We start from the raw sequence: 55,901 nt of genomic DNA on the forward strand, positions 1-55,901 counted from the left end.
GGCTGGCACGGCAAGCGCTACCGTTCCGCCGAGGACGCTCACCCGCTGGTCATGGCGGGGCGCCGCGGGCTGTTCGCCGTGAATCCGGCACTGGTGCCGATGCGTACGGCGATGCGGGCGGCGCCGCTGCTGCGCCGGGTCCGGGCCGGTGGGCCGGTCCGGGCGCTCATGCCGTTGCTGCGGACCGGGAAACCCGCGGCCCGGCTCCGGATGGTGGAGTACCGGGGCGTGGTCTCCGGCACGATGATCTACGACGCGCTGCCGGTCAATGACCACTTCCGCAGGGTCGACGACGACACCCTCATGGGTGCGATGGACTACCGGGCGCTGGACCGGCCGTTCATCTTCGTCCTGCACCGGGAGTGACTGTCGGGAGTGAACCCGGGCCGGGTCACAGGTCCACGGCGAGCAGGCACGGATGGTCCTTGCTCGCCAGGTACAGCACCCCGTCGAGCTCGACGGCGCCGGTGGCGTTGTCGAATCCGGGGACGGTGCCGCGGACAGTGCGCACCGGGGTGCCGTCACCGTCCACCGCGGTGACCTGGACCAGGCCTCGGGGCTGGGGGACGAGGGCGTCCGGCAACGCCCACACCACCCGGGCGATCACGCCGGGGAGCCGGCCGAGCAGGTCGAGCGGGGCGCTGCGCTGCTGCGCGTCGGCGAACCAGGCGCGGACGGGTGCGGTGCTTCCGGCACTGTCGGCACTGTCGGCACGGAACTCCGAGAGATTGTCCGGGAACCCGGGGTGGTTGGTGACCGTGCGCTCCAGCTCGCCGGCCCGCGGGCCGTGGATCCACAGCCGGGCCAGGGCGTAGCCGGTGGTCTCGGCGAAGAACAGTGACTGCCCGTCCGGTGCCAGGGCAATGCCGTTGGGGAAGTCGACGTGGGTGAGCACGACGTGCACGGTGCCGTCCGGGTCGCGGCGCAGCAGGCGGCCGGAGCCGCGGTGTTCGAGCACCGCACCCATGTAGTGCTCGAAGCCGAACCGGGTGGAGGACTGGGTGATCCACAGGGTGCCGTCGGCCTCCTCGGTGACGTTCGAGCAGAACCGCAGCGGGATCGCCTCCGCCTGGCCGACGAGGACGGCGAGGTCACCGGTGGTGCGGTCGAGGCGGAGGAGGCCCCGGTCGGCGTCGCAGATGAGCAGGGCGCCGTCGCGGGCGGTGAGCAGCCCGAGAGGGCGTCCGCCGGTGTCGGTGATCCGTCGCGCTGCACCGGTCGTCGGGTCGATCTGCAGGACGCCGCCGTCGTCGACCCCGGCCAGCAGGTGCACACCGTCACTGTCGACGATGACGTCCTCGGCCGGGCCGCCGATCAGCGGGATCGTGCGGGTTCCGGTCAACGGTGCGGCGGTGGGGACCGGCGGGGCGGTGGGCATGGTGCGGTGGGCGGGGTGCAGTGGCGGCTTCGTCTGCTTCATCTGTGACAGTCAACAAGATTTCCACCGGGAAATCAGCGGATCGGGGGAATCGCTACCCTGGTGGACATGGATAACCCTGCTCCGGTTGCGGCCCGCGCCGCGTTCACGGTCGCGGCCGTCGCCGGGGTGGTCCACAGCGGCGTCAGCATCTACTGGGGGTTCGGCGGGGCCTGGCTGGTGGACACGCTGGGGGAGGATCTCGTCGAGCAGTGGCAGGAGCATCCGGCGGTGCTGCTGCCGGTCGGGGTGGTGAAGATCCTCGCGGCCCTGCTGCCGTTGCTGCTGCTCAGGACGCCGGGGAAGTCGGGCACGACGAGGCTCTGGCACCGCCTGCTCCGAGCGGTGAGTTGGGCGGGGGCGGTACTGCTGATCCTGTGGGGCGGGGTGAACACCGTTACCGGCAACCTGGTGCTGTCCGGGGTCGTGGAGCCCGACGGCGGCTACGACCATGACGGGATGGTCGGCCACGCCTGGCTGTGGGATCCGCTGTTCCTCGTCTGGGGTGTGGCGCTGGCCGTCGGGCTGTGGCGGACGCGGCGCAGGGCCCAGCTCCGGGACTGACACGGTCATCCCGGGCACACACTGATGCCCGGGATGTCCGCCGTGTCAGAGACCGGCGGAGGGGGTGGTGGCGAGACTGCGCATGGCCCCTTCGATGACGAACGGGTCGCCGTACCAGGTGAGACCGTCCTTGAACTTCTCCCGCTCCCACTTGATGGGCTGCCAGTCCGGATCGAAGATCAGGTAACCGCCGGCATAGAGTTCCACCCGGTGCCCGGATCCGGGATCGAGGACATAGAGGTACATGGCCTGGCCGATACCGTGCTTTCCGGGGCCGAGGTCGAAGGTGACGTCAAAGTCGGCGAGGACATCGGCAGCGGTGAGGATGTCGGACATGTTCTCCAGGTTGAATGCCATGTGATGCAGCCGACCGGACTTCCCCTCCGAGTTCGCCACGATCGCCAGATCGTGGACCTGAGGGGTGACGGACATCCAGGACGCGAGGACTGTTTCGTCATCCCGGTGCAGCTGGTATTCACGACGCTTGAAACCGAGCGTGTCGCGGACGAACTGTTCCGCCTCATTGATGTTCTCGCGGGCGGTCTGCACATTGAAGTGATCGATTCGACGCACACCCAGACCACGGCGACGGGAACTGTTGGACGGCAGTTTGGAGCGGATCTCCTCCGGCGCCTCCGGCCGGTCGATGTCGTAGTAGAGCTCGACGGGATGCCCGCTGCCGGGGAGCAGGAAGCGGACCGCGGTTCCACGACCTGCCTCGGTACCGGCCGCAATTTCGACAGCCTCGATCTCCTGCCGGTGCAGCTCCTCGTAGAACAGTTCGACGTCCTGTGGACGCTTCACCCGGAAACTGTAGGTGTTGACGGTGTTCTCGTCCTGCTGGGTGAGTACCAGGGAGTGATGGGTGAGCTCCATGTAACCACGGAGGTAGGCGGTGTCGCCGATCCGTTCCACGACCTCCATGCCGAGCAGATCACGGAAGAAGTGGAGGGATTTCTCAAGGTCTTTCGTGCCGACGTTGATGGCGCCGCACTGGGCGACCTGGGGGCCGGGATCGTAGCTGTCGAGAAGTCGTGCCATGGTGATGGTCCTTTGCTGATTGGGTGGGGAGTTGGGGGGATGAACGGGGGTGCCGTCAGGACGCGCCGGCGAGCACGTCGCGGCGGATGCGCTGCTTGTCGAGTTTTCCGCTGCCGTTGCGGGCGACCTCGTCGGTGACGACGAGAGCCCGGGGCAGTTTGTAGGAGGCGATGCGGGTGGACAGGAATTCACGGACCTCGTCGAGGGTGGCGGGCTCACTCCGGAACTGGACGACGGCGCACACGGTCTCACCCCATTTCTCGTCGGGGACGCCGATGACGGCGACATCCACGACCTCGGGGTGGGTGAACAGGGCATTCTCGATCTGTGCCGGGTAGATGTTCTCGCCACCGGAGAGCACCATGTCCTTGAGTCGGTCCACAATGAAGAAGTAGCCGTCCTCGTCACGGCGGCCCAGGTCGCCGGTGCGGAACCAACCGTCATCGGTGAACGCCTGTCGGGTGGCCTTCGGGTTGTTCCAGTATCCGGTGGAGACGTTCGGTCCCTGCACCCACAGTTCACCGACTGCACCGGACTCGGTGACGTCGATGAGTGTCTCCGGGTCCATGACCTTGACCCGGGTGTAGGGCATCGGGGTACCGCACGAACCGAGTTTCTCCCGGACCTTGGATTCGTCGAGGTGGGTGGAGAACGGGGCGGTCTCGGTGAGGCCCCACGCCTGCTGGAGGAGGACATCGCGGTCTGCGTAGAGGGCGACAAGTTCGGGCGGGACCGGCGCGGCCGCCACACAGGTGGCGCGCAGTGAGCTGAGGTCGGTGTCCTCGAACTCAGGTTGGCGGGCCATGGCGGACAGCATTGCGGGGACGAGGAAGACCGTGGTCACGCGTCGCTCTTCGATGTCGCGGAGTGCCTGTGCCGGGTCGAACTTCCGTCGCACCAGGATGGTTCCGCCGTGGGTGAGAGTGCGCAGTGTGAAAGCGTTGAGACCACCGATGTGGAACAGCGGGGCGACGGCCAACGAGACGTCGTCGGCCCGGGTGTCCACCGCGGAATCGACGTTGTTCCAGCCCCACCAGAGGTTACCGTGGGTGAGCATCACGCCCTTGGGGCGTCCGGTGCTGCCCGACGTGTAGAGCAGTGCAGCGAGATCGTCGTCGTGTTGCGGTTCGTGCGGCGGTACCTCGCGGGTCGCGTCGGGGTCAGCGAGGAACACTGAATAGGGTGTCCAGGCCTCGGACGGCGCTGCGGCATCGGTGATGTAGGGGTCATTGTCGACCCACAGGGTCCGGCGGATGGCGAGCGTGCTGAGAAACTCGTCGATGGCGCCGGCCTGTGCCGGTTCCGCGAGGACGACATCCGGGCGGGCATCGCGGAGGACACCACGCATTTCGTCACCCACCAACCGAAAGTTCAGCGGGACGAACGTGGCTCCGACCCAGATAGCCGAGAAATAGGTGACCAGGAAGGTCAGACTGTTGAATCCGGTGTAGGCGACCCGGTCGCCGCGTCCCACCCCGTCGTCGCGCAGTGCTGCCGCGAACTCCCCGACAATCTCCATCAGCCGGGTGTACGGGACTTCGGTGTCCTCGTACACAATGGCCGTGTCATCGCCGTGGAGGTCGGCGTGGCGCTGCAGCTGCCGGATGGCGCTGATGTCTACATGCATCCCACTCTCTCCTTCAGTATGTTCTGTGCTGAACTCTGTTATCCAGTATCCGGTGCCCTGTCAGCTGATGGCAGCGGGTGTTCCGGAGGGCGGAACAGAGAAAAATGCCTGGACACCGGCGGTATCTGGATCAGTGCTACCGGACCGCGACGAGGTCGAGAGCGACGTCGACGATCATGTCCTCCTGACCGCCGATGAGCCCGCGGCGGCCGACCTCGGTGAGGATGTCGCGGGCGTCGAGCCCGTATGTCTGTGCCGCCCGTTCAGCGTGGCGCAGGAAACTCGAATAGGCGCCGGCGTAGCCGACGGACAGTGTCTCCCGGTCGACCTGGACTGGCCGGTCATGCAGCGGCCGGACGAGATCGTCGGCGGCATCCTGCAGGGCGAAAAGATCCTGAGGAGCGTCCCAGCCCTGCAGGCGGGCGACGGCGACGAAAGGTTCCACCGGGGTGTTCCCGGCCCCGGCCCCGTGACCTGCGAGGGAGGCGTCCACTCGGTAGGCGCCTTCCTCCACGGCGACGACCGAATTGGCGACCGCCAGTGACAGGTTCTGATGGGCGTGGATCCCGATCTGTGTCCCGTCATCGAGTACGTCACGGTAGGCCCGGATCCGGTCGCGGACCCCGTCCATGGTCAGTCGGCCGGCGGAGTCCGTGACATAGACGCAGTGTGCCCCGTAGCTCTCCATGAGTTTCGCCTGACCGGCGAGTCCCTCCGGAGAATTCATGTGGGACATCATGAGGAACCCCGAGACATCCATGCCCAGGTCACGGGCGGCGGCGATGTGTTGTGCGGAGACGTCAGCCTCCGTGCAGTGGGTCGCTACCCGGACCGAGCGCACCCCGAGATCGTAGGCGTGCCGCAGATCGTCGATGGTTCCGATACCCGGCAGCAGGAGGGTGGTGAGGGTGGCGTCGTGCACCGCGCCGGCGGCCGCCTCGATCCATTCCCAGGTGCTGTGCGAACCGGGGCCGTAAGTCAGTGAGGAACCGGCCAGGCCGTCCCCGTGAGCGACCTCGATCGCGTCGACACCGGCGGCGTCGAGCGCTCCGGCGATCTGTGCGACGAGTTCCGGGGTGATGCGGTGGCGCAGGGCGTGCATGCCGTCGCGCAGCGTGACGTCCTGCAGATAGTAGGTGTGGCTCATGCCGTGACCTCCTCGGTTGTGCCGGCGGTCTGCCGCGCGGCGATGTGTTCGGCGGTGCGCAGGGCTGCGCTGGTCATGATGTCGAGGTTTCCCGCGTATTCCGGCAGGTACATGGCCGCTCCCTCCACTTCGAGAAACACGGTGACCTGGGTGTAACCGTCGGCCTGTCGCCGGTCGGCGGGGACGAGGAGATCCATCTCCCCGTCGACGTCGGAAAACTGGACCTCCTGCTTCAACCGGTAACCGGGGACGTAGTCCGATACCTGTGCCACCCGTGCGGCGACCGCGTCGCGGACCGCGTCCTGCGCGGCGGTATCCAGCCGGGAAGTGAGAATGAGGACAGTGTCCCGCATGATGACGGGCGGGTCGGCCGGGTTGAGCACGATGATGGCCTTGCCACGGGCGGCCCCGCCGACCTGTTCGATGGCGGCAGAGGTGGTCTCGGTGAATTCGTCGATGTTGGCGCGCGTCCCGGGGCCGGCCGACTTCGAGGAGATCGAGGCGACGATCTCCGCGTAGTGGACGTCAGTGACATCGTTGACGGCGGCGATGACCGGGATGGTCGCCTGGCCACCGCAGGTGACCATGTTCACGTCAGGGGCGTCGAGATGGGTGGTGAGGTTGACTGCCGGTACGACGTACGGGCCGATCGCCGCCGGGGTGAGGTCCACCAGCCGCTTACCGTACGGTGCGAGCACCTCGGCGTTGTGGTGGTGGGCACCTGCGCTGGTCGCGTCGAAGATGATGTCGATCCGGTCGAACAGCGGGCTGGCGACGAGGCCTTCCACGCCGTCGGCGGTGGCTTCGTAGCCGAGCTCGCGGGCGCGGGCGAGACCGTCCGAGGCGGGGTCGATGCCGACCATCACACCCATTCTGAGACTGTCCGAGAGCTCCCGGATCTTGAGCATGAGGTCGGTGCCGATGTTGCCTGAGCCGATGATGGCGACAGTTGTCGGTGTCTGCGGGGAAATGTCGGTCATGATTACTCCTTGAGCGGGATGTCGTCGAGGACGGCCGGTTGATCGAGAACCCACCTGGGTTCGGTCACCAGCAGGGAGAAGCACCCGCCGTGTGTCTCCACGTCGAGGACGTAGCGGAATCCGGCGGACTCCGCCCAGGCGATGGCATCGAGGTCGAGCTCCGGAACGGGAAGTACGACCCGGCGGCAGCGGGGGTTGAGGTGCAGCAGGTGTGCGGTGTACGAGGCCAGCCGGTCGGGCTCGGGACGCCCGGTGTAGATGAGCTCCTCGTCGTGGGTTCCGGACGGGTAGGCGTCGCGGAGCGGGCCGGACCGTGCCCGGCGGTGGGTCAGAACGGCGGGGGCGCCGCCGGTGCCGGTCACAGGTCATCACCACCGGCCGCCGTCGCGAAACCGCGGACACCCATCCCACCGTCGGCGTTGAGGACGGCCCCTGTCACGGTCGCCGCGTCCCGGCGGGAGGCGAACATGACGTACGGGCCGGTGGACGCGGCCGGGTCAACCGGGGAATCGTGCAGTGGCAGCCAGCGGTTGTCGGTCACGTCGTCGCCGCGGGCCTCCCGCTTGGCGAAACCCTTCTCGATGGAGCGGTTCTCCAACCCCGCGGATTCCGGACCACGCAGGTCGGTGCGCAACCCGCCGACGGCGACGCCGTTGACCCGGACCTTCGGGGCCAGTTCGTAGGCGAGTTGGGTGACCAGTCCCCGGTCGGCGTGCTTGGCTGCGGTGTACACGGGTCCACCCCCGGCGGAGTAGAAGGAGGCGTTCGACAACGTCATGACGATGTTGCCGCGTGTCCTGACCAGTTCGGGCCATGCGACCGAGCAGGTGAGAAGGTACCCCTTGACATTGATGTCGAACAGTTCGTCGTAGAGTGCCCCGATCTCTTCGGGGGAGGTGGCGGTCAGCGACCGGTTGAAGTCCCACACCCCGGCGTTGGGCACGAGGATGTCCAGTTTCCCGAACCGGTCGACAGTGGCTGCCACGGCGGCCTGCAGGTCGGGGACACTGCGGACGTCACCGGTGACGGCAAGGACACGGTCGGCGTATCCGGGACCGAGGTCGGCGGCGGCGGCGATCGTGGCCTCCAGCTTCTCTCTCGTCCGGGCGAAGACCGCGACACCCCCGGCACCTTCCTTGAGAAACCGGAGGGCCACCGCCTGCCCGATGCCGGAACCTCCACCGGTGATGAAGGCGATGTCTCCGTCGAGACGGCCGGCCATCAGAGTTCACCGGCCAGGAAGTTGTTCACGAGCAGTTCGAACTGGTCCTTGCGCTCGACCTGCACCCAGTGGCCGCACCTGGAGAAGACATGCAACTGGACCTTCCGGATCTGCTTGAGCATGGCGAACGCGCCGTCGAGAGTGATGGTGCGGTCATCGCGGCCCCACAGCAGGAGCGTGTCCGCCGTGATCTTGTCGAGGTCCTTCCAGAGCGGGTCCATCCCGCCGCGGGCGGCGAAGGATGCATTGTAGGCGTGGTAGAACTCGATGTGACTTTCGTCCAGGGACGCCTCGTACCGCTGCTGCAGGTCCTCCTCGGAAAAATTCTTCGCGTTGGCGACCATGACCCGGACGAACTGCTTCATCTTGGCCAGGGTGGGGCCCTCACCGTTGTAGTACTTGAACATCTGCTTCTGTCCCTCGGTGGCGGTGGGCGCCAGCATCGGCAGCCAACCACCGCCCGGTGCCATGAGCACCAGCTTCTTCACCCGGTCGGGTTGGTCAATCGCCATAGCCAGGGAAGCGGCCCCGCCCAGGGAGTTTCCGAGAAGGTGGAAGTCGTCCACCCCCAGCTCCGTCAGGACCTGGAACATGGCGTCCACGGTGATCTCGGTGATCGAACGTTCCGCCAGGTCCTCGGCGGTCGGCCGGTAGCTGCCGCCGAAACCGGGCTGGTCCGGCAGGATGACCCGGTACCGGTCGGCGAAGGCCGGGACATTGTCGAGGTAGTTGGCCAGCGCACTGACACCGGGACCGCCGCCGTGCATGAGGACGAGCGGGATACCGGTCCCGGCCTCGGAGACCCGGATGTCACCGAGGGTGGTGCGGATGGTGCGGGTGGAGATGTCAGGGGTGGTTGCCGTGGTCACGGGAAAGTCCTTTCGTCAGGTGTCGGTATCAGAAGAACGTGCTGATGTTCTTCATGAGCAGTACGTTCTGCTCGAAGAGGATGGTCCGTTTGACCACCTCGAAGTCGTGCTCGCCACCACGTCGGATAACGTCGTTGCGGCCGCCGGCGTAGATGTCGTGTTCGGTCTGCAGTCGGTTGCGGTACACAATGAAGGCGCTGCGGACCTGCAGGAGTCCGTCCCCGCGTTCGCGGGCGCTGATGTTGGAGATGAGATGCCGGGTCCGGCTCGGCGGGTCTTCGGCCCAGGCCATCCCGGAATCGAACCGTCGGATGCGCCAGGCGAGTGAATCCTTCGTCTCGTCGTAGTAGGCGGCTTCCCCCGGTGCGGAGACTGACAGCGCCTGCTGTCTGCGGAGTCGGTTGGTGCGGGTGGGTGCCCAGTAGTGGAGCTCCTCGCCCAGCATGTCGAGCCAGTCGGCGAATCGGCCGTCATCGAGGAATTCGGCCTCGCGGAAGTAGAACTGGTTAAGTTCGAAGTGCGTCGCGGCGTCCGCCAGGGGGAGTGTGTCGGCATCCTCGTCGAGGACGGAGCTTCCGGTACTGGTCGCACCGTTGAGAGTGGCAGGGTTCAGGTAGGTGTCGGTCATGGGGATCACGCCTTCGTCTTGAGGAGTTTCCGGAGCTGTACCGACGGGTCGGACAGTTCTCCGGCGGTGACCGGGATGCCTCTGTCGATGAGGCCCCGGGCGGCCCGGATTGTCTTCGGTTCGTCGACGGCGGCGGCGCCGACGAGCCGACCGTCAGCGAGCAGGAAGACGGTGGGGTGGTCGCCACCGGGGCGGACCACGATCTCGCCGGGACCGGCCATCCGGCCGACGGATTCGAGATGGTGGCCGTGCCGGTCAGACCAGAACCATCCGGCACCTCGTGCCGGGACAGGCAGGCCGAGCAGCGCGTGGGCGGCTTCCTGTCCGGCGAGTTGGGCGGCTTCCCAGTGCTCTTCGCGCCGGGTCAGAGTGCCGTCGGTGTCCTGGACACGGGCCACGTCGCCGGCAGCGTACACACCGGGGGCGGAAGTCCGGAATGCCGCGTCGACGACAATTCCGTTGTCACACCGGATGCCCGCCTGTTCTGCAAGACGGGTGTCCGGGACCATCCCGATGCCGACGACGACCCGGTCGACGATGACCGGGTCGGCACCCCGGACCGCCACCCGGACGCCGTCAGTGACAACCGTGATGCTCTCGGTGGTTCCGGTGACGACACGGATGCCACGTGCCGCGTGCATGGCCTGCAGGTGGGTGGCCAGCAGTTCGCCGACCGCGGGGACCAGCGGCACGGCGACCGGGTCAATGAGCGTGACCTCAGCGCCCTGTCCCAGTAGGGCGGAGGCGAGCTCTGCGCCGATCAGTCCGGCGCCGACCACGGCGACTCGGGTTCCGGAGGTGACCGCAGCGCGGAGTTTTTCCGCATCCGTGAACGTCCGCAGGACACCCACCTGGGGCAGATCCGTACCAGGAACGGGCAGGACCCGGGCGCGCCCTCCGGTGGCCAGCAGCACGGTGTCCGCGTCGAGTACGGTGCCGTCGGCGAGGGTGACAGTGCCGGCAGTGCCCGCAGCGGCGGCGTCCGACGTGAGAGTCAGGCCGGTGACGGGGAGGCCGAACCGGGCGTCGATGTCCAGGTCGGCGAGTTCGGCGGCGCTCGCGAAAGCGAGGGAATCCAGGGTGAAGTCGTCCTCGAAGAGTCGCTTGCTCAGCGGTGGGCGGTCGTAGGTCGCCGGTTCGCCGTCGACGACGGTGATCGGGCCGACATGGCCCAACCGGCGCAGTTCGGTCGCGGCGCTGAAGCCGGCGAGGCCGGCGCCGACGATGACGACGCGTCCGGCGTCCCGCGCTGTGGCCTGTGCTGTGTCCGGCGTCGTGTCCGGGGATGTGCTCTGGGCTGAACCGGTCATGTCACTTCACCAGCCTGTCCGGATTCGGGATGATCCTGATGTCGTCGCCGTCGACGACCACGGTGTGCGCGGCGACGCTCTCGGTGGCGGGCATCGACTGAACGGACCCGTCTCCGAGGCAGAACTTCGCTGCGTGCAGCGGACATTCCACGCAACCGTCCTCCACCCAGCCGTCCGCGAGAGATGCGGTCTCGTGGGTGCAGGTGTCGTCGAGGGCGTAGTAGGTGGCACCGTCGAAGAACAGGGCGATGTCTCCGACGGTCCCGGTGACGGCGGCGTCGATGACGATGCCCTCGTCCTCGTCCACGTCTCCGACATGGGCGACGACAATCGACTGACTGGTCATGGTGTTCATGCGTTCTTCCTTTCGTGCCAGGCGGGAGTGCTCATGAGCTCGGCCCATCGGCTGTAGAACTTGCGGCCGGCGGCATCGCTGTACAGCTCGCTGGTCTCACCCCGGTGGATGCCGTCATGGCGTTCCGAACCGAGACCCATCTGGTAGTTGAGTGGGACCGTGTTGGTCCGCCAGCCGTGGGAGATGGCCTGGATTTCGCTCCAGTTCTCGCCGTCGTCCTGCTCGAAAATCCCGGAGGGGCCGAAGGTGCGCAGGTTGTACAGACGCTGTGCGTTGCGGACCTCCTCGGGCATGGACTTGTCCAGGACAGTCCAGGACCAGACCTCCATCTCGTCCGGACCCTTCGGGTGCCAGACCCGGATGCTGCCGTTGACCGGCAGGTAGGAGAAGTTCGGGAAGATCGTGGCGTGGCCGGTGGTGAGCGGGCCGTGGACCCGCGCTTCGCCGAGCCGTTCGGTGAGCGCGGCGTAGTCGTAGTACTCATGGACCGGTTGTGCGTCGAAGCGGCTCTTCGGATGGACCGGGAAACCGGTGCCGTTGCCGTGTTCGTCGGAGTACTGGCGGCCCGGGGTCGCGGCGATGGACTGCTTCGGCCCTTTCCCGGTGGGGGAGAGCACCATCAGCGCCGAGGCGTGCGACATGTTGACGTGGTACCAGTCGGTGCCGAACTGTTCGGCGGCCAGTTTCCAGTTCCCCTTCAGCACCCACTTCGTGATGCCGCCGACGACGGTCGTGCCTTCGGAGTCGCGGTCGAGGAAAGCCTCCATGTACCACTTCATGTCCCCGAGCTGGTCGAGCAGTGCGGGTGCCTCCGGGTTCCAGGTGGCGAAGATGAGGCCGAGGACGGTATCGAGCTGGGCGACCTCGACCAGGCCCCATTCTTCCGGATCGAGTTCTCCTCCGGGGTAGGCGTCCGCGTTCGGGGCGTTGATCAGACGTCCCTCCAGGTCATAAGCCCAGCCGTGGTAGGTGCAGGTGAAGTTCTTCGTCTTCCCGTAGTCCGCACGCAGCACCCGGGCACCACGGTGACGACAGGAGTTGAGGAAACAGCGGATCTGCTTCTTCTTGTCCATGGTCACGATGACCGGGTCCTCACCCATGTAGGTGGTGAAGAAGTCCCCGGGTTTCTGCACCTGGTCGACATGCCCGAGGAAAAGCCAGCTGGTGGCGAAGACCCTGGCAAGTTCCTGTTCGTACAGCGACCGGTCAGTGAAGATGGCCCGGTCGACCATGCCGTTGGGACGGTCGATCATGCCGTGGACGTCCACGTAGCGGGTGAGTTCGGCGGGCCGACGGACGTCGCCGCAGCTGATCCGGGGGTCGGTGACGTGTCCGGACGTATTCTCGACGGTTGCGGGGCCCGCCGGGATACCCGCGTTCGGATTCCTGGTGGTGGTCATGGAGTGCCTTCTTCTGTGGTGGTCGGTGTCAGAGTTCGGAGTCAGTGGTCGGTGTCGGGGACTGTGGATGTGAGCCGGACGGTGGCGAACCCGGGACTGGCCGCGTGCCAGTCGGATCCCGGGGTGAAATCCACCGCGGCGTCCACCGCTCCGGACAGGACACGGTCGCCGGCCCTGAGCGTGTCGCCCCGGGACCCGAGGGCACAGGCCAGCCAGTGGACGGAGGCCACCGGATCTCCCAGCACTGCCGCCCCAGGCCCCTGTGCCACCTGCGAGTCATCGCGGTACATGGTGATCACCGCGTCCGGCAGGGACGCCAGCAGCTCGCCCGTGGCCGGCCGGAAACTGCCCCACACGACCCGTGCCAGCGAGGCGTTGTCCGCCACTGTGTCCGGCAGGGTGATCTTCCAGTCCGCGATCCGTGAGTCGATGACCTCGAAGGCCAGGCCCACTGCACTGACCGCATCCCGGACCTCGGCCTCGGTCGGCGCCGGCCCGAGATCGTGACCGATCTCAACGGCGAACTCCGGCTCCAGCCGCGGTCGGATGAACTGTGCCGGGTCGAGCAGTGAGCCGTCCGCGACTTCCAGAGCATCAGTGACAGCACCGAAGTCCGGCTGATCGACGCCGAGCTGCTGTTGCATGGCCGATGACGTCAATCCGATCTTGCGCCCGGTGATCCGTTCACCGGACGTCACGCGGGCGTTGATGTTCACCCGCTGGATGCGGTAGGCCTCGTCGACGGTGAGCCCGGGGCAGGTGAAGGTGAGCGGTGCGATGCCGACGACGTCCGCCTCTGCGCGGGCCAGGGCAGCTGCCGCGGCCTCAATGTCCGTGCTGGTTGCGGTGGGTGTTGTGTCCATGTCGTCATCCTCCGATACCGCGCAGGTACCGGGCCATCGCCTGTTCCGGCCACCGGAACACGGACCTGTGGTGGTCCTACTGTCCGGGTCAGAATGACCGGGCCGCACGACCGCTACCTACAGGAGGACTTCCCATGCGCGCAGCAGTAGCCACCGCCCAGAACTATGAGGACCCGTTCGCCGGGCTGGAGCTCACGGAGGTACCGACACCCACCGCACCGACCGGGTGGACCCGGATCAGGTTGCGCGCCGCAGCCCTGAATCCGCACGACCTCTGGACCTTGCGGGGCGTCGGCCACCCCGCCGACCGCATCCCGATCATCCTCGGATGCGAGGGGGCGGGTGTCACCGATGACGGGCGGGAGGTCGTGGTGTATCCGGTACTGGGGGACGCCAACCGTGGTGGCGGGGATTCGACGCTGGACCCGGAAAGAGCATTGATGTCCGAGACCGTCAACGGGACGTTGGCGGACTATGTCGTCGTCCCCGATGAGATGGTTGTGGAGAAACCTGTGTCGATCAGTTTCACCGAGGCTGCCTGTCTCGGGGTGGCCTGGGGGACCGCCTACCGGATGCTGTTCACCCGCGGTGAGGTGAAGCCGGGGTCACGGGTTCTGGTCCAGGGGGGCAACGGGGGAGTAGCGAGTGCTGCGATCGTGCTGGCAAAGCAGGCGGGGGCCGTCGTGTACGCCACCGCCCGGACTGCGGAGAAGCGTGAGTTCGCCGCCTCCTGCGGTGCGGACGTGGTCCTGGCTTCCGGGGAACGGGTCCCTGAGCGGGTGGACGTCGTCATCGAGACCATCGGAGAAGCGACGTGGAGACACTCGTTGCGTGCGTTGCGTCCCGGTGGACGCATTGTCATAGCCGGTGCCACCAGCGGTGGTATGCCGCCGGCGGAGTTGGAGCGGGTCTTCTATCAGCAGCTCAGCGTGATCGGGTCGACCGGTTGCACCCGGGGCGAGTTCGAGGCGATGCTGCGTGCGATTGATGTGGGTGGGGCCAGACCGCATACGGCGAGCATCGGTTTCGAGGAGATCCCCGACGGCTACCGGCGGATGCTGGCGGGTACGTCGGGAAAGATCGTCGTGGAATTCCCGGGCTGAGGACGTCGGGGAAACAGGTCAGAACGCGTCTTCGAGGCCGGACATGGACTGCTGAGGCATGGTGGAACAGACGAAGACGACGGACTCAGGGGCTACGGGGGCGAAGATGTGCGCGCCTTCTCCGGGGAACCGGACGAAGTCGCCGACTCCGGCCACCACGGTCCGGCCCTCCGGACCCAGCTCGACCCGTCCTTCGAGAACGTAGCAGTGACGGAGCATGCCCCGGGGCCCGGTGAACGGGCGCCGACCGTGCCGTTCCGCCACCAACCGGATGAGTGAGTTCACGACGTAACCGGAGCCGTAGATCGAGTCGAGCCGCCGGACATCCAGCTGCTTCTGTACGAGCCACCGGGCATCGTTACCCGACTTGTGCATGACGTCCGCCCCGACATCGGAGACGAGGGCACGCACCGTGATCCCGAGCGCTACCGCGATCCGTTCGAGCGTGTCAATGGTCGGGTTTCCCCGCCTGCTCTCGATGTCGATAACGGTCTGTTTTGATACACCTGCTTGGGTTGCCAGCTGTTGCATGGAAAGACCCTGATGCTGCCGGTGAAGTCTGGCATTACGGGCGATGATGTGACGTGCAGCACTCATATTTCGGGATTCTTTTGGTTGGTTAAGTGGTCAGCTAAAGCCTACCGGCAATGTCGACAGAGTGGACCGTCTCGGATGAACTTGATCCCGACCACACAGCCAAACTTTTTCTGACGACAAAGGACCGTGACGATGACCACCGGCATCACGACCACCACCCCTACATCCACTCCACACGCGGCCGCGACCACCTCCATCGCCGCCGGAGGCCGGCGCGATGCACGGTCAGTGGACACCAGAGACATGTCCTCGATCGACAAGGCCGTGGCCGTCCTCCGGGCGTTCGGGGACGATGCGACCCCGGGCATCGGGGTGAGTGAAATCTCCCGGCGTACCGGCCTCAGTAAATCCACGGCGTTCCGGATTCTCGCGATCCTCGAACGCAACGCCATGGTTGAGCGGGTCGGTACCGCCTACCGCTTCGGCACCACGCTCCGGGAACTCGGGGCTCAGGGCTCCGGAGGGGACCACGACCGGCTGCGAAATCTCCTCACCCCGTTCCTGACGGAACTGTTCACCGCAACCGGCATGACCGTTCAGCTGGCAGCGTTGGAGGGGACCCACATCGTGTACCTCAACAAGCTCGAGGGACGTGACCGCCTGCGGACCCCCAGCCGCATCGGCGGCCGGATGCCCAGTTACTGCACCGGCGCCGGCAAGGCACTCGTCGCCACCAATTCCAGTGAGCTCGAACTCACCGTCGCCGCGCCCCGGCGCCGGTGGACGGAGACGACGATCACTGACGAGGGACAGCTACGGGACGAGTTCGCGCAGATCCGACGTACGGGCATCGCCTATGACCGGGGTGAGAGCCTGTCAGAGCTGAGCTGTGTCGCGGTTCCGGTCACCGACGGCCGTGGGCGCCCGGTCGCGGCCTTCTCAATCTCGGGAAATACCGGGAACTTCCAGCCGCACCGTGTGGAGCACATTCTCCGGACTGTGGGAATGGCGGCGTCGAAGGCGATGGCGATGGCGACCGCCGGCTGAGAGACGTTCTCCGTGGTGCCGTGGTCCATCGGGCGATGCCCATGGTGTCACCGGCGGGGGCACTGCCGATCGCGAGGTGGTGACCCCGCAGTGCTCCCAGCGCCCGCACCGCCGCATTCATCCCGCACATGAAGTGCACGCCGCCGCCCGGTGCCGTCGAGGACGAGCACAGGTACACCCCCGGGATCCCGGTCGAGTACGGGTCCGGGCTGAACCGCGGCCGGGCGAGCAGCTGTACCAGGTCATTGGCTCCGCCGGAGATCTCCCCGCCGGCATTGTTGCGGTTGTGCGCCTCGACCACCGTCGGCGGCGACGCCACATGGTCCACGATGTGTTCCCGGAATCCGGGGGCGGCGTCCTCGATCTGTGTGGTGACCAGCTCGAAGGTCTGCTGCGGCGTCCCGTCCCACCCGGCGGGGACATGGGCGTAGGCCCACAGCGGGTTGAGCCGCCTGCCGTCGACCACCGTCGACCGGGAGGGGTCGGCGAGATACTGCTGGCAGACCAGGGTGAACGGGCGGGACGGCAGGCGTCCGTCCCAGCAGTCCTGTTCAGCGGCGGTGATCTGCTCCGCGGTGCCGCCGAGATGGACCGTGCCGGCACGCCGGGCGTCCGGGGCGGTCCACGGCACGTCGCCGTCGAGGACGTAGTCCACTTTCGCCATCGCCGGCCCGCGCCGGAACCGGCGCCAGGCACGCCCCACCCGCTCCGGCAGGCGTGGGCCGAGAATGGACGCCGCGGTCTCGACGGAGGTGTCGAGGAGGACCACGTCGGCGTCCGCCACCTCACCGAGGTCGGTGACCGGGGTGTCGGTGAAGACCGATCCACGGAGGGATTCGAGGAGGCCCACGAGGGCGTCCGCGATGGCCTGCGAGCCGCCGACCGCGACCGGCCAACCGTACCGGTGACCCGCCGCGGTGAGCAGCGCACCGGCGGCCGAGGACCCGGGGCGGGTCAGCGGGGTGAAGGCGTGGGCCGCGATGCCCGCGGTCAGGGCGCGGGCCTCCGCGGTACGGAACCGACGCCGGGACCATGTGGCCGGGAGCGCGGCGTTCACGCCGAATCCGGCGAACAGCAGCGGGCGGCGGGGGAGGTGGAGGACCGGCTGCAGGAACTCGGCGGCGATGTCGTCCGCGTGGCTGGCCGACGAGCCGACACGCGCGCGCCAGGCCCGGGCATCCCGGGCATCGCCGAAACCGGCGGCTGTCCGGGAGACGTCGGTGTGCAGGGACGCCGTACGGCTGGCATCCAGGACATGCACCATGTCCACCTCAGCGGTGGCGAAGGCCAGACCGTGGTCGGCGAGCCGGTCGCCGTAGCGGTGGAAGAACGGGGAGGCCTGGGCGAGCGGGTGGGCGGCCGAGCACAGGTCGTGGACCACGCCGGGCACCATGAGTCCGGCACTGCGGGTGCCACCGCCGACCGTGTCCGCCGCCTCGACGACGGTGACGCGCAGGCCCGCCTCGGCGAGGACGACCGCAGCGGCGAGACCGTTGGGTCCGGAACCGACGACGGTGGCGGTGCGGGGTGGGCGGGGTGTCATCCGTTCCGGCGGAGACCGTCGTCGAGGATCGTGGCCCAGGTGTCGGTGACGGTGCGCCGGTGCTCGGCATTGTCGACGAGGACGGCACCGAGGCCGAGTCCGCGGGCAAGGTCGATGGTGGCACGCAGCAGCCGACGGGTGTGCTGGTCAGACAGGTCGGCATCCAGGGTGAGGGCCATGATCTGGTAGACCTCCCGGGCGTAGCGGGAGTCCGCCGCGATGATGAGGTCGCGGAGTTCGCCTTCGGGGCCGGCGGCCGCGGACCACACATGGAGTGCGGCACGGAAGGAATCGGTGCTGAAGGATTCGACGACAAGGGAGAGCACGTCGCGGACGGGCGTCCCGTCGATGTCGGTCCCGAGGTCGGCGACGGCGCTGCGCAACTGCCGGGTGGCGTCCGCATAGAACTTGGCGACAGTGGCCTCGATGAGGGTGTCGCGGGTGGGGAAGTGGTGTTGGGCGGCGCCCCGGGACACCCCTGCCTCGGCAGCGACCGCGCTCACGGAGGTTCCCTGGAGCCCTTCCCGGGTGAGGACGGTCAGTGCCGCGGCGAGCAGGGCCTGGTGGGTCTCCCGGCTGCGTTGCTGCCGGGGTTCGGTGGATGTCGACGGCACGGCGACCTCCTTTTCACGTCACGGCTGATCGGATGCGGGTGTGACGGGAAGTGTATCGACGGTCGCGCGGGGCGTCCACCTGTGGTCGGAGGAATGGGGCGCTCTCCGGTGCCGACTGTGCTCCAGGAGTGGATATCGGCAGTGGTGACCTGTCTTGTGCGGTCGGCTGCCGGTTAGATACCCCCGTCGAGGGGTACAGGTTCCGGTGAGCCTGCAGGTCATCGTCTTGAACACCGGTCAGGGAAAAAACGATCACGGATGATTGCTTTCTAGTGTGACTCAGGACATATATGCTCGCTGGAAACGAACGCATCACTGACAAAACGAAACTGCACCAGAAGGGATACAGGACCGTGACTGCACCTGCCGTCGGCGCCACCGAAGCGCCCGACCCCACCGGCTTCCCCGCCCTCACCGCGGAACTCCGCGACCGGATCGCCCGGGCCCGCCGCGGGGGCGGGGACAGGGCCCGGGCCCGCCACCTCTCCCGCGGCAAGATGCTGCCCCGGGACCGGGTCAACGCCCTGCTCGACCCGGGCAGCCCCTTCCTCGAGGTCGCGCCCCTGGCCGCCGAGGACATGTACGACGGCCGCGTCCCCGGCGCCGGCATCATCGCCGGCATCGGCCTGGTGGCGGGCCGGCTGTGCCTCATCGCCGCCAACGACGCGACCGTCTCCGGCGGGACGTACTACCCGATGACCGTGAAGAAGCACCTGCGCGCCCAGGAGATCGCCGAGGCCAACCGGCTGCCCTGCATCTACCTGGTGGACTCGGGCGGGGCGATGCTGCTGCAGCAGGACGAGGTCTTCCCCGACCGTGACCACTTCGGCCGCATCTTCTACAACCAGGCCCGGATGTCCGCCCGCGGGATCCCGCAGCTCTCCGCGGTCATGGGTTCCTGCACCGCCGGCGGCGCCTACGTCCCGGCGATCTCCGACGAGACCGTCATCGTCGACGGCCAGGGCACCATCTTCCTCGCCGGCCCGCCGCTGGTGAAGGCCGCCACCGGCGAGGACGTCACCGCCGAGGAGCTCGGCGGCGGCGCGATGCACTCCCGGATCTCCGGGGTCACCGACCACCTCGCCGCCGATGACGCGGACGCCCTGCAGCGCATCCGCGACATCGTCGCCACCCTGCCGGAGGACGCCCCGGGCGCCCCGGCCGCATCGGTCGACACCTTCACCGCCGCCGACCAGACCGACCTCTACGACATCGTCCCCACCGACCTGAAGACCCCCTACGACGCCCGCGAGGTCATCGGGGTCATCGCGGACACCGGCTCGGTCCACGAGTTCAAGGCCGAGTACGACAACTCCGTCATCACCACCTTCGCCCGGATCGAGGGGCACCGGGTCGGCGTGATCGCCAACAACGGCGTGATCTTCGGCGACGGTGCGGTGAAGGCCGCCCACTTCATCGAACTGTGCGAGCAGCGCGGCACACCACTGCTGTTCCTGCAGAACACCACCGGCTTCATGGTCGGCAAGGACTACGAGCAGGGCGGTATCGCCAAACACGGCGCGAAGATGGTCACCGCCGTCGCCACCGCGACCGTCCCCAAGCTCACCGTCATCACCGGCGGCGGCTTCGGCGCCGGCAACTACGCCATGTGCGGCCGCGCCTACTCACCCCGGTTCCTGTGGACCTGGCCGAACGCGAAGGTTTCGGTGATGGGCGGCCCGCAGGCGGCGATGACCCTGTCGACCGTCCGCGGGGCGAAAGTCACCCGCGAGGGAGGGGAGTGGACCGAGACCGACCGGGAGGACTTCGAGCGCCCAATCCGGGACCTGTTCGAGGAGAAGTCCAGCTGCTGGTACGGCACCGCCCGGCTGTGGGACGACGGCGTGATCGACCCGGCGGACACCCGCCGCGTCCTCGCCATGGCCCTGGCGGTCTGTGCCCGCACCCCCCGCGACACCGACCGCGGCACCACCCCCGACAACGGCGCCGGCTTCGGCGTCTTCCGGATGTAAGGAGAGGAGCACCAGTGAACGACACCACCGGGACCTTCGGTACCGTCCTCGTCGCCAACCGCGGCGAGATCGCGTGCCGGATCATCCGCACCGTCCAGGACATGGGCCTGCGCGCCGTCGCCGTCTACTCGGACGCCGACGCCGACGCCCCGCATGTCACACTCGCCGACACGGCCGTCCGCCTCGGCCCGGCCGCTGCCGCCGAGTCCTACCTGAACATCGACCGCGTCCTCGCCGCCGCCGCAGCGACCGGCGCGGGCGCGGTCCACCCCGGCTACGGCTTCCTCTCGGAGAACGCGGCCTTCGCCCGTGCCTGTGGGGACGCCGGCATCGTCTTCATCGGCCCACCGGCCGACGCGATCGAGGGCATGGGAGACAAGATCACCGCCCGCGCCACCGTCGAGGCCCGCGACGTGCCCACCGTGCCGGGCATCTCCCGACCGGGACTCACCGACGCCGAACTCATCGCCGGGGTCACCGGCACCGACGGCGGGAGCGGAGTGGAGTTTCCCGTCCTCATCAAACCGTCGGCCGGTGGCGGCGGCAAGGGCATGCACGTCGTCGCGGACCCGGCCGACCTGGCGGAGGCCCTGGTCACCGCCCGGCGCGAGGCGGCGTCCTCCTTCGGGGACGACACGCTGTTCATCGAGCACTTCGTGGACACCCCGCGCCACATCGAGGTGCAGGTCATGGCGGACGCCCACGGCAACGTCATCCACCTCGGCGAACGCGAGTGCTCGCTGCAGCGCCGCCACCAGAAGGTCATCGAGGAAGCGCCCTCGGCCCTGCTCGACGAGGCGACCCGCGCCCGTATCGGCGAGGCGGCCTGCGACGCCGCCCGGTCCTGCGGCTACCGCGGCGCCGGCACCGTGGAGTTCATCGTCTCCGCGACCCGCCCCGACCTCTTCTTCTTCATGGAGATGAACACCCGCCTGCAGGTCGAGCACCCCGTCACCGAACTGGTCACCGGCCTGGACCTGGTGGAACTGCAGATCCGTGTCGCGCGCGGCGAGGAACTCCCGCTCACCCAGGATGAGGTGACGCTCACCGGCCACGCCGTCGAAGCCCGCGTCTACGCCGAAGACCCGGCCGCCGGATTCCTGCCCACCGGCGGCACGGTCACCGCACTGCGCTGGCCGACCGGCCCGGGCATCCGGGTGGACACCGGCATCACCGCCGGCCAGGCCATCGGCTCGGACTACGATCCGATGCTCGCCAAGGTCATCGCGTACGGCACCGACCGGGCGCAGTCCCTCGACCGGCTGGACGCCGCCCTGGCCACCACCCTGCTCACCGGACTCGGCACCGACGGCACCCCGGGAACCAACATCGACTTCTGCCGGTTCCTGCTCGCCGACCCCGACGTCCGCGCCGGGACGCTGGACACGGGCCTGCTCGACCGGATCGCCGGGGACTTCACCGGACCCGCCGTCCCCGGCGAAGCACTCGTCGTCGCCGCCCTGGCGCTGCGGGACCGGGCGGCGGCGTCCGCGACCGCCACCGGGCACCTCGGCTCCTGGGGCGCGGCCGACGGCTGGCGCGCCGGGGCGGAGCCGGCACCGTTCCGGGTCCGGGTCGCGGTGCCGGGCGCCGGCCCGACCGACCTCGCTCTCGCCGGAACCGACAGCCTGTCCCTCACCGCGACCCCCGTCGTGGCGTCCGACGGGGACGCCGCCTCCGCCGCCTCCCCGGCCACGGAGACCGCGGTCTCACTCCTGGCGACCGCCCCGGACGGTGCCGGCGGAACATCGTGGGGCCTCACCGCCGAGGGGCAGGGATCCCGCCGGTGGTCGACCATGCCCGTGCCGACCGCCACCGGGACCGACGCCGTCGCGGTCTCCGGACCGGCCGGCACCTGGACCGTCACCCCGCTCGGCCTCGGGCAGGACGCCGCCGCGGCCGGCCCGGGGGAGGACGACATCCTCAGCCCCATGCCCGGCACCGTCGTCGCCGTCCGGGTCGCCGACGGGGACACGGTCACCGCCGGCCAACCGCTCGTCGTCCTCGAGGCGATGAAGATGGAGCACTCCCTGACCGCCGCCCACGACGGGACGGTGCGGCTGAGCTGCACCGCCGGCGACAAGGTCGGCGCCGGCACCGTCCTCGCCACCGTCCCCGCCTGACTTCTACCGACATCACCTGACAGCAACAGACAGCACAGACAAGGAACCGCACCATGACCACGTCCACTGCAGCAACCACCCGCCGCCACAACCCCGCCGACGACGGACTGAGCCCCGAACTCGTCGAACTGCGCCGCACCGTCGAGGAGTTCGCCAACGAGGTCGTCGACCCGAAGATGGCCGAGAACTACCGCAACCACACCTTCGACTACGACATCCAGGCACAGATGGGTGAACTCGGCCTGTTCGGCCTGCCGTTCTCCGAGGAGTACGGCGGCATGGGCGGCGACTACTTCGCCCTCGGCATCGCCCTGGAGGAACTGGCGCGTGTCGACCAGTCCGTCGCCATCACCCTCGAGGCCGGCTGCTCCCTCGGCGCCATGCCGGTCTACCGGTTCGGCACCGAGGACCAGAAGCAGCGCTACCTTCCCGACCTCACCGCCGGGAAAGCGCTCGCCGGATTCGGCCTCACCGAACCCGGCGCCGGCTCGGACGCCGGTGGGACGAAGACCACCGCGAAACTCGAGAACGACGAGTGGGTGCTCAACGGTGCCAAGCAGTTCATCACCAACTCCGGCACCGACATCACCTCGATCGTCACGACGACCGCGGTGACCGGCACCCGCGAGGACGGCCGCAAGGAGATCTCCGCGATCATCGTGCCGACCGACACGCCCGGTTTCACCGCCGAGCCCGGCTACGACAAGGTCGGCTGGAACTGCTCGGACACCCACCCGTTGAGCTACGACGACGTCCGCGTCCCGGAGGAGAACCTGCTGGGGAAGCGGGGGCGCGGTTTCGCCCAGTTCCTCTCCATCCTCGCCGAGGGCCGCATCGCCGTCGCCGCCCTGGCCACCGGAGCCGCCCAGGGCTGCGTGGACGAGGCGACGGAGTACGCGAAGCAGCGCACCTCCTTCGGCCGGCCGATCGCGGAATACCAGGGCGTGTCCTTCAAGATCGCCCGGATGCAGGCCCGCGCCTGGACCGCCCGGCAGGCCTGGCGGGCCGCGGCGCAGAAGATGCTCACCGGCGCGGACTTCGGCACCGAGGCCGCCATCGCCAAGATGGTCGCCGGGGACGCCGCCATGGACAACGCCCGGGACGCCACCCAGGTCTTCGGCGGTGCCGGCTTCATGAACGAGACCCGCGTCGCCCGCCACTACCGGGACTCGAAGATCCTCGAGATCGGCGAGGGCACCACCGAGGTGCAGCTCATGCTCATCGCCCGCTCCCTGGGACTGGAGGGATGACCGTGACCGCACCGGAGAAGACCGTCGAACAGCGCGGCCTGTGGCTCGAAGAGTTCGAGGAAGGCACCACCTACCTCCACCGTCCCGGCCGCACCGTCACCGAGGCGGACAACACCCTGTTCACCACCCAGACGATGAACACCCAGCCGCTGCACCTGGACGCCGCCTGGGCCGCGACCCAGCCCGGTTTCCGTGGCGAGCGCCTGGTGAACTCGATGTTCACCCTGTCCACCGTGGTCGGCCTGTCGGTCAACCAGCTCACCCTCGGCACCATCGTCGCGAACCTCGGCTTCAGCGAGATCACCTTCCCCGCCCCGATGTTCCACGGCGACACGCTCTACGCGGAGACGACGTGCCTGTCGAAGCGGGTCTCGAGGTCCCGGCCGAACCAGGGCATCGTCGAACTGCGCCACACCGGCCGCAACCAGGACGGCGAGATCGTGTGCACCGCCGTCCGCTCCACCCTGGTGCAGTGCCGGCCGAAGGAGGACGCATGACCGGGCACTGGACACCACCGGGCCCCGCCCTGCTCTTCGCGCCGGCCGACCGTCCGGAGCGGTTCGCCAAGGCCGCCGACCGTTCGGACGCGGTCATCCTCGATCTGGAGGACGGCTGCCGCGCGGAGAACCGGGCCGCCGCCCGCAGGGACATCGTCGCCGCGGGGGAGCACCTCGACCCCGCGCGCACCATCGTGCGGATCAACCCGCCCGGCACCCCGGACTTCGCCGACGATGTCGCCGCCGTCGCCGCCAGCCGCTTCACCACGGTGATGCTGCCGAAGGCGGAGGGTGCCGCCACGGTGGACGCCCTCGCCGCCGCCCACCCGGCCGCCGCGGCATGGCGGGTCATCGCCCTGGTCGAGACCCCCCGGGGCGTCCTCGACCTCGGATCGCTGGTCGACCACCCGCAGGTGGACGCCCTGTTCTGGGGTGCCGAAGACCTCACTGCGGCGCTGGGCGGCACCGCCTCGCGGTACAGCGGGGACGAGGTCCCGACCCCCGGCGGCGGCGCCTCCGGCCACCCCGGCGGCTACCGCGAGGTGCCCCGGCTGACCCGGTCGCTGGTGCTGCTGCATGCGGCGGCTGCCGGGAAGGCTGCACTGGACTCGATCCACGCCGACACCGCTGACCGTGCCGGGGCGTCCGCCGAAGCGGTGGACGCCGCGGCGAGCGGTTTCGCCGCCACAGTCGCCATCCACCCCGGACTCGTCCCGGTGATCCGGGACGCCTACCGGCCCGACCCCGACCGGCTCGCGTGGGCGCGCCGGGTCGTCGCCGGCGCCGCGGAGAACTCCGGGGCCTTCGCCGTCGACGGCGAGATGATCGACGCCCCGCTGCGCCGGCAGGCCGAACTGATTCTCTCCCGAACCTCTGACAACACAGGAGCTGACCGATCATGACCTCCACACTGCGTCCCGTGGTCCGGGACATCACGCTCACCGACCCCACCGACCTCGATCCGGGCGTCTCCCACCTGGTCGGCCCGACCGACACCACCCTGCTCACCGAGACCATCGGGCAGAACCTGGCCCGCACTGTCGCCGCCTTCCCGGACAATGACGCCCTCATCGACCTCTACGGCGACATCCACCTGACCTACCAGGAGTTCCACCGCAAGGTCCTGCGCCTGGCGTCCGGTCTGCACAACGCCGGCTACCGCAAGGGCGACCGGATCGGAGTGTGGTCGCCGAACCGGTGGGAGTGGATGGTGCTGCAGTTCGCCACCGCGGAGATCGGCGCGATCCTGGTCTGCATCAACCCCACCTACCGCACCCGGGAACTGACGTACGCGGTGAACCAGTCGGGCATCCGGGCCCTGTTCTCCGCCGGCCGGTTCAAGGACTCGAACTACCGGGCGATGATCGGCGCGGTGGAGCACACCTTCGACCGTCCCTACCGCGAGACCGTCTTCTTCGGCTCCGAGCGGTGGGAGGAGCTCGCCAACAGTGCGATCCTCGACCTCAACCCGGTGCGCGAGTCCCTCGACCCGCACGATCCGATCAACATCCAGTACACCTCGGGGACCACCGGGATGGCCAAGGGCGCGACCCTGACCCACCACAACGTGCTCAACAACGGCTTCATGATCGGGGAGCGGCTGGACTACACCGACGCCGACCGGGTGGTCGTCCCGGTGCCGTTCTTCCACTGCTTCGGCATGGTCATCGGCATCCTCGCCGCCGTGACGCACGGGGCGGCGACGATCATCCCCGGACCGGTCTTCAACGCGGAGAACACCCTGGAGGCCGCCCACCACGGCCAGGCCACCAGCCTGCTGGGCGTCCCGACGATGTTCATGGCCGAACTCCAGCTGCTCGACCACCTCGAGGAGAAGGGCAAGAAGCTGGACCTGTCCCGGCTGCGCACCGGGGTGATGGCCGGGACCTCGTGCCCGACGAAGACCATGCGGGAGATCATCGACATCCTCGGCATCTCCGAGATCGGCATCTGCTACGGCATGACCGAGACCTCCCCGGTCAACCACCAGACCATGCCGGATGACCCGGTGACCAAGCGGGTGGAGACCGTCGGCCGGGTCGGGCCGCACATCGAGGTGAAGATCGTCGACCGCGACGGCGACGCGGTCGCCCGCGGCGTCCAGGGTGAGCTGCTGGTCCGCGGCTACTCGGTGATGCAGGGCTACTGGGACATGCCGGAGAAGACCGCCGAGGCGGTGGACGCCGACGGGTGGATGCACACCGGCGACCTCGGCCAGATGGACGACGACGGCTACGTGCAGATCACCGGCCGGATCAAGGACATGGTCATCCGCGGCGGCGAGAACATCTACCCCCGCGAGGTCGAGGAGTTCCTCTACGAGCATCCGGACGTCGCCGATGTGCAGGTGATCGGGGTGCCCGACGAGAAGTACGGGGAGGAGCTCATGGCCTGGATCATCCTGTCCGACGAGGCACGGGAGGCCGGCCGCACCCTCACCGCCGGGGACGTCCGCGGGTTCTGCGACGGGAAACTCGCCCGCTTCAAGGTCCCGAAGTACGTGCATGTCACCGACAGTTTCCCGATGACCATCTCCGGTAAGGTCCGTAAGGTCGAGATGCGGGAGAAGGCCATCGGGATCCTCGGGATGTACCCGATGGACCGCTGACTACAGGGACCAGGAAGGCGCGGTGGACGCGACGGTGGACGAGGGCAGGTGGCGGGAACTGTTCGCCCGGCTGGAGGACGAGGTCGGGGACATGTCCCTCGAGACCGCCGACGAGATCCTGGCGGCCATCCCCGGCTACGACGGCGCCGCACGGGAGAACATCGTCAGCACCGCCCACCAGAACCTGTCCATGAGCACCCGGGTCATCGCCCGCGGCAGCGAACCCACCGCCGAGGATGTCCGCCATGCCGGACAGACCGCGCTGGAACGTATCGGGGAGGGGGTGCCGCTCGGCAGTCTGCTGAGCGGTTTCCGGCTGAGTATGCGCCGGATCCAACGCCGCCTGCTCACCCTCGCCCCGGAGTACGGGATCCCCGCCGACCGGCTGCTGGACTGGTCGACGCTGCTGTGGACACTCGGTGACGTGTTCTCCACCTGCGTGACCGCGGTCTACCGTGACCACGAGATCGCGCGGACCGTGGCGGATTCGACGCGCCGGGCGGAGTGGGTCAGCCGGCTGGTCACCGGTGACCTCACGGAGGCGGAGATCCTGCGGGGGGCCGCGCTCTACCGGATCCCCACCGGCACGCCGGTGCGTCTGCTGGTGGCTCCGTCAGCACCGGACGCCGGCCCCGGGGCGGACACCACCCTGCACCGCTGGGCCGGGGCGGCGGGCGCCCGGCTGCTGACCACGGTGCAGGCGCGGACGGTCACCGGGATCCTCGTCGGGGACGTGGACGCCGCGTCCCTGCCGTCGGACATGACGGTGGCACTGGGCCGGCCTGCGGTGCTCACCGACCTGCACCGGACGTTCGTCGCGGTGGACCGGGTCCTGCGCGCCGCGGTGGAGCTGGGGCTGTCGGGGGTCGTCGACGAGGAGACACTGTCCTGGCGGATGGCCGTCACCGCGAGCCCGGAGACCACCGACCTGCTGGTGCGCCGCTACCTGGACCCGCTGCGTGAGGCCCGCGCCTTCGGTGACGAGCTGGTGGACTCGGTGCGGGCATACCTCGACAACCGGCTGAACGTCCGGGCGGCGGCCGCGTGCATCCCGGTGCACGTCAACACGTTGCGCTACCGGCTCCACCGGTTCGAGGAACTCACCGACTGCGACCTGGGGGAGGTGGACACCCTGGTCGAGGTGGCCTGGGTGATGGCGGCGACGGGGGCCGGTCGGCCGGACTGACCGGATTTGTGCGGGAACACAATATCGGCCGGAACCTGTTGTCGCGCACAACGTGGTGTGCGCCACATCCGGGGCGGATAATCGGTGTCAACGGCTCCGGTACATGCTGCCCACGCGGTGCACGGACCGGAACGAACAACTGTCCCCGACCCGGAAAAGTGGTGGAATCATGGCGAACACCCGGAAACTCACGGCTGCCGCGGAGGCCGTGGCCGACATCCCCGACGGCGCGACGCTCGCCGTCGGCGGATTCGGGGTGTGCGGTATCCCGCAGGTCCTGCTCTCGGAACTGTCGCGCCGCGACAGCGGGAACTTCGAGGCCGTCTCGAACAACGCCGGCCTCGACGGCCGCGGTCTCGGCCTGCTGCTGGCCACCCGGCAGCTGCGCCGTATCGTCGCCAGCTATGTCGGCGAGAACAAGGAGTTCGCCCGGCAGTACCTCGAGGGTGAACTCGAGGTGGAACTCACCCCGCAGGGCACCCTGGCCGAGCGGCTGCGGGCCGGCGGGTCCGGGATCGGTGCGTTCTACACCGCCGCCGGCGTCGGGACCCCGGTCGCCGACGGCGGCATGGTGTGGAAGTACGGCGCCGACGGGTCCGAGGATCCCGCCGACGGCGCGGTGCTCTCACCGGCCAAGGAGACCCGCGACATCGCGGGCCGCACGCAGGTTCTCGAGTACGCCATCACCGCGGACATCGCCCTGGTCCGTGCCGAGGTGGCGGACACCGCCGGCAACCTCCGGTTCCATGAGACCGCCCGCAACTTCAACCCGCTGGCCGCGATGTCCGGCCGGATCTGCATTGTCGAGGCGGAGAAGGTGGTGCCGGTCGGCGACCTCGCCCCCGATGACATCCATCTGCCGGGGATCTACGTCCACCGGATCGTGGAACTGACGGCGGAGCAGGCGGCGGACAAGACGATCGAGAAGGAGACCACCCGATGAGCTGGAACCGACAGGAGATGGCGGCGCGTGCGGCACAGGAACTGCGCGACGGCCAGTACGTCAACCTGGGGATCGGACTGCCGACCCTGGTGCCCAACTACGTCCCTGACGGGGTGGACGTCACCCTCCAGTCGGAGAACGGGATGCTCGGCATCGGTCCCTACCCCGAGGCTGGCCACGCGGACCCGGACCTGATCAACGCGGGCAAGGAGACGGTCACCGCGATGCCGGGGACCTCCTACTTCGATTCGGCGCTCAGCTTCGGGATGATCCGGGGCGGCAAGATCGACCTGGCCATCCTCGGCGGCATGGAGGTCAACGAGCAGGGTGACCTCGCCAACTGGATCGTGCCCGGCAAGATGGTCAAGGGCATGGGCGGGGCGATGGACCTCGTCGTCGGCGCGCGTCGCGTGGTGGTGCTCATGGAGCACTGCACGAAGGACGGGCGTCCGAAGATCGTCCCGGAGATCGCCCTGCCGCTCACCGGCGCCGGGGTCGTCGACCGGATCATCACCGATCTGTGTGTCCTCGACCGGACGCCGCAGGGGTTCGCCCTCGTCGAACTTGCACCGGGGGTGAGCGTCGAGGAGGTCCGGGCGGCGACGGGGGTGGCGGTGATCACAGAAAAATGATTGTCCGGTTAATGTGAGGCGACCGGCCCGAATCGGCCACCCTTCGCTCGAATATGTCTCATAATAGAAGAGTTTTGCAGAGTGGACCGGGACCGTGCGCTCGTCCGGTCCCCGACGAAAGGTACGACGAACCGCTATGACCAGTCAGAACCCCACCCCCTCGCCGGACGACATCGTCATCGTCGGTGCGGCCCGCACCGCCCAGGGCAGGATGCTCGGCGCCCTCGCCGCGAAGTCCGCCGTCGACCTCGGCGGGACAGTCATCGCCGGCGCGCTCGAGCGGGCCGGGGTCGATGCCAGCGCCGTGGACTACGTGTACATGGGCCAGGTCGTGCAGGCTGGTGCCGGCCAGAACCCCGCCAAGCAGTCCGCGGTCGCGGCCGGACTGCCGGTGTCCACCCCGGCATCCACCGTCAACAAGGTCTGCCTGTCCGGGCTCGACGCGGTGATCAACGCCTCCCGCATGCTGCGCTCCGGGGACGCCGACGTTGTCGTCGCCGGTGGGCAGGAGTCCATGACGAATGCACCGCACCTGGCCGCCGGCGTGCGGGCCGGGGCGAAGTTCGGGTCGCTGGCGCTGCAGGATTCCCTGGAGCGCGACGGACTGACCGATCCGGTGCACGGGACGGCGATGGGCGTGGAGACCGAGGGCGGAAACACCGACCGGGGCATCACCCGTGAACAGCAGGACCGGGTCGCCGCACTGTCCCACCAGCGCGCCGAGGCGGCGATCGCCGACGGCACCTTCGCCGCTGAGATCGTGCCGGTGGAGGTGAAGACCCGGAAGGGGACGGTCACCGTCGACACTGACGAGGGCGTGCGTGCCGGGACGACCGAGGATTCGCTGGCGGGCCTGCGCCCGGCCTTCGCCACCGACGGGACGATCACGGCGGCCTCGGCCTCCCAGATCTCCGACGGTGCCGCGGCGGTGGTGCTGACCACGCGGAAGTACGCGGAGGACAATGGTCTGACGGTCCTCGCGGCGGTCGGTGCCGCCGGTGAGACGGCGGGCCCGGACACGCTGCTGCACTCGCAGCCGGCGCAGGCGGTCACCGCCGCGCTGACGAAGGCCGGCTGGGAGGCCGCGGACCTGGACTTCCTGGAGATCAACGAGGCCTTCGCCGCCGTGGTGGTGCAGTCGCTGAAGGACCTGGACTACCCGCTGGAGCAGACCAACATCCACGGTGGCGGTATTTCGCTGGGGCACCCCATCGGTGCCTCGGGTGCCCGGCTGGTGGTCGCGGCCGCCTACGAGCTGGACCGGCGGGGGAGCGGCCGCGCCGCGGTCTCGCTGTGCGGCGGTGGCGGGCAGGGTGACGCTCTGCTGCTCTGGCGCTGACCGCGCTGTTACCCCGGGCAGCTAGCTGGAGAGCGGGACGCCGTTGGCGTCCCGCTTGAAGCCTTCGGAACCCGCGAGGATCATGATGAACTCGATGAACGCCCAGAGTTCGACGGCCAGGATGATGAAGACGCCGATGAGGACCACCGAGGTGATGATGCCGGCGATCGTCAGTCCGAGCTGCCAGAAGGCCCTGGACTTGTAGCCCAGGTAGAAGTTGTGGGCGCCGAAGGCGCCGAGGAAGAACGCCAGCAGGGCGGCGGCGATCTTCGACTTCGGGGCGTACCCGACCGGTGCATAGCCGGGCTGGTAGTTCGCGACCTGGTTGAACTGCGGCCCGTTCTGGGGGAAGGGCTGCTGACCGAACTGCGGCTGCTGGGGCCGGCCGAACTGCGGCTGCGGGTGCTGCGGCTGTTACTGACGGATGGGAACCGTCGAAGTATAGCGCACCATCAGGTTACTTTTCGAAGTATTCTTTGTTGATTGTCAGCCGCGGAAGGTCGCGATGACGTCCTCACCGGTACCTGCCAGTGTCCGCAGCCGGCCGCCGTGCCGGAGGGTGTCGGCCAGTGCCCGGTCGAGCGCGGTGGTGACCACCTCGTCGTCGGACACCGCATCGCGCGGCACGAGGAGCGTGTCGACCCGGCCCTCGCCGGCGACCACGGCGGCCTCGGCGGGATCGGTCGTGCCGCGGCCCTGATGTACCTCGGTCAGCGCATTCTCACGCGCTCCGGCGTCGCGGGCGTCGCGCTGCCGTGTGATGATCGCCCAGGCGGCGGAGCGCAGCTCGCCGGGGTCGGTGTGCTCGGGGTTGCCGGGGATCGCCTCGTCGACCAGTGCCGGGTAACTGCAGACCCGCCGGAACACCGGCAGGTGCTCGGCGACGCAGGCCAGGACCAGCGGCATGGAGCGCGCAGTACCGAGTTCCTGCTCCACACCGTCCGCGACCTTGCGCAGAAACTCTTCGGTGAGCACGTCGGCGTCATCGCCGGGGCCGCCGTGGCCGTGGAAGGCGACCGTGTCCTGCCCGGTACTGCGGCCCTGCAACTCATGGTCGGGAGCCTCGACGACATCGTCGAGCCGGGCCGGGATGCTGCCCAGGGGCAGTTCCCGGATGCTGTTGCGTGCCGATTCGTACAGCCGGACCCCGTTGTCGGCGAGGGCGAGGATGTAGCAGCGTCCGAAACCCTCGATGTCGGCGGCGAGCGGCAGCAGGTGGAACACCGGCCCGACGGTCACCGACCCGGCGACCTCGACCGGTACCCGGACGACCCGGTGCAGGCCGCCGCCGGCGAACAGGGCCAGGCCGCGGCTCTGCTCACGCCAGAACAGCGGGTCGGCGACGGATTCCCGGAGCGGTGAGAGCAGTGCATCGACGTCGGCCGGGGTGACGTCGGTGGCGAGGAGCTGCTTCTCCGCGTCCTTCAGTTTGGCGTCGAGGGTGCGCCGGGCGATGTCGCCGTCGGCACCGGTGGGATCGGTGGGAACGTAGACCGAGACCTTGGGTCCGGCGTCCGCGCCGGCGGTGAGGATGTCGGACAGTCCGAGCTGGTCGACAGTTCCCTGTGATGTGGTGGACATGGCAGGTACTCCTTGACGTGGTGGGTGGTGAGTCCACCATCGACCGTAGCGGCGCCCGGGACCCCCGGTGCCGTGCCCGGCTCGAACGGGGGTGGCCACGGACAGTCGGCTGGTCAGCCCAGCAGCAGGGAGATGACGGCGATCGAGGGGATCGACAGCAGGGTGCTGACGACGCCCGAGTCCCGGGCCAGGACGGTGTTGACCCCGAAGCGGGAGGCGTAGGTGAACACGTTCTGCGCGGTCGGCAGTGCGGCGACGACGACGAAGGCGAGCAGAGCGGCGCCGTGGGCGTCGAAGAGCAGCCGGGCGAGCGCATAGGCGATCAGCGGATGGACGACCGTCTTGACCAGGGAGGCCGCCCAGACGCTGCGGCGGGGACTCGTGTCCCGGTCGAGGACCGTCACCTCCGCCATCGACATGCCGAACGCGACGAGGGCGGCGGGGACGGCGGCTCCGGAGAGCATCGCCACCGGTTCGCCGATGAGCGAGGGCAGGGTGAAGCCGTTGGCGTGGTGGACCAGGGCGAGGATGATGCCGCACACCGCGGCGATGATCAGCGGGTTACGGACCACGCCCAGGACCAGCTCCCGGAGCAACGGGCCGAGAGAGGGCGCGGCGTGTGTCCCGGCGTCCCGCCGTCGGGTGGTGACGTCGAGCAGCAGGACGACGGCGGGCCCGTAGAACGCGGTCTGGAAGATGATGACCGGCAGCGAGGCGGTGGGGTCGTCGAGGACGTGGGTGGCGATCGGGATGCCGAGATTCGACCCGTTGCAGTAGGAACACGCCAGCAGGGTGACCAGGCTGTCGGGGACCGGACGCCGTGCGAGGTGCCGGTAGCCGAGGTATCCCACGGCACCGGCGAGGAATGAGCTGAGGATGACGACGGCGAGGTTCTCGCCGAAGACGTCGCCGAGGTCGGCGGAGGAGAGGAAGTTGATGAGCAGGGCCGGGGTCGCCAGGTAGAAGACGAACATGTTGAGCGTGTACACCGCGCTCGGCCCGAGCAGCTTCTTCCGGCCGACGAGGTAACCCAGCGCGATGATGATGACCACGATCAGGAATCCGCTGAGTACATCGAGCATGACCCCCATTACAGCACCGCCGGTGACCTGCCCCGTGGTCGGGGCGGGTCACCGGCGGTGCGGTCGCTGCGCCGTCGCTGCGCCGTCGCGGCGCGGCGCTGGGGGGACTAGCGGGAACGGACCACGTAGGACTTGGCCCACTTGTCGGTGAAGGACTGCTTCTGCGGGTTACTGGAGATGGTGACCCCGAGGGCGATGGCTGCGACGAAACTCAGGATTCCTCCGACGAAGGGGATGATCCCGACGATAAACCAGGCGTTACGGATCAGGGAGTTCTGAGCGCTCAGGCGCTGCCCGTTGATGTCGACCACCTTGAGCCCCAAGATGAGCTTTCCCACGCTTCCTCCGGCGCTGATCTCCATGCCGACCCGGTAGGCGAACCAGATAACCACGACGATGACGCTGAGGAGGAATTGCGTCCCGGCGGAGACCGCACCGTCGTCGCTGGCACCGCCCGCGAGGCCGACGATGAAGCCGACAATGACAGCGATGATCATGAGGATGATCGCGTCGATGATGTAGGCACCGAGGCGGACGCCGGCACCCGGCAGTGTGGAGCCGCCGAGGTACTGCTGGTCGGCTCCACCCGGGTAGGCCCCGTAGGGGTTGCCCGGGTCCTGCGGCTGACCGTAACCCTGTGCCGGGTCACCGCCGGCGTAGTCACCGTACGAGGGAATGTCGCCGGACGGACCGGAGTTTCCGTTGTGGTCGTCAGGGTTACCGGGGGAGCCGTAGGGATTGCTCATGGAGGGGTCATCACTTTCTCACGTGGAACAGTTCACGCCCCACCGTACAGGACGCCCCGGATACGACTGAACCCCCGCACCCCGGGGGACAACCCGGGGACGGGGGTTCAGAAGGTCTTTAAGTAAACGCTGCGCTGAAGGAAAAGATCAGCGGCTGTGGAACGGCAGGAGAGCCATTTCACGGGCGTTCTTGATCGCGGTGGCGACCTGACGCTGCTGCTGCGGGGTCAGACCGGTGACGCGGCGGCCACGGATCTTGCCGCGGTCGGAGATGAACTTACGCAGCAGGGCGTAGTCCTTGTAGTCGACGGTCTCGATACCCTCTGCCTTGAGCGGGTTCTTCTTCGGGCGGCGGGACTGCTCGATCCGCGCCTTCTTGTGATTGGTGCGCTTCATTCTCGTGAGCTCCCCTTTACCAGCTGGACTTGCGGACGCCCGGCAGCTCACCGCGGTGAGCCATTTCGCGGACGCGGACGCGGGACAGACCGAACTTGCGGAGGTAACCGCGGGGGCGGCCGTCGGCGGCGTCGCGGTTCCGGACGCGGACGGGGGAGGCGTCGCGCGGCTGGCGGTTCAGCTCGTACTGGGCCTCCTGACGATCCTCGTCAGAGGTGTTCGGGTTCTTGATGATCTTCTTGAGCTCGGTGCGACGCTCGGCGAAACGCGCGACGGTTTCCTTGCGCTGCTCGTTCTTGGCGATCTTCGACTTCTTGGCCATGGATTAACGCTCCTCGCGGAACTCGACGTGCTTGCGCGCGATCGGATCGAACTTCTTCAGCGTGATCCGGTCGGGGTTGTTCCGCTTGTTCTTGCGGGTCACGTAGGTGTAACCGGTGCCCGCAGTGGACTTCAGCTTGATGATGGGGCGAATGTCATTACGTGCCATTAGATCTTCTCCCCACGTGCGCGGATCTTGGCGACGACGGCTTCAATGCCGTCCCGGTCGATGGTCTTGAGGCCCTTGGCGGAGACGTTCAGGGTGACCTTGCGTCCCTCAGAGGGCAGGTAGAACGAACGGCGCTGGATGTTCGGGTTCCAGCGACGGTTCGTGCGGCGGTGCGAGTGCGAGACGGACTTGCCGAACCCCGGCTTCCGACCCGTGACCTGGCAATATGCCGACATGGGTATCTTTCTCCTTCCGTCCGTCCATCCGGGCCCGGCGCCGCACCGACCGTCATGCCCGTAACTAGACGGGAAACGGGCTGATCGGGGCGCTGTGAGGACCGGTCGTACGAACGATGACGTTTACCTAGACAACAGCGATGCGCCACGTTACCGCATCTGGTCCCGGTGACCTAATCTTCCGGCTGTCTTCCGGCTCTCCGGCGGACTGTCCGACGGACGGCTCCCACGATTTCACGGTCCAGGGGAGGAGGGGTTACGATATGCGGTTGTGTCTGCCCGCGCGAGGCGCTGTGGCGGATCCACTACTCCAAACCCGACCCAGGTACGACCCGGCACCCGCATGGTGCGGGGACCGGCCTGGTGCACAACCCTGAGGGATTGAGAATGAAGAGCGATATCCACCCCGACTACCACCCGGTGGTCTTCAAGGACGCGAGCACGGGACACCAGTTCCTCACCCGCTCCACCGCCACCTCCGACCGCTCCGTGGAGTGGGAGGACGGCAACGAGTACCCGCTGATCGTCGTTGACGTCACCAGCGAGTCGCACCCGTTCTGGACCGGTGCGCAGCGTGTCATGGACACCGCCGGCCGTGTCGAGAAGTTCCAGCGCCGCTACGGCAACCGCATCCGCCGTACCAAGAAGAACTAACCGAGGAGGGTAGAGAACAATGGCAGTTCCGAAGTTCCGTCGGTCCCGTGCGAACACGCACTCGCGCCGCTCGCAGTGGAAGTCCGACAACGTCGCCCTCCAGACCGTCAAGGTCGAGGGTCGTGAGGTGCAGATCCCGCGTCGCCTGGTGAAGGCCGCGCAGCAGGGCCTCGTCAACCTGGACTAGTGTCCGGGGCACCGCGCACCGTCCACCGGTGTGCGCATCGGCCGCCGTCGCCCCGTTCGGGGTACGGCGGCCGACGTATGTGTGCAGCATCACAGAGGGTGAGTACAGGCAGCAGAAAAGCGACGGGGGACCTTTGCTGCGCTGGCATGAAGTCACTTCATTTTTAGCCGAATCGTGACCAACTTCCTGTAGATTCCCTGATACTCCCGGCTCGGGGGCATCTCTCGGGGAAGAAGTGGTGCACAATGGATCTCATGAAAATTCTTGTTGTAGATGACGACCAGTCTGTGCGCGACTCGCTGCGCCGGTCGCTGACCTTCAACGGCTACGACGTGTCCCAGGCGGTCGACGGGGAGGAGGCGCTGACCCAGGTACACCAGGAAAGTGCCGACCTCGTGATCCTGGATGTCGGACTGCCGGGGAAGGACGGCCTGGAGGTGTGCCGCGAGCTCCGCAGCCACGGCAGCGACGTCCTGATCCTCATGCTCTCCGACCAGGCCGAGGTCGCCGACCGGGTTGCCGGTCTGGACGCCGGCGCGGACGACTTCCTCGCCAAGCCCTTCGCCCTGGAGGAGCTGCTGGCCCGGGTGCGCTCGCTGTACCGCCGGTCGATGCGGACCGCGGCATCCCTGGCCAAGGAGACCAAGCCGCTGCACTTCGAGGACCTCAGCCTCAACCCGGAGACCCGCGAGGTCAGTCGCGGGGAACGGCACATCAGCCTGACCCGCACCGAGTTCGCGCTGCTGGAGCTGCTGATGCGCAATGCGCGCAAGGTGCTGTCCCGCACGACGATCCTCGAGGAGGTCTGGGGTTACGACTTCCCGACCTCGGGCAACGCCCTCGAGGTCTACATCGGCTATCTGCGCCGGAAGACCGAGGCGGACGGGGAATCCCGCCTGATCCACACAGTGCGCGGCGTGGGCTATGCGCTGCGCGAGACGGCTCCCTGATCCACCGGCGGAGAGCACAGCGGCCACGGGAGGCCGCGATCCTGCCCGGTACCAGGGGAGGAAGGGGAAGGGCGGGGTTCTGTCGGAGACTTCACGGCGTCCTGCCAGTATCTGTAAAGCACCACTGAAGAAGTGTCGACCATCATGAGTGGGGCGTGAACAGGCCGGGCCCCATGACGAGCCCCATGACAAAGGAGTGTCCTATGCCGGACAACGGCAGTTTCGGAAACGAGTACGGTGACCAGCGGCGCGGTGGATGGGGCGGTCCGCGGGGTCCGCAGCCGCAGGGGCAGCAGGGTCAGTACGGTCCGCAGGGCCCGCTGCAGCCGCCGCAGGGTCAGCAGGGCCAGCAACCCCCGCAGGGGCCGGGCCAGCAGTCTCCCCAGGGGCCGCAGGGTCTGCAGGGTCCGCAGCCGGCCGGGCGTCCCGCGCCCGCACAGCGGGCGAAGCGCCGGTTCTCCACTCCCGCGGTGGCCTCGATGGTCGTCGCCGTCGGCGTGGTCGCCAGCGCCCTGACCTCCGTCATCTGGAACAGTGTCGACGACGGCAACGGTTCCGGCAGTTCCGGCGCGGCGTTCAGCACCACGGTCGTCGGCGACAAGCAGCAGGCGTCGGACAACAAGCCCAGCGACGGCTCGGTCGAGTCCGTCGCCCAGAAGGTCCTGCCCAGTGTCGTGTCGATCCAGGTGCAGTCCAGCCGGGGCGAGGCTGAGGGGTCGGGCTCCATCATCAGCTCCGACGGTCTGATCGTCACGAACAACCACGTCGTGGAAGGCGCCGGGGACGGCGGCTCGAACCTGCTGGTGCGGACCAATGACAACCAGAACCTCAAGGCCAAGGTCGTCGCGACGGACCCGAGCACCGACATCGCCGTCATCAAGGCGGACGGCGGTCAGAACCTCACCCCGATCACTATCGGCGACCCCTCGTCGCTGAAGGTCGGGCAGTCGGTGGTCGCCGTCGGCTCCCCGCTGGGACTGCAGTCCACGGTCACCCAGGGCATCGTCTCCGCGCAGAACCGCCCGGTGCAGGCCACCGGGGAGTCCGGCGGTGAAGGGTCCCTCATCGACGCGATCCAGACCGATGCGGCGATCAACCCGGGCAACTCGGGCGGCGCGCTGGTCAACCTCAACGGTGAACTCATCGGTATCCCGTCGGTCATCGCCACCCTCGGCGGCGGGCAGCAGGAGTCCGGCTCCATCGGTCTGGGCTTCGCCATCCCGGCCAACCAGGCGATGGACACCGCCAAGCAGCTCATCGACAACGGGAAGGCCAGCCACCCGATCATTGACGCCCAGGTGGACACGCGGGACACCAGCGTGGCCGGCGCACTCATCGCCGAGGTCGGCCAGGGTGGCCCCGCGGACAAGGCGGGACTCAAGGGCGGACAGGTCGTGACGAAGGTCGATGACCGGGTGGTGGACACGGGTGTGTCACTGATCGCCGGCATCCGGTCCCACAAGGTCGGCGACGAGGTCACCCTGACCGTCACCGACAAGGACGGCGGAAATCCCCACGAAGTGAAGGTGACGCTGACCGCCTCCGAATAGTGCCCGGTTTCCGGCCGGTGGTGGATACGGGGGCGGCCACCGCTATACAGGACCCGCCCGAGGAGTTACCGTAGGGCCAGGAAACTCAGGACAGCGTAAGGAATCGAGGAACGAGGAGATGACCGTGGATACGAGCGAGGGTGCAGGCACGACGGCCGAGGACCGGCGGGAGGACGGCCTGCCCGACGTCGTCGATCTCCTCGACGTCCCCGGTCTCGTCGATTTCGCCGGATCGGAACCGGGCCGGCGCGCCGGTCTGAGCAGGCTGGACGAGGATGACCTGGACGGCCCGGACGAGGCGGAACTCCGGTCGCTCGACCAGCAGGAGGAGCTGCGGGAGCCGGGTGGACAGCGCCACTCGCTGCTTCATGCACTCGTGGTCATCGTGACCGACCGGGAGGAGCCGGACCAGTCCGGCGAGCTCGTGGCGGAACTGCTCGCCGAGGAAGACTTCATGGTGGACGCCGTCCTCACCGTCGAGTCCCGCAAGTCCGCGGTGCGGCAGGCGCTGGAGACCGCGGTCGTCGGCGGCGCCGACCTGGTCATCACCGTCGGTGGAACCGGAGTGGGGCCGCGGGACCGGACCCCGGAGGCGACGAAGGGTGTGCTGGACCGCCGGATCCCGGGGATGGCCCAGGCCCTGCGGGCCTCGGCACTGGCCTGCAACGCCGTGGACGGCGGGCTGTCCCGCGGTCTGGCCGGGGTCTCCGGGTCGACGGTCGTCGTGAACCTGGCCGGGTCGCGGTCCGCGATCCGCGACGGTATGGCGACGCTGTGCCCGCTGGTCCGGCACGTCATCGGGGAGCTGAACCAGGCGTGAGTCACGGGGGACGCAGGGGGCGCCGCCGGACCGGCGTGCTCGGGGGCGCGCACCGGCCGGAGCCGGGAAAGACCGGACCGGGGGGTCAGGACGGTGCGCTGCCCGACCGGTCGGGCGACCGGGACGCCGGTGGCTTCAGCGACCGGTTCTGGAACGAACAACGCCCGCCTCACTGGGGGTGAGACGGGCGGGTGCGTCGCGCCTGCGGCGCTCGCAGTCCTAGTTCGCGGAGTGGCGTCCGGTGTCGGGGCTGTCGGTGAGGGAATCCGGCAGGCTGTCGGGCAGCGGTCCGGCCGACGGATCCGTGACGTGCTGGGCGGCCAGCAGGTCGCGGATCTCGATGAGCAGGTCGGTCTCGGAGGCCGCGGCGGCCTCCTCGGTGTCCTGACCCTTGCGCTTCGCGGCGGCCTCGGCCATCTTGTTGATCGGCAGCACGATGATGAAGTAGACGACCGCGGCGATGATGATGAAGTTGATCACGGCCGTGATGATCGCGCCGAGGTCGATGGTCGTCGAGTCGTCGCCGGCCTTGATCTTCCAGGCGAGACCGTCGACGTCACCGCCGCCGCCCAGGGCGTTGATCAGCGGCTGGATGAGGTTGTCGGTCAGCGCGGTGACGATCGCCGTGAATGCGGCGCCGATGATGACACCGGTGGCAAGTTCGATGACGTTGCCGCGCATGATGAAGTCTTTGAAGCCCTTGAGCATGGGTACCTCCGGTTGATCGGGTGGCTACCGGTGGGCACCGGTAGGAGAGACGCCGTCATCGGTGACGACGACCGGGACCGCGAGATCGAGCGTCGTCCGGGGGACCGGGACACCGAATTCCTCATGATCCACGAGTGCCAACAGTCTGCCACGGTACGCCGCTCCCGCGCGTGAGCGGATGTTACCGGAGTGACGGATGGTGTCCAGTGCAAAGGTGCGGTCGTAGAACCCGCCGCCCTGCCCCAGCCGCACACCGTCGGCGTCCACCGCCAGGGCAGGCAGCACCACGACCAGGTCGGCGGGCAGTGCGGACAGTGGCCGGGGCGCGTCCACCCCGGTCGCCGACGGAACCGGAACCGGCTCGCGGATACCGTAGGCGGCGGTGCGCCGGTGGTCGGGACCGACGTCCGGCAGCCACCGCAGCGGACGCCCCGGGGCGTCCACGACCGGGAGCCAGACCTGCCGCCCGGTGGCAGCCAAGCGGTCGGGGAGGTCGGCGCCGCCGGGTTCCCCGGGCAACGGGGCGAACGCCGCGACGGCGGCAGGCCGGCCGCCGCCGGTGTCGTCGGCGTCGAGACTGTCGAGGTACCGGCAGAGGTTGGTCACCAGCGCGGCGTCCCGCCGGGCCCGGTCGGGGGTGGCGGCGAGGGTGGTGCGGCGGGCACGCAGCCGCCGTCGGAGTTCCGTCTTCCGCCGGTCGGTGTCCTCGGCAGGGGCGGTGGCAGGCTCGCCGGCAGCGTCGCAGGTACGGTCGCCGGCAGGGTCACGGGGGGAGGCAGGGGCCATGTCTCCGGGATGATAGCCGGAGTGTGCACCACACGGCACGCCGACGGTGGCTGTATCCTGCTACCCATGGCTTCAACATCACAGACGGCTACGGCACCCCTCACCAGTGGCCTCCGGACTGCTGTCGTGCCGGCGGCGGGCCTGGGGACGCGCTTCCTGCCGGCCACGAAGACGGTCCCGAAGGAGCTGCTGCCGGTGGTCGACACCCCCGGCATCGAGCTCATCGCCCGGGAGGCCGCGCAGGCCGGCGCCACCCGCCTCGCCGTCGTCACGGCCCCCCGCAAACAGGGGGTGATGGAGTACTTCGAGCGTGATGAACTGCTCGAGGAGACCCTGGCGGCACGGGGGAAGACCGACCAGCTGGCGAAGGTGCGGGCGGTCAACGGTCTCGTGGACGCCGTCGCGGTGGACCAGGACCGGCCGCTCGGCCTCGGACACGCCGTCGGCTGCGCCGAGAGCACCCTCGACGACGACGAGGAGTTCTTCGCCGTCCTGCTGCCCGACGATCTGGTGCTGCCGACCGGAGTCATCAACGAGATGGTGAAGATCCGCGAGGAACTCGGCGGCACCGTGCTCTGCGGTTTCGAGGTGCCGGAGAGCGAGGTCTCGAACTACGGGGTCTTCGACATCGAGCAGAGCGAGGGCGGTGTCGGCGGGGTGGCCGGCGAGGACGTGAAGAAGGTCCGCGGGATGGTCGAGAAACCCGATACCGCGGACGCCCCCTCCACCGTCGTCGCCACCGGCCGCTACCTGCTGGACCGGAGCATCTTCGACGCCCTGCGGCGGATCGCCCCCGGTAAGGGCGGCGAACTCCAGCTCACCGACGCCATTGAACTGCTCATCGAGGAAGGTCACCCGGTCCACGTGTACATCCACCACGGCGGCCGGCACGATCTCGGCAACCCGGGCGGGTACATCCGGGCGTGCGTCGATGCGGCGCTGCAGGACGACACCTACGGTCCGTCGCTGAAGACCTGGCTGGCCGACAGACTGGGACAGGAGAACTAGACCGACGTGAGAACCGTTGAGGAGCAGCTGGCCACGGTCAGCGCGGCCGCGGTCGCCCCGGAACCGGTGCGGACCGCGATCTCGGAGGCGCTCGGACTGCGCTGCGCCGAGCAGGTGGAGTCGGAGCAGACGGTGCCCGGATTCGACCAGGCGGCCCTCGACGGCTACGCCGTGCGCAGTGTCGACCTGCGGGACAGTGGGGTCACCCTCCCCGTCGTCGGCGAGGTGTCCGCCGGGTCGCACCGGCCGGTGCGGTTGCAGCCGCACCAGACCGTGCGGGTGCAGGCGGGGGCCCCGATCCCGACCTTGGCGGACGCCGTCCTGCCGCTGGACTGGGCGGAGGTCGACGGCCGCCGGGCCGTCCCGTTGCGGCGGGTGGCCTCCGGACAGTTCGTCCACCGGGAGGGCTCCGACGTCCAACCCGGTGACGTCGTCGTCGAAGAGGGCTCGGTCATCGGCGCCGCCCAGGTGGGGCTGCTCGCCGCCGTCGGCCGGGACAAGGTCCTCGTCTACCCGAGGCCGCGCCTGTCGGTGATGTCCTTCGGCCCCGAACTCGTCGATGTCGGACGCGAACCTTTGCTGGGGCAGATCACCGACGTGAACTCCTACGCGCTCGCCGCCGCCGGCCGTGAAGCCGGGGCCGAGGTGAACCGGCCGGGCATCCTCAGCGGTGAGCCGCGCCGGTTGCGCGACATCATCGAGGGACAGCTCATCAGGTCGGAGATCGTGGTGATCGCCGGTGGTGTCGGCGGTGCGGCGAGCGACCGGTTGCGGGAGGTGCTCGATGAACTCGGGGAGCTCGACGTCTCGCGGGTGGCGATGCACCCCGGCTCGGTGCAGGGGTTCGGGACGCTCGGCGCCGACCGGGTCCCCACCTTCCTGCTGCCGTCGAATCCGGCGGCGGCACTGGTGACCTTCGAGGTGATGGTGCGTCCGCTGGTCCAGATCCTGCGCGGCCAGCGCCAGTCCACCCGGCGCAAGGTGCAGGCGCGCACGATCGCCGCGATCAGTTCCGCACCCGACCGGCGCGGTTTCATCCGTGGTCAACTGATGCGCGACCGGCAGACCCGGGAGTTCCTCGTGGACCCGCTGGGTGCCGGGGGAGCGGTCGAGGTCGATCCGGGCGAGCCGACCCATCTGCTGGGCAGCCACGGCCAGTCGAACTGCCTGATCTCGGTGCCTCGGGAGCAGACCCGGATCGAGCCCGGCGAAGTCGTCGACGTGATGTTCCTCAGCAACCGGCCATGATGGGCGGCCAGGACCGCCATCCGGGATGGCCGGCGAAGACGCCCGTCGCCGCGACCCGGGCGGGCGGGGTACGCCTGCGCCCGCTGTCGCGACGCGACGGGCGACGGTGGTCGGAGTACCGGATCGCCGACGAGGCCCAGCTGCGTCCGGTGGAACCGACGGTGCAGGGTGACTGGGCGGACGCCCACTCCGGCCAGATGTGGCGGCGCAATGTCACCGGGCTGCTCGACATGGCGAGGCAGGGCGTTCTCGCACCGTTCGCCATCGAGGTGGAGGGCCAGTTCGCCGGGCAGCTCACGCTCGGCAACATCCAGCACGGTGTGGTGAGCAGCTGCTGGATCGGCTACTGGGTGTACTCGGGTTTCGCCGGCAACGGCGTGGCGACCGCGGCGGTGGGCCTGGGTACCGACCATGCGATGCGCTACATCGGCCTGCACCGGGTCGAGGCGACGGTCCTGGAGACCAACACGGCCTCCCGCCGGGTGCTGGCCCGCGCCGGCTACCGGGAGGAGGGGCGGCTGGTCCGCAACCTGCACATCGACGGCCGGTGGCGGGACCATCTGCTCGTCGGCCTGACGGTCGAGGAGACCGGGGGCGGTGTGCTGGCGGGACTGCAGCGGTCGGGAATTCTCCCGGCACGACTGCGGTAATTCCGGCGCGCCTGGTGCCGGTGGTGCGTGAGGGCACGTAGGGTGGGGCATCACGCCGTCCCCCAGCGAGAGGAATAGTCAGTGTCGGGTTCCCTCAGCTCCGTCATACTCATTGCCGTCGTGTGGCTGCTGCTGCTCACCCCGTTGTTCCTGCGTCGTCACCAGCCGGTGCGACGGACCTCGAAGGCCCTGTCCGAGACCAGGGTGCTGCACGAGGGTGGAACTGGGATCGAGCGGCCACACCGGCGTCCACTGCCCGCCGAGAGCCTCTACCACGCGGACCCCGACGAGGACATCGAACTGGTGGACGCCGAACCTGAGCAGGTGCTCATCGACGACACGCCGGATGCCGCGGAGCGGGCCGTGCCGACCCGGGTGATCGACGGTGAAGTCGTCGGCTACCGGCCGCTCGATGACGAGGACACCGGGGAGTTCCCGCCGGTGGACGTCGACAGCGACGATGACGTGGTCGCCGTGCGGGAGCTCGGCGGCGAGGTCACGGTGGTCGTCGCCGAGGACGCCGGCGCTGCTGACACAGACGACACCGACGACGGAGCCGACACAGCCGACACAGCCGACACAGCCGACACTGACACCGTCGACGACGCCGAAGACACCGACGGCACCGACGAGGACCGTCCGGACTTCGCGGCCGTGCCCGTCGCCTACTTCCGCGGCGGGGACACGGATGTCTCGGTCGGTACCGATGACACGGTGGTGGAACGTGCCGGCCTGCCCGCCGTCCGCGAACCGGAGCAGCCGGAGGAACTGACGGACGAGGATCTGGCGTATGCGGCGGCGCACCGCGGCCGGGGATTCTACGACCCGGTGACCTCCCAGGAGCTGGCCGAACGCCGGCAGACCCGGCGGCGGCGGACTCTCGCGGGACTCGGTGTCCTGCTGGTGCTCGCCGTGGTCGGCGGGGTGTTCGTCGGCGGCGCGGCATGGGCCGCGGTCGTCGTCATGGCCGCACTCACCGGCGTGTACCTCTACTACCTGCGCCGGCAGACGGTCGAGGAGCAGGAGCTGCGGCACCGGCGCATCGCCCGCATGCGGCGGGCCCGGGCCGGTGTCCGCAGTACGGACGACAGTGAACTCGGCGTGCCGGACCGGCTGCTGCGGCCGGGTGCGGTGGCGCTCGAGATCGACGACGAGGCCCCCGAATTCGCCGCCCTCCCGGTCGGGGACTACGTCGGCGACGACAGCGATGACGGCTACGGCAGCTACGACGGCCGTGGCGGCTACGACGACCGTCGGAGCTACCGCGCAGTCTGACCCGGCGTCCGGTACTAGTAGGCTGGGTCCATCATGAACACTCCCGCCGTCCGTGACGCGGCCCTGCTGCTGCTCCGTGTGGTCCTCGGTCTCGTCTTCATCGCCCACGGGTGGGACAAGGCGTTCCGGACCGGTATCGACGCGACCGTGACGGACTGGACCTCCCTCGGCATCCCCCAGCCCCGGATGTCGGCCTGGGCGGTGTCGGTCGTCGAGATGCTCGGTGGGGCGATGCTGGTCCTCGGCCTGCTGACGCCCGCCGCCGGCGTGGTCCTGGCCCTCGACATGGTGGCCGCCTTCTACTTCGTGCACCTGGACCACGGTCTGTTCGTCACGGAGGGGGGCTGGGAACTCGTTCTCGTCCTGTTCGCCGCCTGTGTGACACTCGTCGTGTTCGGTCCGGGACGCGCCAGCCTCGACCGGGCACTGTCCAGGTTCGGCTAGGGGAGGGGAGTACGTGGACTGTGAGGACGTAAGGGCGGTCCTGTCGGCGCGGCTGGACGGGGAACCCGATCCACCGGGGACCGACGGGGACGCCGTCGACGCACATCTGGCCGCCTGCCCGGACTGCCAGGCGTGGTACGCCTCGGTGAGCGATCTGAACCGTCGGCTCCGGGTCGGCGGCGTCGACGGGGCCGGTGCCGTCAGCGGGTCGGCGTCGGACGCGCGGGAACTGGCCGAGCAGATGGTCGCCCTCGCCGACCGGACGCCGGAGCTCTCCCACGGGCTGCGTAACAGGTCCCTGCCGCTGGTGGTGGCCCGGCTGGTGCTCGTGGTCCTGGCGGCGGCCTATGTCGTGTGGGCGGTGGTCCTGCTGGTCGGTGCGACCGGTGGAGACGGCGGCACGACGGTGGCCGGCTCCGGCGGGGCGGTGGGCAACGCCGGCGACCCGGATCTGGCCCGGATGTCGGTGGATGCCGCGACCGTTCGGCTCGCGCTGGCTGCCGGTCTGGTCCTCGGGGCGGTCCGGCCGCGGTCCGCCCCGGGCCTGCTGCCGGTGTTCCTGGCGCTGTGGGGTTTCGGGGCGGGGTTCTCGACCCGGGACCTCGTGCTGGGGTACCTCGATGTCGGGGCGGTCTCGGGTCTGCTGCTGCACCTGGTCGCCTGCGTGGCGCTGTGCGTGGTGTGGCTGGCCCGCCACCATGCGGTGGATCCGGTGCGCCAGTCGCTGCGGGGGCTGACCGCCCGGCCGGTGGCCTACAGTCCGTCGGACGCCGTCCGGAACTCGACCTGGCGGCCGGGCGACCCCGGCGACCGGCCGCTGTGATACTCCGGCCCGGTCAGGTCCAGCCGGGCAGCCACATGCGCAGCTGCCACTCGGTGTGCGTCAGCGGCATGCCGGTGAAGATCGGCAGGAAGAACAGGAACACCGCGACGACGAGGACCAGGTAGATTCCGCCGAGCGCGTAGCCGGTGCGGCGGAGCCAGAAGGCGGTCAGCCGACCTGCACCGGCAGCGGCGTCCGGACGCCGGAGCGACCACGTGGCAATCCGGCCGAGCAGCAGGCCCAGACCGATGACGATGAACGGCGCGAGGTTCGCGGCGTAGAACAGGTACATCTGCCGGTCGACGTTGAGCAACCAGGGCAGGAACCCCGCGAGGTAGCCGACGACCGGCACCGCCCAGCGGACGTCGCGCCGGACGGCGAGCCGCCACAGCCCCCACAGCAGGACGGGTGCGGCGAGGAACCAGATCACCGGGGTCCCGGTGAGCAGCACCACCTCCTTGTCCCCGGTCGTGTCACTGGTCTGGCTGTAGTACAGCAGGCCTCGGGTGCTGGCGATCCAGTCCCACGGTTTCGACTCCCACGGGTGGTGGTGACCGTTGGAGTTGGTCAGTTCCTCGTGGAAGTCGAGGACGGACAGGTGGTAGTAGAGGAAGTTCAGCCAGGAGTCCGGCAGGAAGTCCAGTCCCCAGCCGGCGATCCGCTCGTTGCCGGCCTCCGCCTCGTGGCGGAAGACGCTGGTCTCCGAGGAGAACCAGGTGCGCCAGGACAGGATGTAGACCATCGCCGGGACGATGACGAGGGAGGCCACGGCGGGCACGCAGTCACGGCCGAGGGTGCCCCGCAGCGGCTGCCGGACGCCGAACCGGTGGCGCCGCCACCAGTCGATCCCGACGACCGCGACGCCGAAGAAGGCGATGTAGTACAGGCCGGACCACTTCACCGCCACGGCACAGCCCAGCGTCACGCCGGCGGCGAACCGCCACCAGCGGTAGCCGAGCCGGGGACCTGCCGACGAGTCCGCCATCCGGCCCTCGGCGGCGACCCGCCGGAACCGCGCCTCCATCTGCGCATGGTCGCGGAGGAGGAGGTAGACGGTGAGGACGACGAAGAAGACCTGGAAGTGGTCGAGCATGCCGGACCGGCCGGTGACGAAGAGGATGCCGTCGCACAGGGCGAGCACGCCGGCGGCGAGCCCCGCCCAGTCGGCGGCGGCGACCGTCGCGGCATCCGGTGTGGCTCCGGCGCCCCCGGTTGCCCCGTCGCGGGCGGCGAGCATGAGCCGGCGGGTGACGGCGGCGCACAGCAGGATGACCCCGACCGCGCACAGTGCGGACATGATCCGCCAGCCGAACGGGGTGTCCCCGAACACAGCCAGTCCGATCGCCTCGATGTGTTTGCCCAGCGGTGGGTGGACGACCAGCCCGTAGGCCGGGTTATCCTCGATACCGCCGACGCCGGCGAACCAGCCGCCCCGGAGGATCTGCCAGGACTGGGGGACGTAGTGCTTCTCGTCGAAGACCGGGGTGCCCGCGTCGGTGGGGTGCGACAGTCCGATGAGGCGGGACGCCAGCCCCAGTACCGCGAGCGCGGTGAGGATGGTCCACCACCGGGTCGGCCGGTGACGGGCGGGGGCGGCGGTGGTCTCGTTCACAGGGAGCCATCCTATAAGGTCTTCAGACCATGGACGATGAAGTTCTCCGTCAGTTGCTTGACCGTGCTGCCTCGACCCGCCCCTGCCCGGGCGGCGGGATCATCCTCGCGGCGACCCCGCTCGGCACCGCCCTCGATGCCTCGGTGCGGTTCATCGACGCCCTCGGCAGCGCCGATATCGTCGCCGCCGAGGACACCCGCCGGACCCGTGCCCTGGCGGACAACCTGGGGGTGGAGATCACCGGGAAGATCGTCTCGAACTTCGACCACAACGAGGGGGAGCGGGCCGCCGGCCTCGTCGAGCGTGCGGCGTCCGGCGCGCGGATCCTCGTGGTGACGGACGCCGGGATGCCCTCGGTCTCCGACCCCGGCTTCCCGCTGGTGCAGGCCGCGCAGGCCGCCGGTGTGCCGGTGACCTGCCTGCCGGGGCCCTCGGCGGTGCCGACGGCGCTCGCCCTGTCGGGCATCGGGGTGGGGCACTTCGCCTTTGACGGCTTCGCCCCGCGCAAGGACGGCGACCGGCGGCGGTGGCTGGAACGGTTGCGCACCGAGCGCCGCGCTGTCGCCTTCTTCGAGTCCCCGCACCGGCTGCAGCGCACCCTGGAGACCGCGGTGGAGGTCCTCGGCCCGGACCGGGAGGCCGCGGTGTGCCGTGAACTGACGAAGGTCCACGAGGAGATCCGCCGGGACTCGCTCGCCGGGCTCGTCGCCTGGGCCGACGCCGGCGGCACCGACGGTGCGGGGATCCGCGGGGAGATCACCGTGGTCGTCTCCGCCGCACCCGAGACCGGCCCGGTGGACCCGGCCGATCTCGTGGCGGTGGTGGCGGAACGGACCGCCGGCGGCGAGCGGCTCAAGGACGCCTGCAAGGCGGTCGGCCGGGAGTACGGCGTCCCGAACCGGGAACTGTACGAGGCGGTGCTCGCCTCCCGCGGCTGATGCAATAGGCTGGACGGCATGTCGAAACATGTCCTCACCTCCGTTGCCTGGCCGTACGCCAACGGCCCCCGCCACATCGGACACGTCGCCGGGTTCGGCGTCCCCTCGGACGTCTTCGCCCGGTACGAACGAATGTCGGGCAACGAGGTGCTGATGGTCTCCGGGACGGACGAGCACGGCACGCCGCTGCTGGTCCAGGCGGAGAAGGAGGGCGTGCCGGTCCAGGAACTCGCCGACCGGTACAACCGCGTCATCGTCGAGGACCTCGCCGGACTGGGACTGTCCTACGACCTGTTCACCCGCACCACCACCCGCAACCACTACGCGGTCGTCCAGGAGCTGTTCCGCGGGCTCAACGACAACGGCTACATGGTGAAGCAGACCACCACCGGGGCCATCGACCCGAAGACCGGCCGCACCCTGCCGGACCGCTTCATCGAGGGCACCTGCCCGATCTGCGGGGCGACCGACGCCCGCGGTGACCAGTGCGACAACTGCGGCAACCAGCTCGACCCGGCCGACCTCATCGACCCCCGGTCGAAGATCGACGGGGCGACCCCGGAGTTCGTCGAGACCGAGCACTTCATGCTCGACCTCCCGGCCTTCGCCGGTGCCCTGGAGGAGTGGCTGAAGACCCGCACCGGGTGGCGTCCCAACGTCCTGAAGTTCTCCCTGAACCTGCTCAAGGACATGCGTCCCCGCGCGATGAGCCGCGACATCGACTGGGGTGTGCCGGTGCCGATCGAGGGCTGGCAGGACAACAACGCCAAGAAGCTCTACGTGTGGTTCGACGCGGTCGTCGGCTACCTCTCTGCCTCCATCGAGTGGGCGTGGCGCACCGGGGACCCGGAGGCCTGGAAGAAGTGGTGGTCCGATCCGGAGGCGCTGTCCTACTACTTCATGGGCAAGGACAACATCACCTTCCACTCCCAGATCTGGCCCGCCGAACTGCTCGGCTACGCGGGGAAGGGCGACAAGGGCGGTGAGGTCGGGGTCCTCGGCGAGCTGAACCTGCCGACCGAGGTGGTCTCCTCGGAGTTCCTCACGATGTCCGGCTCGAAGTTCTCCTCCTCGAAGGGCGTGGTCATCTACGTCCGTGACTTCCTGCGGGAGTTCGGCCCGGACGCGCTGCGGTACTTCATCGCCGTCGCCGGCCCGGAGAACATGGACACCGACTTCACCTGGGACGAATTCGTCCGCCGGGTGAACACCGAGCTCGCCAACGAGTGGGGCAACCTCGTCAGCCGCACCGTGTCCATGGCCGTGAAGAACTTCGGTGAGATCCCCGCCCCGGCGGAGTTCACCGCGGAGGACCGGGACCTGCTCGATGACGCGGCCGCGGCGTTCGGCGTGGTCGGCGAGGCGATCAGCCACTGCCGGTTCAAGGCCGGGATCGCCGAGGCGATGCGCATCGTCGGCCGGGCGAACCAGTACCTCGCGGCCCAGGAGCCCTGGAAGCTGGCCAAGGATGAGGCGCAGCGCGACCGGCTCGGGACCGTGCTGTTCACGGCACTGCAGGTCATCGCGGACGCGAACACGCTGCTCACCCCCTACCTGCCGTTCTCCGCCCAGCGGGTCTTCGAGACCCTCGGCGGGACCGGCGTATGGGCCGCGCAGCCGGAGGTCCGGGAGGTCACCGACGATTCGCCGCTGACCCCGGTGGGTGTCGGCCTGCCGGAGGCGGGACGCAGCTACCCGGTCATCATGGGTGACTACGCCGACCAGCAGGCCCGCTGGGAGCGGATCGACCTCACCCCGGGGACGCCGCTGTCGAAGCCCGCCCCGCTGTTCACCCGCCTCGACCCGGAGCTCGCCGAGAACGGCCCGGAGTGGGCGCGGGTCGAGAAGGACTAGTTCGTCCTGTCCGGGGAGGTCGTGAATGCATGACCACTGGGAGGACGAGGAAGAACCCTCCCGGTGTCCCGGATGTCCGCGGAACGAACCGACAGGTCGACGGCTCGGCCTCCATGTCGACATTGCGAACCGGCAGGTCGAAAAATCCGCCCCGGAGCAGCACCTGGGCTCGTGAACCCAACGGCCGGGAGAGCGGACCGACACCTCGGCTCGTGAAACCGACGCCGACGACGACGTTCGCAACCTCCCCGGGAAGTACAGCCGGACCGGCCGTCCCCGGGGTCCACCGGCTACCCTGACAGCCATGTCGAAGAGGAAGCGCCCGACTCCCGTCCCGCCCGAGCCCCTGCCGGAGCTGGCGGACGCCCACACCCACCTCGCCTCCTGCGGGGCGACGACCCCGGCGCAGGTGACCGAGGTCATGGACCGGGCGGCGGCGGTCGGGGTGCACCGGATCTGCACCGTCGGCGATGATCTCGCCGAGTCCGTCGAGGCGCTGGCGGCCGCGCACGCCGATGACCGGGTGTACGCCGCGTGCGCGGTGCATCCGACCAGGGCGTCCGACCTCTTCACCGACGGGGTGCAGGACCGGCTGCGGGAGCTCGTCGCCGACCCCCGGTGCGTGGCGGTGGGGGAGACCGGGCTGGACACCTACTGGATCACCCACGAACCGGAGACCACTGCGCCGCTCGACGTGCAGGAGGCGGCCCTGCGGTGGCACATGGCACTGGCCGCGGAGGTCGGCAAGCCGCTGATGATCCACAACCGGGAGGCGGACGCCGACCTGCTGCGCATCCTCGACGATGCCCCGGAGGATCTGCCGGTCATGCTGCACTGTTTCTCCTCGCCGCTCGCGGTCGCCCGGGAGGCGGTCGATCGCGGGTACTGGCTGAGTTTCTGCGGGAACGTGACTTTCCGGCGCAATGAGGAACTGCGGGAGGCGGCACGGCTGTGCCCCGCGGACCGGATCCTCGTAGAGACGGATGCCCCGTTCATGACGCCGGAACCGTTCCGGGGTGCCCGGAATGAACCGGCGTTCGTCGGGTACACCGCACGGTGTGTTGCCGAAGTGAGAGGTGTGACTCCCGAGGCCCTCGGGGCGCAGGTGGCGGGCAATGCGCGCCGGTTGTACGGATGGGTGTGACAGTCGCGACAAAATCGTGACATTCTGCTGCGGATGTTTGGCCGTGACCGTATCGTTACCGTATCGTGATCTGAGTCAACGTCATCCGAGCATCGGTGGGAGCCGGTGAGAAAGCAGGCGCCAGTGTCCCCCAAGAGCAAATCCCGACTGCACCGCATCAACCACAGCAGTTCCGTCCCGCTGCGCGTCGCCACCGGCGGCATGCTGGCCACCCTCGTGGTCGGTGGCACGGTCGTCGCGACCAACCACAAGGACGTCACCCTCGACGTCAACGGCAAGATCATCAAGGCGTCCACGATGTCCGGCGACGTCGCCGGCGTCCTCAAGGACGAGGGGGTCAAGGTCACCGACAAGGACCTCATCACCCCCGGCCTCGACGAGAGTGTCTCCGGGTCGGACACGGTCACGGTGCGCTCCGCACGCCAGGTGGCGCTCACGGTCGACGGACAGTCCCGCAGCGTCGACACGACCTCGATGACGGTCTCGGACCTGCTCAACGAGCTCGGCTACTCCCAGGACGGTGCGGCCCTGTCCTCCGGCATGTCCTCGCAGATCCCGGTCGACGGCATGGAGCTCAACATCACCACGCCGAAGTCCTTCACCCTCAACGACGGCACCCCCGGCGAGGCCCCGGCCACGATGAGCATGGCCGCCGCGACCGTCGGTGACGTCCTGGCGATGCGCGGCACCCCGCTGGGCAAGGACGACACGGTCACCCCGTCCGCGGACACCCCGCTCACCCAGGACATGCACATCGACGTCGACCGCAAGTCGGTCGAGGAGGTCACCGAGGACCACGACATCGACGCCCCGGTGCGCGTCGAGGAGGATGCGGACGCCCCGGAGGGCGAGGAGACCGTCGTCGACCCGGGCGCCGCCGGCAAGGCCCGCGTCACCGTGAAGATCCACAAGGACAACGGTGTGGAGACCGGCCGCGAGGTCCTCAAGAGCGAGGAGCTCACCCCGGCCAAGGAGCGCGTCGTCCGCCGCGGCACCAAGCCGGCGGCCTCCGCCTCGGCCCCGTCCGTCGCCGACGGCTCGGTGTGGGACACCATCGCCCAGTGCGAGTCCACCGGCAACTGGGCCATCAACACCGGCAACGGTTTCAAGGGCGGCCTCCAGTTCACCGACTCCACCTGGGCCGGCTTCGGCGGCACCGAGTACGCCCCGAGCGCCGACCAGGCCACCCGTGAGCAGCAGATCGCCGTGGCAGAGAAGGTCCAGGCGGCCCAGGGCTGGGGAGCCTGGCCGGCCTGCACCTCCAAGCTCGGCATCGGCTAGTCGTGGTCCCCGGGCCACCCCGGGTTATCATCGACCTGTGACCGACAGCGACAACACCAGCGACACCACCGGGATCCGGCTGCTCGGCCCGGTCGAGATCCGCGGCCTGGCCGCCGAACTCGACATCACCCCGACGAAGAAACTGGGGCAGAACTTCGTCCTCGACCCCAACACGGTCCGCCGGATCGTCACCGCCGCCGACCTCACCCCCGACGACCACGTCATCGAGGTCGGTCCGGGACTCGGCTCGCTGACGCTGGCCCTGCTGGAGCAGGCCGGGGACGTCACCGCGGTGGAGATCGACCCGCGGCTGGCGGAGCGCCTGCCGCGCACCGTCGCCGAGTTCGCCCCGTCGCGCGCCGACGACGTCCACGTCGTCCGGCACGACGCCCTCACCCTCACCGCCGCGGACATGGATGCCGCCGGACTGCCGGCGCCCACCGCGCTGGTGGCCAACCTCCCGTACAACGTCTCGGTGCCGGTGCTGCTGCACCTGCTCGAGGAATTCCCGTCGATCACCCGCGTGCTCGTCATGGTGCAGCTGGAGGTCGCCGACCGGCTGGCGGCGTCCCCGGGATCGAAGATCTACGGGGTGCCGAGCGTGAAGGCGGGATTCCACGGGACCGTCCGCAAGGCCGGTACGGTCGGCCGGAACGTGTTCTGGCCCGCGCCGAAGATCGATTCGGGGCTGGTGCGCATCGACCGGTGGACCGACGGGACCCGGCCCTGGCAGGCGGCCCTCGAGGACATCGGGGCCGACCGGCTGCAGGCCGAGGTCTTCGCGGTGACCGATGCGGCGTTCCTGCAGCGGCGCAAGACCCTGCGTGCCGCACTGTCCGGCTACTTCGGTTCCGGCGCCGCCGCGGGCGAGGTGCTGGCGGCCGCGGGGATCGACCCGCGGGAACGCGGCGAGAAGCTCTCCACCGAGCGGTTCGTCGATCTGGCGGTGGCCTCCCTCGGCAGGGCCGGACAATGACCGCGCCGGACGCCGACCAGGACCCCTCCCTCGGCTGGACGGTCAGCGCAACGGCCCAGGGCAAGGTCAACCTGCACCTCGCCGTCGGTGCCCGACGCCCCGACGGGTACCACGACCTGGAGACCGTCTTCCAGGCGCTCGACCTCACCGAGACCGTCACCCTGACGGTCGTGGGGACGTGCGGGCCCGGGGAGGGCCCCGGGGACATGGTCGCCGGGGTCACGGTGACCGGGCGGGACGCCCACCTCGTCCCCGCCGGTGGGCGGTCCGGGGACATCGCCGACAACCTCGCGGTCCGGGCGGTGCGCGCGGTCGCGGCATCGGGGACGTCGTCGGGGGCCGTCGACGCCGCGGCTCCGTTGCCGCGGATCCGGATCGACATCGACAAGGGGGTGCCGGTCGCCGGCGGAATGGCCGGCGGATCCGCGGACGCCGCGGCCGCCCTCCTCGCCGCCCGGGCACTGCTCGGGTCCCGGCACAGTGACGCGGACCTGACCGCCCTGGCGGCCGACCTCGGCGCCGATGTCCCGTTCTGCCTGCTCGGCGGGACCGCACTGGGGCAGGGCCGCGGCGACCGGCTGGTGCCGGTGATGTCGCGGGGCACGTTCCACTGGGCGTTGGCGACCGGCGCCCGCGGTCTCCCGACCCCGGAGGTCTTCGCCCGGCTCGACGAGCAGCGCGCGGCCGTCGCGACCGGGGGCCGGCCCGATGTCCGCACCGGCGGCCCGACCGCTCTGCAGCGCGCGCTGGTCGGCGGGGACCCGGTGGCACTCGCCGGCTGCCTGTCGAATGACCTGCAGGCCGCGGCGGTGAGTCTGCGTCCGGAGTTGCGGCGTACCCTGGCGGCGTCCCGGGAGGCGGGTGCGCTGGGTGCCGTGGTCTCCGGCTCGGGGCCGACGGTGGCGATGCTGTGCCGCGACCGGGAGCACGCCGTCGACGTCGCGACGGCGGTCGCCGCCTCGGGCGACGCCGGGTCCACCCTCGTCGCCGCCTCCTCACCGCACGGCGCCCGCCTCTGCTGATACCCACCCCTGACACAGGAGAACACCGAACCCCATGGCCACCACCAACCTCATCAACCTCGAGAACGTCAGTAAGTCCTACGGGCTGAAGACCCTCCTCGACCACGTGAGCCTGGGGGTCAACTCCACCGACCGGATCGGGGTGGTCGGCCTCAACGGCGGCGGCAAGTCCACCCTCGTGAAGATCCTCGCCGGCACCGACGCCCCCGACGACGGCCGGATCTCCCGGGTCAACGGACTGCGGCTCGCGCTCGTCAGCCAGGACAGCGAGCTGGCCGGCGACACCGTCGGGGCGGCCGCACTGGCCGGCCTGGGCGACATCGAGGTCCACGAGTGGGCCTCCGACCCGCGGGTCCGGGAGGTGCTCAGCGGGCTGGGGATCCCCGAGCTGGGGATGGACACCCCGGTCGAGGGCCTCTCCGGTGGCGAGCGTCGCCGGGTCGGGCTGGCCGCCGCCCTCGTCCGCGACCTCGACCTCGTGCTCCTCGACGAGCCGACCAACCACCTCGACGTCGAGGGCGTGCAGTGGCTCGCCGAGCACCTGCTGCAGCGGCGCTGCGCACTCGTCGTCGTCACCCACGACCGGTGGTTCCTCGACACGGTCGCCACCCGGACCTGGGAG

Annotated in this window: 59 protein-coding genes and 1 pseudogene (2 of these 60 cut by a window edge); 33 read left to right on the forward strand and 27 right to left on the reverse strand. The window is 69.2% G+C overall.

Features of this window, described 5'->3' with window-relative positions; translation table 11 throughout:
• On the forward strand, positions 1–366 hold the 3' portion of the coding sequence (locus FSW06_RS14025) for a DUF4334 domain-containing protein (RefSeq protein WP_010119606.1). The gene continues 171 nt to the left of window position 1, outside the view; 366 of the gene's 537 nt are visible here — the last part of the coding sequence; its start codon lies off the left edge, out of view; it ends in the stop codon at positions 364–366.
• 25 nt (positions 367–391) lie between these two features.
• On the opposite strand, the gene FSW06_RS14030 is transcribed toward FSW06_RS14025, so the two are convergent.
• Complete coding sequence (locus FSW06_RS14030; protein WP_010119604.1) at positions 392–1,420, reverse strand: SMP-30/gluconolactonase/LRE family protein; 1,029 nt, start codon at positions 1,418–1,420, stop codon at positions 392–394.
• A gap of 66 nt (positions 1,421–1,486) precedes the next feature.
• Here FSW06_RS14030 and FSW06_RS14035 point away from each other — a divergent pair, with 66 nt between their 5' ends.
• Positions 1,487–1,981 (forward strand): DUF3995 domain-containing protein, encoded by a 495-nt coding sequence (locus tag FSW06_RS14035; RefSeq protein WP_040429973.1) that lies wholly within the window; start codon positions 1,487–1,489, stop codon positions 1,979–1,981.
• Positions 1,982–2,026: 45 nt separating this feature from the next.
• Here FSW06_RS14035 and FSW06_RS14040 read toward each other — a convergent pair whose 3' ends face one another.
• From FSW06_RS14040 to FSW06_RS14095, 12 genes are all read right to left on the reverse strand, one after another.
• Positions 2,027–3,022, reverse strand: a complete 996-nt coding sequence (locus tag FSW06_RS14040; RefSeq protein WP_010119600.1) for a VOC family protein — start codon at positions 3,020–3,022, stop codon at positions 2,027–2,029.
• 55 nt (positions 3,023–3,077) lie between these two features.
• Positions 3,078–4,649 carry an acyl-CoA synthetase gene (locus FSW06_RS14045; protein ID WP_010119598.1) on the reverse strand — a complete coding sequence of 524 codons (1,572 nt, stop codon included), beginning with the start codon at positions 4,647–4,649 and terminating at the stop codon, positions 3,078–3,080.
• 136 nt (positions 4,650–4,785) lie between these two features.
• Positions 4,786–5,796, reverse strand: coding sequence for a 4-hydroxy-2-oxovalerate aldolase (gene dmpG / locus FSW06_RS14050; RefSeq protein WP_010119596.1), 1,011 nt, complete (start codon positions 5,794–5,796; stop codon positions 4,786–4,788).
• The gene (locus FSW06_RS14055) at positions 5,793–6,776 is read right to left on the reverse strand and encodes an acetaldehyde dehydrogenase (acetylating) (protein ID WP_010119594.1); all 984 of its coding nucleotides are present in this window, start codon (positions 6,774–6,776) and stop codon (positions 5,793–5,795) included. The genes dmpG and FSW06_RS14055 overlap by 4 nt, the downstream gene beginning before the upstream one ends.
• Positions 6,777–6,778: 2 nt before the next feature.
• Positions 6,779–7,138, reverse strand: coding sequence for a hypothetical protein (locus FSW06_RS14060; RefSeq protein ID WP_010119592.1), 360 nt, complete (start codon positions 7,136–7,138; stop codon positions 6,779–6,781).
• Entirely contained in the window at positions 7,135–7,998 is an 864-nt protein-coding gene (locus tag FSW06_RS14065; protein ID WP_010119591.1) for an SDR family NAD(P)-dependent oxidoreductase, read from the reverse strand. Before FSW06_RS14065 ends, FSW06_RS14060 begins: the two co-directional genes overlap by 4 nt.
• Entirely contained in the window at positions 7,998–8,867 is an 870-nt protein-coding gene (locus tag FSW06_RS14070; protein ID WP_010119589.1) for an alpha/beta fold hydrolase, read from the reverse strand. Before FSW06_RS14070 ends, FSW06_RS14065 begins: the two co-directional genes overlap by 1 nt.
• Before the next feature lie 28 nt (positions 8,868–8,895).
• Complete coding sequence (locus tag FSW06_RS14075; RefSeq protein ID WP_010119587.1) at positions 8,896–9,504, reverse strand: aromatic-ring-hydroxylating dioxygenase subunit beta; 609 nt, start codon at positions 9,502–9,504, stop codon at positions 8,896–8,898.
• Complete coding sequence (locus FSW06_RS14080; protein WP_010119586.1) at positions 9,501–10,805, reverse strand: NAD(P)/FAD-dependent oxidoreductase; 1,305 nt, start codon at positions 10,803–10,805, stop codon at positions 9,501–9,503. Before FSW06_RS14080 ends, FSW06_RS14075 begins: the two co-directional genes overlap by 4 nt.
• Before the next feature lies 1 nt (position 10,806).
• Positions 10,807–11,160, reverse strand: a complete 354-nt coding sequence (locus tag FSW06_RS14085) for a non-heme iron oxygenase ferredoxin subunit (protein ID WP_010119584.1) — start codon at positions 11,158–11,160, stop codon at positions 10,807–10,809.
• The gene (locus tag FSW06_RS14090) at positions 11,157–12,413 is read right to left on the reverse strand and encodes an aromatic ring-hydroxylating dioxygenase subunit alpha (protein WP_238525931.1); all 1,257 of its coding nucleotides are present in this window, start codon (positions 12,411–12,413) and stop codon (positions 11,157–11,159) included. Before FSW06_RS14090 ends, FSW06_RS14085 begins: the two co-directional genes overlap by 4 nt.
• Positions 12,414–12,601: 188 nt before the next feature.
• The gene (locus FSW06_RS14095; protein WP_010119581.1) at positions 12,602–13,423 is read right to left on the reverse strand and encodes a 2-keto-4-pentenoate hydratase; all 822 of its coding nucleotides are present in this window, start codon (positions 13,421–13,423) and stop codon (positions 12,602–12,604) included.
• Positions 13,424–13,557: 134 nt separating this feature from the next.
• Here FSW06_RS14095 and FSW06_RS14100 point away from each other — a divergent pair, with 134 nt between their 5' ends.
• Positions 13,558–14,526 carry a zinc-binding dehydrogenase gene (locus tag FSW06_RS14100; protein ID WP_010119579.1) on the forward strand — a complete coding sequence of 323 codons (969 nt, stop codon included), beginning with the start codon at positions 13,558–13,560 and terminating at the stop codon, positions 14,524–14,526.
• 18 nt (positions 14,527–14,544) lie between these two features.
• Here FSW06_RS14100 and FSW06_RS14105 read toward each other — a convergent pair whose 3' ends face one another.
• The gene (locus FSW06_RS14105) at positions 14,545–15,057 is read right to left on the reverse strand and encodes a helix-turn-helix domain-containing protein (RefSeq protein ID WP_158005208.1); all 513 of its coding nucleotides are present in this window, start codon (positions 15,055–15,057) and stop codon (positions 14,545–14,547) included.
• A 309-nt stretch (positions 15,058–15,366) separates the two neighbouring features.
• Between FSW06_RS14105 and FSW06_RS14110 the strand changes: the two are divergent.
• Positions 15,367–16,023 (forward strand): annotated as a pseudogene (locus FSW06_RS14110) (IclR family transcriptional regulator); the annotation flags it as partial.
• On the opposite strand, the gene FSW06_RS14885 reads toward FSW06_RS14110, so the two are convergent.
• Positions 15,968–17,653, reverse strand: a complete 1,686-nt coding sequence (locus FSW06_RS14885) for an FAD-dependent oxidoreductase (protein ID WP_010119576.1) — start codon at positions 17,651–17,653, stop codon at positions 15,968–15,970. The pseudogene FSW06_RS14110 and the gene FSW06_RS14885 sit on opposite strands and share 56 nt — an antisense overlap.
• Positions 17,650–18,267: a TetR/AcrR family transcriptional regulator gene (locus FSW06_RS14120; RefSeq protein ID WP_010119574.1), complete on the reverse strand. Its 618-nt coding sequence runs from the start codon at positions 18,265–18,267 to the stop codon at positions 17,650–17,652. The genes FSW06_RS14885 and FSW06_RS14120 overlap by 4 nt, the downstream gene beginning before the upstream one ends.
• Positions 18,268–18,557: 290 nt before the next feature.
• Here FSW06_RS14120 and FSW06_RS14125 point away from each other — a divergent pair, with 290 nt between their 5' ends.
• The 10 genes from FSW06_RS14125 to FSW06_RS14170 all read left to right on the forward strand — a co-directional run bounded on the left by FSW06_RS14125 (position 18,558) and on the right by FSW06_RS14170 (position 30,818).
• Positions 18,558–20,240, forward strand: coding sequence for a carboxyl transferase domain-containing protein (locus tag FSW06_RS14125; RefSeq protein ID WP_010119572.1), 1,683 nt, complete (start codon positions 18,558–18,560; stop codon positions 20,238–20,240).
• A 14-nt stretch (positions 20,241–20,254) separates the two neighbouring features.
• A complete protein-coding gene (locus tag FSW06_RS14130; protein WP_146881355.1) occupies positions 20,255–22,363 on the forward strand; it encodes an ATP-binding protein in 2,109 nt (702 codons plus the stop codon).
• 53 nt (positions 22,364–22,416) lie between these two features.
• Entirely contained in the window at positions 22,417–23,613 is a 1,197-nt protein-coding gene (locus FSW06_RS14135; protein WP_010119565.1) for an acyl-CoA dehydrogenase family protein, read from the forward strand.
• Positions 23,610–24,110: a MaoC family dehydratase gene (locus FSW06_RS14140; protein WP_010119564.1), complete on the forward strand. Its 501-nt coding sequence runs from the start codon at positions 23,610–23,612 to the stop codon at positions 24,108–24,110. The genes FSW06_RS14135 and FSW06_RS14140 overlap by 4 nt, the downstream gene beginning before the upstream one ends.
• Positions 24,107–25,012: an HpcH/HpaI aldolase/citrate lyase family protein gene (locus tag FSW06_RS14145; RefSeq protein ID WP_010119563.1), complete on the forward strand. Its 906-nt coding sequence runs from the start codon at positions 24,107–24,109 to the stop codon at positions 25,010–25,012. Before FSW06_RS14140 ends, FSW06_RS14145 begins: the two co-directional genes overlap by 4 nt.
• Positions 25,009–26,718: an AMP-binding protein gene (locus tag FSW06_RS14150; protein WP_010119562.1), complete on the forward strand. Its 1,710-nt coding sequence runs from the start codon at positions 25,009–25,011 to the stop codon at positions 26,716–26,718. The genes FSW06_RS14145 and FSW06_RS14150 overlap by 4 nt, the downstream gene beginning before the upstream one ends.
• Before the next feature lie 22 nt (positions 26,719–26,740).
• Positions 26,741–27,904 (forward strand): PucR family transcriptional regulator, encoded by a 1,164-nt coding sequence (locus FSW06_RS14155; RefSeq protein WP_010119561.1) that lies wholly within the window; start codon positions 26,741–26,743, stop codon positions 27,902–27,904.
• Positions 27,905–28,073: 169 nt separating this feature from the next.
• Entirely contained in the window at positions 28,074–28,847 is a 774-nt protein-coding gene (locus tag FSW06_RS14160; protein WP_010119560.1) for a CoA transferase subunit A, read from the forward strand.
• Positions 28,844–29,479: a CoA transferase subunit B gene (locus FSW06_RS14165; protein WP_010119558.1), complete on the forward strand. Its 636-nt coding sequence runs from the start codon at positions 28,844–28,846 to the stop codon at positions 29,477–29,479. Before FSW06_RS14160 ends, FSW06_RS14165 begins: the two co-directional genes overlap by 4 nt.
• A 136-nt stretch (positions 29,480–29,615) precedes the next feature.
• Positions 29,616–30,818 carry an acetyl-CoA C-acetyltransferase gene (locus FSW06_RS14170; RefSeq protein ID WP_010119556.1) on the forward strand — a complete coding sequence of 401 codons (1,203 nt, stop codon included), beginning with the start codon at positions 29,616–29,618 and terminating at the stop codon, positions 30,816–30,818.
• Between the two features lie 21 nt (positions 30,819–30,839).
• Here the strand turns inward: FSW06_RS14170 and FSW06_RS15005 are convergent, their stop codons facing one another.
• Positions 30,840–30,965 carry a hypothetical protein gene (locus tag FSW06_RS15005; RefSeq protein ID WP_010119554.1) on the reverse strand — a complete coding sequence of 42 codons (126 nt, stop codon included), beginning with the start codon at positions 30,963–30,965 and terminating at the stop codon, positions 30,840–30,842.
• Between the two features lie 72 nt (positions 30,966–31,037).
• Here FSW06_RS15005 and FSW06_RS14180 point away from each other — a divergent pair, with 72 nt between their 5' ends.
• A complete protein-coding gene (locus tag FSW06_RS14180) occupies positions 31,038–31,301 on the forward strand; it encodes a hypothetical protein (protein WP_139024405.1) in 264 nt (87 codons plus the stop codon).
• Positions 31,302–31,304: 3 nt separating this feature from the next.
• Here FSW06_RS14180 and FSW06_RS14185 read toward each other — a convergent pair whose 3' ends face one another.
• The 7 genes from FSW06_RS14185 to rpmB all read right to left on the reverse strand — a co-directional run bounded on the left by FSW06_RS14185 (position 31,305) and on the right by rpmB (position 35,349).
• Complete coding sequence (locus tag FSW06_RS14185; protein WP_010119552.1) at positions 31,305–32,399, reverse strand: baeRF3 domain-containing protein; 1,095 nt, start codon at positions 32,397–32,399, stop codon at positions 31,305–31,307.
• Between the two features lie 113 nt (positions 32,400–32,512).
• Positions 32,513–33,481, reverse strand: a complete 969-nt coding sequence (locus tag FSW06_RS14190; protein WP_029449150.1) for an AEC family transporter — start codon at positions 33,479–33,481, stop codon at positions 32,513–32,515.
• A 107-nt stretch (positions 33,482–33,588) separates the two neighbouring features.
• Complete coding sequence (locus FSW06_RS14195) at positions 33,589–34,227, reverse strand: RDD family protein (RefSeq protein ID WP_010119549.1); 639 nt, start codon at positions 34,225–34,227, stop codon at positions 33,589–33,591.
• Between the two features lie 147 nt (positions 34,228–34,374).
• Positions 34,375–34,623 carry a 30S ribosomal protein S18 gene (gene rpsR, locus FSW06_RS14200; RefSeq protein ID WP_010119548.1) on the reverse strand — a complete coding sequence of 83 codons (249 nt, stop codon included), beginning with the start codon at positions 34,621–34,623 and terminating at the stop codon, positions 34,375–34,377.
• Positions 34,624–34,639: 16 nt separating this feature from the next.
• Complete coding sequence (rpsN, locus tag FSW06_RS14205) at positions 34,640–34,945, reverse strand: 30S ribosomal protein S14 (RefSeq protein WP_010119547.1); 306 nt, start codon at positions 34,943–34,945, stop codon at positions 34,640–34,642.
• A 3-nt stretch (positions 34,946–34,948) separates the two neighbouring features.
• The gene (gene rpmG / locus FSW06_RS14210) at positions 34,949–35,113 is read right to left on the reverse strand and encodes a 50S ribosomal protein L33 (RefSeq protein WP_005279910.1); all 165 of its coding nucleotides are present in this window, start codon (positions 35,111–35,113) and stop codon (positions 34,949–34,951) included.
• Positions 35,113–35,349, reverse strand: coding sequence for a 50S ribosomal protein L28 (gene rpmB, locus FSW06_RS14215; RefSeq protein WP_010119534.1), 237 nt, complete (start codon positions 35,347–35,349; stop codon positions 35,113–35,115). Before rpmB ends, rpmG begins: the two co-directional genes overlap by 1 nt.
• A gap of 387 nt (positions 35,350–35,736) precedes the next feature.
• On the opposite strand from rpmB, the gene FSW06_RS14220 reads away from it, so the two are divergent.
• The 5 genes from FSW06_RS14220 (at position 35,737) to FSW06_RS14240 (ending at position 39,510) form a co-directional block, all read left to right on the forward strand.
• A complete protein-coding gene (locus FSW06_RS14220) occupies positions 35,737–36,003 on the forward strand; it encodes a type B 50S ribosomal protein L31 (protein ID WP_010119532.1) in 267 nt (88 codons plus the stop codon).
• A 19-nt stretch (positions 36,004–36,022) separates the two neighbouring features.
• Entirely contained in the window at positions 36,023–36,190 is a 168-nt protein-coding gene (gene rpmF / locus FSW06_RS14225) for a 50S ribosomal protein L32 (protein WP_010119530.1), read from the forward strand.
• Positions 36,191–36,444: 254 nt separating this feature from the next.
• A complete protein-coding gene (locus FSW06_RS14230) occupies positions 36,445–37,140 on the forward strand; it encodes a response regulator transcription factor (RefSeq protein ID WP_010119529.1) in 696 nt (231 codons plus the stop codon).
• A gap of 203 nt (positions 37,141–37,343) precedes the next feature.
• Positions 37,344–38,690, forward strand: a complete 1,347-nt coding sequence (locus FSW06_RS14235) for a S1C family serine protease (protein ID WP_010119527.1) — start codon at positions 37,344–37,346, stop codon at positions 38,688–38,690.
• 118 nt (positions 38,691–38,808) lie between these two features.
• On the forward strand, positions 38,809–39,510 hold the full coding sequence (locus FSW06_RS14240) for a MogA/MoaB family molybdenum cofactor biosynthesis protein (RefSeq protein WP_010119526.1): 702 nt from the start codon (positions 38,809–38,811) through the stop codon (positions 39,508–39,510).
• A 219-nt stretch (positions 39,511–39,729) separates the two neighbouring features.
• Here the strand turns inward: FSW06_RS14240 and mscL are convergent, their stop codons facing one another.
• Together mscL and FSW06_RS14250 are read right to left on the reverse strand one after the other, a co-directional pair.
• Complete coding sequence (gene mscL, locus FSW06_RS14245) at positions 39,730–40,218, reverse strand: large-conductance mechanosensitive channel protein MscL (RefSeq protein WP_010119524.1); 489 nt, start codon at positions 40,216–40,218, stop codon at positions 39,730–39,732.
• Between the two features lie 24 nt (positions 40,219–40,242).
• Complete coding sequence (locus FSW06_RS14250) at positions 40,243–41,004, reverse strand: 5-formyltetrahydrofolate cyclo-ligase (protein ID WP_010119522.1); 762 nt, start codon at positions 41,002–41,004, stop codon at positions 40,243–40,245.
• Between the two features lie 66 nt (positions 41,005–41,070).
• Here FSW06_RS14250 and FSW06_RS14255 point away from each other — a divergent pair, with 66 nt between their 5' ends.
• The 6 genes from FSW06_RS14255 to FSW06_RS14280 all read left to right on the forward strand — a co-directional run bounded on the left by FSW06_RS14255 (position 41,071) and on the right by FSW06_RS14280 (position 46,452).
• Entirely contained in the window at positions 41,071–42,012 is a 942-nt protein-coding gene (locus tag FSW06_RS14255) for a UTP--glucose-1-phosphate uridylyltransferase (RefSeq protein WP_050801939.1), read from the forward strand.
• A gap of 6 nt (positions 42,013–42,018) precedes the next feature.
• Complete coding sequence (gene glp, locus FSW06_RS14260) at positions 42,019–43,260, forward strand: molybdotransferase-like divisome protein Glp (RefSeq protein ID WP_010119518.1); 1,242 nt, start codon at positions 42,019–42,021, stop codon at positions 43,258–43,260.
• A complete protein-coding gene (locus FSW06_RS14265) occupies positions 43,257–43,910 on the forward strand; it encodes a GNAT family N-acetyltransferase (protein ID WP_010119516.1) in 654 nt (217 codons plus the stop codon). The genes glp and FSW06_RS14265 overlap by 4 nt, the downstream gene beginning before the upstream one ends.
• 81 nt (positions 43,911–43,991) lie before the next feature.
• Positions 43,992–45,185: a divisome protein SepX/GlpR gene (sepX, locus tag FSW06_RS14270; protein WP_010119515.1), complete on the forward strand. Its 1,194-nt coding sequence runs from the start codon at positions 43,992–43,994 to the stop codon at positions 45,183–45,185.
• Between the two features lie 33 nt (positions 45,186–45,218).
• Entirely contained in the window at positions 45,219–45,629 is a 411-nt protein-coding gene (locus FSW06_RS14275) for a DoxX family protein (protein ID WP_010119514.1), read from the forward strand.
• Positions 45,630–45,642: 13 nt separating this feature from the next.
• A complete protein-coding gene (locus FSW06_RS14280; RefSeq protein WP_010119513.1) occupies positions 45,643–46,452 on the forward strand; it encodes a zf-HC2 domain-containing protein in 810 nt (269 codons plus the stop codon).
• A 13-nt stretch (positions 46,453–46,465) separates the two neighbouring features.
• Here FSW06_RS14280 and FSW06_RS14285 read toward each other — a convergent pair whose 3' ends face one another.
• Positions 46,466–48,064, reverse strand: coding sequence for a dolichyl-phosphate-mannose--protein mannosyltransferase (locus tag FSW06_RS14285; protein WP_010119512.1), 1,599 nt, complete (start codon positions 48,062–48,064; stop codon positions 46,466–46,468).
• Positions 48,065–48,093: 29 nt separating this feature from the next.
• Between FSW06_RS14285 and rsmI the strand changes: the two genes are divergently transcribed.
• The 7 genes from rsmI to FSW06_RS14320 form a co-directional block, all read left to right on the forward strand.
• Positions 48,094–49,002, forward strand: coding sequence for a 16S rRNA (cytidine(1402)-2'-O)-methyltransferase (gene rsmI / locus FSW06_RS14290; protein ID WP_010119511.1), 909 nt, complete (start codon positions 48,094–48,096; stop codon positions 49,000–49,002).
• 18 nt (positions 49,003–49,020) lie between these two features.
• Positions 49,021–50,856, forward strand: coding sequence for a methionine--tRNA ligase (gene metG, locus FSW06_RS14295; RefSeq protein ID WP_010119510.1), 1,836 nt, complete (start codon positions 49,021–49,023; stop codon positions 50,854–50,856).
• 304 nt (positions 50,857–51,160) lie between these two features.
• Entirely contained in the window at positions 51,161–52,000 is an 840-nt protein-coding gene (locus FSW06_RS14300) for a TatD family hydrolase (protein ID WP_010119509.1), read from the forward strand.
• Positions 52,001–52,123: 123 nt separating this feature from the next.
• Entirely contained in the window at positions 52,124–53,281 is a 1,158-nt protein-coding gene (locus tag FSW06_RS14305; RefSeq protein WP_010119507.1) for a resuscitation-promoting factor, read from the forward strand.
• A 37-nt stretch (positions 53,282–53,318) separates the two neighbouring features.
• Positions 53,319–54,257: a 16S rRNA (adenine(1518)-N(6)/adenine(1519)-N(6))-dimethyltransferase RsmA gene (gene rsmA / locus FSW06_RS14310; RefSeq protein WP_010119505.1), complete on the forward strand. Its 939-nt coding sequence runs from the start codon at positions 53,319–53,321 to the stop codon at positions 54,255–54,257.
• Positions 54,254–55,279: a 4-(cytidine 5'-diphospho)-2-C-methyl-D-erythritol kinase gene (locus FSW06_RS14315; protein WP_010119504.1), complete on the forward strand. Its 1,026-nt coding sequence runs from the start codon at positions 54,254–54,256 to the stop codon at positions 55,277–55,279. Before rsmA ends, FSW06_RS14315 begins: the two co-directional genes overlap by 4 nt.
• Positions 55,280–55,313: 34 nt before the next feature.
• A protein-coding gene (locus tag FSW06_RS14320) for an ABC-F family ATP-binding cassette domain-containing protein (protein WP_010119503.1) crosses the window boundary here: on the forward strand, positions 55,314–55,901 show its beginning. 1,251 nt of this gene lie beyond the right edge of the window; only the first 588 of its 1,839 coding nucleotides appear in the window; it begins with the start codon at positions 55,314–55,316; its stop codon lies beyond the right edge, outside the window.

It is taken from the genome of Corynebacterium nuruki S6-4 (assembly GCF_007970465.1).
In the GTDB taxonomy this organism is placed as follows: domain Bacteria; phylum Actinomycetota; class Actinomycetes; order Mycobacteriales; family Mycobacteriaceae; genus Corynebacterium; species Corynebacterium nuruki.

Bases quoted from the DNA above. Each gene is read 5' to 3' on its own strand.
- dmpG (WP_010119596.1), bottom strand. From the start codon at position 5,796: ATGAGCCACACCTACTATCTGCAGGACGTCACGCTGCGCGACGGCATG.
- FSW06_RS14250 (WP_010119522.1), bottom strand. From the start codon at position 41,004: ATGGCCCCTGCCTCCCCCCGTGACCCTGCCGGCGACCGTACCTGCGAC.
- FSW06_RS14100 (WP_010119579.1), top strand. From the start codon at position 13,558: ATGCGCGCAGCAGTAGCCACCGCCCAGAACTATGAGGACCCGTTCGCC.
- mscL (WP_010119524.1), bottom strand. From the start codon at position 40,218: ATGCTCAAGGGCTTCAAAGACTTCATCATGCGCGGCAACGTCATCGAA.
- FSW06_RS14085 (WP_010119584.1), bottom strand. From the start codon at position 11,160: ATGAACACCATGACCAGTCAGTCGATTGTCGTCGCCCATGTCGGAGAC.
- rpsN (WP_010119547.1), bottom strand. From the start codon at position 34,945: ATGGCCAAGAAGTCGAAGATCGCCAAGAACGAGCAGCGCAAGGAAACC.
- FSW06_RS14055 (WP_010119594.1), bottom strand. From the start codon at position 6,776: ATGACCGACATTTCCCCGCAGACACCGACAACTGTCGCCATCATCGGC.
- FSW06_RS14190 (WP_029449150.1), bottom strand. From the start codon at position 33,481: ATGCTCGATGTACTCAGCGGATTCCTGATCGTGGTCATCATCATCGCG.
- FSW06_RS14035 (WP_040429973.1), top strand. From the start codon at position 1,487: ATGGATAACCCTGCTCCGGTTGCGGCCCGCGCCGCGTTCACGGTCGCG.
- FSW06_RS14125 (WP_010119572.1), top strand. From the start codon at position 18,558: ATGCTCGCTGGAAACGAACGCATCACTGACAAAACGAAACTGCACCAG.
- FSW06_RS14265 (WP_010119516.1), top strand. From the start codon at position 43,257: ATGATGGGCGGCCAGGACCGCCATCCGGGATGGCCGGCGAAGACGCCC.
- FSW06_RS14095 (WP_010119581.1), bottom strand. From the start codon at position 13,423: ATGGACACAACACCCACCGCAACCAGCACGGACATTGAGGCCGCGGCA.
- FSW06_RS14315 (WP_010119504.1), top strand. From the start codon at position 54,254: ATGACCGCGCCGGACGCCGACCAGGACCCCTCCCTCGGCTGGACGGTC.
- FSW06_RS14165 (WP_010119558.1), top strand. From the start codon at position 28,844: ATGAGCTGGAACCGACAGGAGATGGCGGCGCGTGCGGCACAGGAACTG.
- FSW06_RS14065 (WP_010119591.1), bottom strand. From the start codon at position 7,998: ATGGCCGGCCGTCTCGACGGAGACATCGCCTTCATCACCGGTGGAGGT.
- FSW06_RS14195 (WP_010119549.1), bottom strand. From the start codon at position 34,227: ATGAGCAATCCCTACGGCTCCCCCGGTAACCCTGACGACCACAACGGA.
- FSW06_RS14235 (WP_010119527.1), top strand. From the start codon at position 37,344: ATGCCGGACAACGGCAGTTTCGGAAACGAGTACGGTGACCAGCGGCGC.
- FSW06_RS14140 (WP_010119564.1), top strand. From the start codon at position 23,610: ATGACCGTGACCGCACCGGAGAAGACCGTCGAACAGCGCGGCCTGTGG.
- FSW06_RS14275 (WP_010119514.1), top strand. From the start codon at position 45,219: ATGAACACTCCCGCCGTCCGTGACGCGGCCCTGCTGCTGCTCCGTGTG.
- FSW06_RS14150 (WP_010119562.1), top strand. From the start codon at position 25,009: ATGACCTCCACACTGCGTCCCGTGGTCCGGGACATCACGCTCACCGAC.
- FSW06_RS14080 (WP_010119586.1), bottom strand. From the start codon at position 10,805: ATGACCGGTTCAGCCCAGAGCACATCCCCGGACACGACGCCGGACACA.
- rpmF (WP_010119530.1), top strand. From the start codon at position 36,023: ATGGCAGTTCCGAAGTTCCGTCGGTCCCGTGCGAACACGCACTCGCGC.
- rpmG (WP_005279910.1), bottom strand. From the start codon at position 35,113: ATGGCACGTAATGACATTCGCCCCATCATCAAGCTGAAGTCCACTGCG.
- FSW06_RS14220 (WP_010119532.1), top strand. From the start codon at position 35,737: ATGAAGAGCGATATCCACCCCGACTACCACCCGGTGGTCTTCAAGGAC.
- metG (WP_010119510.1), top strand. From the start codon at position 49,021: ATGTCGAAACATGTCCTCACCTCCGTTGCCTGGCCGTACGCCAACGGC.
- FSW06_RS14170 (WP_010119556.1), top strand. From the start codon at position 29,616: ATGACCAGTCAGAACCCCACCCCCTCGCCGGACGACATCGTCATCGTC.
- FSW06_RS14240 (WP_010119526.1), top strand. From the start codon at position 38,809: ATGACCGTGGATACGAGCGAGGGTGCAGGCACGACGGCCGAGGACCGG.
- FSW06_RS14090 (WP_238525931.1), bottom strand. From the start codon at position 12,413: ATGATCGACCGTCCCAACGGCATGGTCGACCGGGCCATCTTCACTGAC.
- FSW06_RS14160 (WP_010119560.1), top strand. From the start codon at position 28,074: ATGGCGAACACCCGGAAACTCACGGCTGCCGCGGAGGCCGTGGCCGAC.
- FSW06_RS14255 (WP_050801939.1), top strand. From the start codon at position 41,071: ATGGCTTCAACATCACAGACGGCTACGGCACCCCTCACCAGTGGCCTC.
- FSW06_RS14045 (WP_010119598.1), bottom strand. From the start codon at position 4,649: ATGCATGTAGACATCAGCGCCATCCGGCAGCTGCAGCGCCACGCCGAC.
- FSW06_RS14185 (WP_010119552.1), bottom strand. From the start codon at position 32,399: ATGTCCACCACATCACAGGGAACTGTCGACCAGCTCGGACTGTCCGAC.
- FSW06_RS14135 (WP_010119565.1), top strand. From the start codon at position 22,417: ATGACCACGTCCACTGCAGCAACCACCCGCCGCCACAACCCCGCCGAC.
- FSW06_RS14030 (WP_010119604.1), bottom strand. From the start codon at position 1,420: ATGAAGCAGACGAAGCCGCCACTGCACCCCGCCCACCGCACCATGCCC.
- rpsR (WP_010119548.1), bottom strand. From the start codon at position 34,623: ATGAAGCGCACCAATCACAAGAAGGCGCGGATCGAGCAGTCCCGCCGC.
- FSW06_RS14885 (WP_010119576.1), bottom strand. From the start codon at position 17,653: ATGACACCCCGCCCACCCCGCACCGCCACCGTCGTCGGTTCCGGACCC.
- FSW06_RS14300 (WP_010119509.1), top strand. From the start codon at position 51,161: ATGTCGAAGAGGAAGCGCCCGACTCCCGTCCCGCCCGAGCCCCTGCCG.
- FSW06_RS14105 (WP_158005208.1), bottom strand. From the start codon at position 15,057: ATGCAACAGCTGGCAACCCAAGCAGGTGTATCAAAACAGACCGTTATC.
- rsmI (WP_010119511.1), top strand. From the start codon at position 48,094: ATGGACGATGAAGTTCTCCGTCAGTTGCTTGACCGTGCTGCCTCGACC.
- FSW06_RS14230 (WP_010119529.1), top strand. From the start codon at position 36,445: ATGAAAATTCTTGTTGTAGATGACGACCAGTCTGTGCGCGACTCGCTG.
- FSW06_RS14040 (WP_010119600.1), bottom strand. From the start codon at position 3,022: ATGGCACGACTTCTCGACAGCTACGATCCCGGCCCCCAGGTCGCCCAG.
- rpmB (WP_010119534.1), bottom strand. From the start codon at position 35,349: ATGTCGGCATATTGCCAGGTCACGGGTCGGAAGCCGGGGTTCGGCAAG.
- FSW06_RS14145 (WP_010119563.1), top strand. From the start codon at position 24,107: ATGACCGGGCACTGGACACCACCGGGCCCCGCCCTGCTCTTCGCGCCG.